This is a genomic window from Halalkalibacter alkaliphilus (assembly GCF_023555415.1).
In the GTDB taxonomy this organism is placed as follows: Bacteria; Bacillota; Bacilli; order Bacillales; family Bacillaceae_D; genus Halalkalibacter; species Halalkalibacter alkaliphilus.
Genome location: NZ_JAKRYL010000024.1, coordinates 1 through 57,671, shown reverse-complemented (window position 1 = coordinate 57,671; position 57,671 = coordinate 1). Strand labels below are relative to the sequence as shown.

Here is a 57,671-nt window from a genome sequence, read left to right as displayed (position 1 = left end):
CATCCAAACTGAAGATTATCTCCATGTTTTTAAACAAAGACGAGAGAAGAGGGTTTTACGAGAAAGAGCTTGATCTCTTACCAAATCATTTTTCAGATGTACCTTCTATTCTTGAAGAAATGGCTAAGGAAATTGTCATAATGGCAACGGTTTCTCCTATGGATAAAGATGGTTATTTTTCACTTGGAACCAATTGTGATTATATTTATCCACTTATTAAAAAAGCGAAAAAAATAATATTAGAAGTGAACAATGAAATGCCATATACATTTGGTGAGAATCGAGTTCATATAACTGAAATAGATGGTTTTATTGAAAATCATGTCTCATTACCAGTGACCCCAGATATTCCTTTACGGAAAGAAGATAAAATTATCGGAGAAACAGTTGCCCAAATGATTAACAACGGTGATACTCTTCAAATAGGGTTTGGGGCAATACCTAATGCGATTATGAACTATTTGAAGGATCATAGAGACCTAACAATATTTACAGAAATGCTTCCAGATAAAGTAGTTGAATTATTTGAGGCTGGAGCAATATCGAACTTGAACAATCCATTACAAAAAGGAAGTATGACAGCAACATTTGCTTTTGGAACCAAGAAGTTATATGACTTTATGCATAATAATAACCAAGTTCAAATGTTTCCCGTTAACAAAACAAATGATAGCAGAGTAATTTCACAAATTGAGCAACTAGTAACGATTAATGCAACGATTGAAGTGGACTTTTTAGGACAGTGCAATTCTGAATCGATTGGAGGGAAAAGTTATTCTTCCACAGGTGGACAAGGTGATTTTGGCATAGGGGCAAGAATGGCAAGGAGTGGGAAGGGAATCATTTGCTTGCATTCAACAGCCAAAAATGGCACAATCTCCAAAATTGTCCCTGCTTTAGCAAAGGGGGGGCTTGTAACAACGTCAAAAAATGATGTTGATTACGTTGTCACAGAATATGGTGTGGCCAGATTAAGGGGGAAAACAATCCGAGAAAGAGTAGAGTCTCTAATTCAAATCGCTCATCCAAACTTCCGTGAGGAACTTACACTTGAAGCTGAAAAATTGGGTTATCGTTAAAAGAGGACACTGAAAAAAGGAGAAGGTTTTCACCTTTTTTTTCAGTGTTCTTTAAACAAAGCTCGAGCTTTTCTAAATTATATTAAACACTGAAAAAGGTTGTCTCCTAAAGTCTAATCCCTAACGCGAGGTACAGCATGAGTACGCTCACGTGTATAGAAGCACATTTATGTGCTCAGGGAGTCTGACTTAAGTTTGAGACAACCTCTTTGGCTCGTGATTGTCAGTCTGAGGTGTCTATTTCTAAGTACCCCTAGTAAAAGTCATTGAAACCACATTTTTAAATATTTATTTAAAATTTGTTTCAAGCCACGTAATTGCTTCGCCTTTGGTTTTGATTTGATCGTCCAGTTGCAAGCATGTTAACTGGTGTAGAATATTAGAAAAAACAGGACCAGGCTTAATTCCCCTATCAATTAAATCTCTTCCAGAAAGCAATGCTTTTACATTCTTTCTTTTCGCTAAATAGGTATGCAACATCTCGTTCTTTGTTAATACAGTATAAATAAAAATCGTCTCTTCAGTATAATTGTAAAATTGTTGATGGATAGAACCGATCGTAGTAAGTTGCTCTTTTTGGTGTTCATCCAAGATTTCAAGCTGCTGTATGATTTGGTTTTGTCGAGCTGTCAACGCAAAGAACTTCACTTTTCTTTTCCAATCTTTTTGATGATAAGCAAAAGTAAGGAAAAGAAAAAATGGATCTTGTATTTCGTTAAGTATAGCATTTACTTTAATTATCTCTTCCTCTGTAGGACTATGACCAAGTAAGGTAGTCCACACACCAATCTCATCTAGCATTTTAATAGCTTCAATAATGGAACCTTCTTTAACGAGTAACTCGAATTCACGTAATAGACGTTTAGCACTTACTTGCTTTAACATCGCTACAGCATCGATGGCTAACGTGAAAGTTTGCTCTGTTAGCTGATAATGAAAGCGTAAAGCGAAGCGAACTGCTCGGATAATCCTTGTAGGATCTTCAATAAAACTTAGTGTATGCAAGATACGGATGTTCTTTTGCTCAATGTCATCCTGACCTTGAAAAAAGTCAAGTAATGTCCCAAAATGACTTTTGTTAATTTGAAGTGCCATCGCATTAATGGTAAAGTCACGTCTTCTTAGGTCTTCTCGAATATTAGAAGCACGTACATTAGGAAGTGCTGCTGGGGCATCGTAATATTCAGTCCGGCATGTGACAATGTCAATTTTAACGTTTTCTGTAGTTTTCCATGTTGCTGTACCGAATTTTTCATGTGATTTGACTTGACCACCTAAACGTTCGGATAGTAAGTTGGCAAAGGCAATTCCGTCTCCTTCTATAACTAAGTCGATATCTTCATTTGCTCGATTCAGAATAAAATCACGAACAATCCCACCAATTAAATAAATTTTCACTCCTTGACTATCAGCAATCGTTCCAATTTCGATAAGAAGTTTGTAAATGTCTTTCGATAACTGGCTCCTCATCATATCTATAATCGTTTGCTTGCTTAACTTGCTCGTCTGCTTATGTAATTGTTCGATAATATCGGTTCTAGATATAATACCTACCATTTCATCATTTGACAAGATTGGTATACGACCAATGTTGTGTTTCATCATTGTTGATTGAATTTCCTCCAAAGAAGCATCTGGAGGGAGAGTCACAGGCTGTGTAGACATATATCCTTTTACAGGGGCATGTCCAAGTCGATGATGGGTTGCTTTATCCACATCTCGACGAGAAATGATACCAACCAATTGTCCTTGATCATTCACTACAGGGAAACCAGTATGGCCGTATTGATACATCTGTTCAAGAACCTCATTAATGGTGTCATATGGTGAAACCGACTTTACTGGAGATGCCATAAAGTATGCAGCAGTAATGGCTGGTTTGATAATTACTGCTAATGATTTCTGAACAGTTTTTATGACTTCATTAAGATCTTTTCTCTTTAAAGTAGCTGACGCCGCTTGTGCATGTCCACCACCACCGAGCTCTGTCATTAATTTTCTTAGGTCAATGCGCTCTGAACTTGCTCTTGCAACTATATACACATGATCCTTCATTTTAACAATTGAAATAGCTGCATCAGAATCGGTTGATTCAAGTAATCTTCTTGTTAAGGTAGCAAGTCCACTTTGATAGCTTGGTTGCTCGTGTGTCGTTAGAAAAAGTGTAACACCTGTGTCATATTGTTCCTTGCCTTTAGTCAGGAGTGTTTGAAAAAGCTGTCTATCCTCAAGCGACAATGGTTGCTCGGAGAAACGATCAATCAATGCAATGTCCATGTTATGCTTCTTTAACACTGATGCCATAAAAAGGTCTTTTTCCGTTGTTTGTGGATAGGTGAAATTCCCTGTATCCGTATAAATTCCTAAACCGAATAATGTTGCTTCAAAAGGAGTGATTGTCATCTTTCTATTATGTAATTGTTCAGTTAGAAGCGTAACCGTTGCCCCAACTTGTTCTATGTGACGTTCTCCTGTTATTATATCTCCTTCTTTAGGTGCATGGTGATCATAAACAATGAATTGTATATGTGGAGACAAGTCTGGGATGGGAATACCAGTTCGTTTTAATGAGGCAACATCGACAAGAATTAACGTACGAACATGTTGCCAATTTATTTCTGTATATGATGAAAAGCCAAGTTCATCTCTATAAATTGCTAAGTAGGACTTAACGGTTGGGTGCTGTTTATCAGTAAGAGCAACATGAGCCCCGGGATGGAGTTTTTTAGCAGCTAGCATTGATCCTAATCCATCAAAGTCTAAATTTACGTGTGAAACAATAACATCCATCGTTTTCCTCCTTTCTAGAGTCTGTTCAAAAAGGGGTGATTTTCCCTATTTGAACAGACTACTTCTAAATGAATTTCTTATATTTTAACAAATTTGCTCATTATTTGATAAGTGATGATAAGGTGTAGATGTTATCCCTCTTCTTCAATCATTAAGCCTTTTAATTCAATTGGAGAACTTTCATAATAGTTGAGATATAATGATTTTTTTGTCCTTGCTAATGATTGGTATTTATTCATGAATAAAGTCTTAAAACTTTTTACTTGTTGAAGGGTTGTTGTTTTTGATTTAGCTAAATGAATGAGAAATTGTGCTCGATCAAACGATAGGAATGGAGAAGAATGTTGCACGGTTATCCCAATCGTTTTTAAGTCGCATTTATGCTGTAAAACTAAATCTTCTATTGAAAGGAGATGGTTTGTTCCAGACAGTTTATCAAAAGATTCAAGGGCTGTCATTGTTTGGTTATATTTGTGGACGAGTTTCTCTATATGTGTTAGGATTTCTTTGCTTGTTTCATCTAAATTATTTGCGATGTTATATAGATCCTTTTCATGCCTATAAAAGTGTCTAAAGGCATCTCTTATATGTTGTTTCGTCTGAAAATATCGCTCATATGAAAGCAAATGGTTTTCAGTTGGATGGCTCGTGTGATTTTTTGTTTGTTCTGTTCGCATAATTGGTTGAATAGGATCCACACTATGCACTTCAGTCAAACGATTTACATATGCAGCTTGAACTCGTTCGGCTTTTGTACGAGAAGTTCGAGAGATTCGCGTCATCAGGATCACCATCTTTCTTGAAAATATACTACTAGTTTTATTCCTTGTTTAGATGGAAAGTACCTGTTTTTTATTGAAAATAAAGATTATTTATATAGAAAGGATGCTTCATTGTGCAAATAAGAAAGTTACAAACTAAAGATGCGTCCCTCTTTAAACAGCTTAGATTGCAAGCATTAAAACAAGTGCCAGAAGCCTTTGCTGCAAGCTATGAAGAAGAAGTAAGGGAAACCATTGATTTTTTTGAATCAAAACTATCAAATGGAGAAGTATTTTATGGATTGTTCAAAAAAGACGACCAGCTTGTAGGGATTATAAGTCTTTCACGTTCTAAGTTATTGAAAATGCAACATAAGGCAGCAATTGGAAGTGTTTTTATAGCTGAAGAGGCAAGAGGACAGGGATTAGGGAAAAAGCTTTTTATTTATGTAATGGAGGAAGCGCAAGCTCAAGGAATCGAGCAGTTACAACTAGTCGTTGCAGCACATAACAAAAAAGCTAAACAACTTTATGAATCTATAGGGTTTCAAGTATATGGGTTTGAGAAAAGAGCTCTTAAGATAAATGAAAAGTATGTAGACGAAGAATATATGATGAAGATTTTATAATAATTAAAAAGGCTGTCCCAAAGGTTCGTTCTTTAACCTTTGAGACAGCCTTGTTTCAATACTATTTATTTTGAGAATACATGATTACCAATACGAATCGTTTCTGTTCGTGTAGCATTCCAATGATTTGTTGCAATCGTTGGATTATAGAAAAATAGTGATCCTGCACCTTGTCCACGGAACGCTAATGCTTCGTTAACGGCACGAATCGATTCACTGTCAGCAGCACGGTTAATCCGACCGTTCTGTACTGGTGAGAATGCGTAGTAGCCATTTGAGACCTCATTAATGACTTCTGTTACAGTATTTGGAAAATCTTTGTGAGCAACACGGTTCAATACAACGGTTGCTACTGCTACTTTCCCTGCATAAGGTTCACCTTCTGCTTCTGCAAGGACTAATCGTGCTAATAGGTCTTTTTCTGCTGCTGAAATAGATGCAGGAATAGTTAATTTTTCTCCGACCATAATCATAGAAGAAGATTTGTTATTTGCTCTTTGAATTTCAGTAGCTGAAACGCCATATTGTTGACCTAATTTATAAAGGGTATCTCCAGCAACAACAGAGTGTGTAACTGATTGAGCCTGTGTATCATTCCCTCCAATAAAGAAAATAGATGCCGCCGCACAAATAGTAAAAATCATTTTTTTCATAAGTTAATGCCCTCCTCGGTAAATCGTACTCTACTAAACTAGCATAAAAATTGGGTAGATGAAGTAGCTAACTTTTTCCAGTCACAAATACAGAGTACAACAAGCTATGGAGCAGTAGGGAGCAACCTCTTTCTTTACAGTTATGTAACGAAATGTGGGGAAATCTATACCTTTCTGGATAGGAATGAAAGGTGATATGTACAAGAATGGGTGAAAAGTCAGTACTGATAAGGGGTTTCGTTGTTACTTTAGATATGTAGTAAATTCGACAATTTGAAAATTAAACCTGACTAGATAACTTCTTCCAATTATCTTTTTGAAAAAGAATCACTGGTAACTGTAATATTGGTGTTAACGAGTTGTAATATGTTTAAGTTATACTAGTCTTTGTGATTATTACCGATTGGAGGGATGATGTGAAACTAACATCTATTAAGACAAGCATCCTTTGTATTGTTGTCATCCTAATTCAACTCATTCAAGGACCCCAAACAATAGAAGCTGCGAACGAAACCTTGTCATTATATAGCGAAACAGCGATTTTAATGGACGCTGAAACAGGAGAAATATTATTTCATCAAGAAATGAACCAAAAGATGTATCCAGCAAGTATTACAAAAATAGTAACGGCAATGGTAGCGATAGAAGAAGGGAACCTCGATGATACCGTTACGGTAAGTGAAGAAGCTGTAAATGTAATAGGGACACGTGTTTATTTACTAGAAGATGAACAAGTTTCTTTGCTAAAGCTTGTACAAGGGTTGCTCATTAATTCTGGCAATGATGCAGGAACAGCCATCGCAGAGCATATGTCAGGAAGTGAAGAGCTTTTTTCTAGGAAGATGAATCGTTTTATTGAAGAGAAGATTGGAGTACAAGACACAAATTTCACAAATCCTCATGGCCTATATGATGAGGAGCATACAACCACAGCTTATGACATGGCTAAGATCACACAATATGCTATGCAAAATGAAACCTTTCGAGAGATTGTTGGTACAAAAGAGATGGAATGGGTTGGAGAAGGTTGGGAAACAGTCATTTATAATCATAATCGTCTGCTTTGGCATTATGATGGAGCGACGGGGGTGAAAAATGGTTTTGTGCGAAAGTCGGGCTATACTCTTGTTACAACTGCAAAGAGGAATGGAATGGAGTTAATTGCAGTTACATTAAATGCCCCCTCTAGTGACCATGCTTATAATGATATGATTACATTATTTGATTATGGATTTGAGCATTTTCAGACGAATGTTTTGTTTAGTAATAAGATCTTTACTTCCGAGTTAGGAGATCGTTTTGAACTTGAAGAAGATGTATATTTCCTTTCTAACCGAAATGAGGAGATCTCTGTAGACGTTAATGCCCTTGGTCGCTTATGGGTGAGAGGCGAAGGTGATCGAATTATAAAAACAACATTGTTAACTCCAGAAGATAAGCCTGATGAGAAGGTTAATAGAAAAAGGCTAGAAGAAACAGAAACACAACCTTCATTTATCTATCAGGTGTTATCTCAATTACGATCGATACTCTCAATTTAAAAGTATGTAGAGAGGGAGGATACCTCCTTCTCTACATTTTTTTTAAATGAACTTCTTCAACACGATGGCCTGCCCCTTTTTTCAAGATGAGGTCAGCTCTATGGCGAGTTGGTCGAATGTTCTTTTCAAGATTGATGCCGTTGATCGTAGTCCAAATGCCTTTGGCGACATCGTAAGCTTCTGAATCACTTAAATGACGAAAGCGGTGGAAGAAGGATTCAGATTGCTGGAAAGCCGTATTTCTAAGTAATTTAAATCGTTCAATATACCAAGATCGAATGTCCTCTTCATCGGCATCTACATAAATGGAAAAATCAAAAAAGTCAGAGACAAATACTTGTGGAATACGTCGGTCTTTTTTATTTACTTGCAATACGTTAATGCCTTCAACTATGACAACATCTGGTTCAATTATTTTCTGAACGGTATCTTCTAATATATCGTAAGTTAAATGCGAATACATAGGCGCTTCAATGTAAGCGTGACCAGATTTTAGTTCATATAGAAAACGAATTAATCGGCCAATGTCGTAGCTTTCAGGAAACCCTTTTCGTTTCATTAACCCTCGTTCTTCAAGTACTGCATTGGGATAAAGAAAGCCATCAGTAGTTATTAGGTCAACTTTAGGGTTATTGGGCCAGCGTGAAGCTAATGCTTGTATTAACCGTGCAGTGGTACTCTTTCCTACCGAAACGCTACCAGCTACCCCGATAACAAATGGAACTTTCTTTGTTTTTTTCTGCAAAAAACTACTAACATTATCATGTAAAGTAACAGAGTGAGTCATGTGCATATATAGTAATTGTGATAGTGGAAGATAGATATCAGTAACCTCATCTGCAGAAATTGTCTCATTAATACTTCCTAGCTTTTCACGTTCAAGAGCAGACAAAATCTCAGTAGTTGATTGTGACAATTTTGCCCATTCAGAACGGCTAAATTGGGTATAGGCAGATAAAGGAACAGACTTATTTAAAGTAGCCATAATTTTCTCCTTTTATTTATGATAATTAAAAGGTGATGCAAGCTTCTTTATTTGCAAAGAAAGCTTAAGCATATAAATTTTTAACAATTGTAAATAATTGATGAAAAGTATCTTTTTGTATAGTAACACTATTTTGGGCGGAAAGGGGAATTTTTCACTTATTATTTCTATAATGAGTTATAATTGATCAAAAGTAGTGTGGCGAAAGGATAGAAAGTGGGATGAAAGTAATTATCGCAGAGAAGCCAGATCAAGGAGCGAAATTAGCTGCGCCGTATCAATCAGTAAAAAAGACAGGGTATATTGAAATTAAAAAAACAGCTCAATTCCCAAAAGGCGCCTACATTACGTGGGCTGTTGGTCATTTATGTGAGCTAGTTCCACCTGAGGTTTACGATGCAAAATGGAAGACTTGGAAGTTAGACACATTGCCAATTTTGCCTTCAAGGTTTCAGCATCAAGTCTCAAAAGGGAAAGGCAAACAGTTTCAAGTGATCAAAAAATTGGTACAACAATCGAATGTGACTGAAATCATCATGGCAGGTGATGCTGGCCGTGAAGGGGAATTGATCGTGCGTTTAATTATTGATCAATGTAACGTTCAAAAACCATTAAAACGGCTGTGGTTATCTTCTCTGACGAGGAAGGCAGTAGAGGAAGGGTTTCGCTCACTAAAAACTGAAGAACAAACAAGACCTCTATACTACGAAGCATTAAGTAGATCATGTGCCGATTGGCTCGTTGGTATGAATGCATCGAGGGTATACACTCTTCTTTTACAAAAAAAAGGAGTATCAGATGTCTTTTCAACTGGTAGAGTTCAAACCCCAACGCTAGCCCTTATTGTGAAGAGGGAACAAGAGATTGAAGATTTTAAACCTGAACCGTTTTGGGAAGTAACGGCTACTTTTATTGTCGAAGGAAAAGAATTCAAAGGCGTATGGCACAAAGATGGTGAGAAGCGTATAAAAACGGCAGAATTGGCAAATAAAATCGCAAGCTTTTGTAAAGGGAAACAAGCAACGATTGTTGATGTGAAAAAAGAAGAAAAACGATTTAAGCCGCCTTTTTTCTATACTCTTTCTAGTCTACAAACAGTAGCAAATCAACGCTATCGTTATTCACCGAAAAAAACACTCGATATCGCACAAAAGCTCTATGTTAAAGGCTTTATCTCATATCCGAGAACAGACTCTCCTTATGTTACAAAGGGAGAAGCATTCACGTTTCCAACCATTCTTGAAACTTTATCAACGAAACCGGAATATGCATCGTATTTTCCTCTCCCTGTTTCAACGTTAATTGGTAACCCACGTTTTGTGAATGATCAAAAAGTAACCGACCATTATGCCATTATTCCAACTGAACAAGTACCTGAACTTGAAAAGCTCACAAAAGAAGAAAAAAACATTTATGATCTAGTTGTTCGTTCTCTCCTTGCTGCACATGAAGAAGATGCACTTGTTGACACGACCAAAGTCGAAACACTCGTTGATAATCGAGCCACATTCCAATCGAAAGGGAAAGTAGTGAAGCAATTAGGATGGAGAAAAATCATTCAGACAAATAAACGAGAAAAAGATCAAGAGCTTCCTGCCCTTGGAGTAGGAAATAATGGGCAAGTTAAACATATAGAGACGAAAGAATCTGTTACACAGCCCCCTAAAAGGTATACAGAGGGTCAGCTTATCAATGTCATGAAAACAGCTGGGAAACAAGTAACCGACCAAGAACTTGAGAAAGTATTGATGGAATCACAAGGACTTGGAACAGAAGCAACGAGAGCAGGAATTATAACGGTTTTAAAAGACAGGGGATATATGACAGTAACGAAAAACATCGTTTATCCAACTGAAAAAGGTCGGTTATTGATTGAGGCATTAGGGGCAAGTCTTCTAACTTCTGCGGAGATGACGGCTAAGTGGGAGCAGCGATTACGTGAGATTGGAAAGGGAGAGGCGTCCCCTGCGATTTTTATGGATCAAACGAAGAAACTTGTTACTCATTTACTTGATGAAGCAAGTAGACAGTCTCTATCATGGGACTTTTCAAATTTTGACACGTCGTCGATGCAAAAGAAACCGAAACGAGGAAAAAGGCGCTCTGCTTCAGTAGGGAAATGTCCGGGCTGTGGAGGATCTATTTTAGATAAAGGTACATTCTATGGATGCAGTCAATATCAATCACATCAATGTAAGTTCACGATTTCTAAAGTTATACTTGGAAAAAAAATCAGGCAAAAAGATGTGAAGAATTTACTGAAAGATGGAAAGACAGAAACGATCGAAGGATTTAAAAAAGATGAAAAAACATTTAATGCGACTCTTGTTTGGAACAAAGAACAAAATAAAATTACATTTCTAGTCTAATGAAAAAGATAGCCAGGGTTATATTGTAAATAGCTCTAGCTATCTTTTTTTATATTTTCCTCATTTTCTAATGATTTTTTGTAGAAAAGGCAGAAGTTGGTTCATTTTAGACAAACTCTTCATATAGTGGAAATAAGGAGGGTGTCATCAAAATGGGGGTTGTTAGAACGGACAAGTGGTTATATCACTACAACAATAAGTGGAATAAAGCAAAGACAATTGAAGAAAAAGTGGTATGTCAGCGTGATTTAATCATTGAGCCACTATGTGAAATCTTTTCAACTAATGATGTATTAGGTCTTCACCAATATCTCATTCAGATGGGACTGTTTCTACCAGATCAATCAATTAATTTAGAATATGAAAAATGGAGCGAGACGTTACCATGGTTTATTATTAAAGAACAGTTTTTAAAATTACAACACAAATGGAATGGTCCAGATGTAAAGATATATATATTGCCCATGAATGATCATGATCAATTTTTAAAGAAGGAACTAGGTGGTAAAACAGGGCTTTCATTAGACAGTGGCATCGTTCTTTTTATCAATTCATCTACAACAAAGGAAGATTTATTAGCATTAATTACTCATGAATACCACCATATATGTCGCTTGCAAGCAATGAATCAAGCTGAGGAATCAGTGACATTTCTTGAATCAATGGTGATGGAAGGTCTAGCTGAATTTGCTGTGAAAGAAGAATTAGGGGTTGGGGCATGTGCTAGTTGGACAACGCGTTATGATCATGCTTGGACGAATCAGTGGTTTGAAAGATGGATTCGCCCTAATTTACAGAAAAAAGGGAGGAAGAATTATCTTCCACTTCTTTATGGAAATAAAGAGTTAGGGATTCCATTATGGTTAGGATATTATACCGGCTATAAGATCATCGAATCAGCTACGGATGAATCAGACACGACGTTACGTTTATTACCTTTATCTGCTGACACGTTTCTTGATCGATCTTTGTTCAAAACATGAGAGGTGAGAAAAAATGGTATTCGTTTGTTGTGATAGCTCATGATTAGATTGTTCTTTGTTCTTGTAGGTTTCTCGTTTGCAGTAATAGGTGGAATAACTATCTTAGCATACTTGAATTTGTTGATCACAGGCTATACATCGTTAATGTATTTACAGTTTTTACTGCATAGGGTAGAATTTTATTTCTTTATTATTGGGATCGTGATCATCATTGTATCTATGACGTATCCAATGAAAAGAAATAAAAAAGAAAAAAAACCATAGAATAATTGGAATGAATTGAGAGAGTGTGGAATAAACTGGTTCTCCCCTGCCTATACTGTTGATACAAAACGAAATACAGTAAGGGGGGTTTTTTATGGTCCATATCCGGGACGTATGGGTCAATTGGTTCGAAGGGGAAGAAAATGGATACAACGTATGTGATTTCCATGAATGGCGCAGTGATGACAGAATTGAAGTATTAGATCAAGCCATTTTGGTATATGTTACTCCGAACCTATTCCATTATATTGAAAATGACCTATCTGATTTACCAGAAGAATTGTTATCGGAAGTTCACCAACAGAGTTACCTCAGGAAAAATATGTCACGTATTCAATTAGATTATTGTTTTATTGCAACTGATGGTGAAAGAATAATTGCAATTGATACAATGGGGTACAAAACTCCTATAAGAAAAAGCCGACTAACCCCAAGACAAGAACAAATGGTATATGAGCAATTAAAACAAAATGAATGGAAACAGTTTGATTTAACTTTAGATGTACAAAAGGATTATCACATCCTTTCACCAAGCCCAGAAGATCTTTGGGGGCTGACAAGAAGAGAGCGTCAATTAAAACAGCTTTTATATATGGCACTAGATCAACTTTATTCAACTGGTACTGATGCTGAAGTACGGTATTGGTATACAGAATGGAGCCCAAATGATTATGTACGAATTCAAATGCTTAATAGGGATGAAGCATGGGAACAGCTTTATTCAGAAATACGTCAAGGGTGGACTGAAAGACATCATCAATTATGCGAAGCTTTAGTTAGAGGACAAGCTTTCTTTGAGAAGCTTTGGGAGCTTGAACATGGGACAAGCGTAAAATAATTGAACGGTTTGTGAACAAGTATAGAGCGAAGTATAAAAAGCATACTAATGCCTAAGAAATAGTCTAATTGGCTTTTTCTTAGGCATTTACAATGTATCTGAACTCTCCTATAATTAATAACGAAATGTTAAAAGGCATGAGGAGGGTAAAAATGGATAACTTCGCATATACAGTCATGCAAATCCTAACGGTTGTATTACTTGTTGGAACACTTGGACTTTCATTTTTTGTTGGTAAAATCATGAAGAAAAATAGTGGTTATTAAATAACCAGCAGGACAGAATTTTCCTGTCCATTAGAAAAAGCGAAGGACAAGAGATACCTGTCCTTCGCTTTTTATTTCTTTTTCTTGCGTCCTAACCCCATTGCTCGCTCGGCTTTTTCGATCATGCGTAAAGCAACATCATTTGCTTTATTTGCTCCGTGATCGAGAATGTCATCAAGTTCTTCTGAGTCGATTAATTCATAGTAGCGTTGTTGAATCGGACGTAATGTTTCGACAACGACTTCAGCTAAATCAGACTTGAAATCACCATAACCTTTTCCTACATAACGTTCTTCGATGTTTTCAATGGATTCACCTGAACATAGGGAATAAATAGAAAGTAAATTTGAAACTGCCGGTTTCTCATCGCGATCAAAACGGATGCTACCTTCCGTATCGGTAACGGCACTTTTAATTTTTTTCGTAATGGTCTTCTCATCATCAAGCATTGAGATGTAACTTTTCGGATTCGGATTGGATTTACTCATTTTCTTAGATGGATCATTTAAAGACATAATTCGTGCCCCTACCTTAGGAATCCGAACTTCAGGAATCGTAAAAATATCATTGTATTTTTTATTAAAACGTTCTGCTAAGTCACGTGTAAGTTCAAGATGCTGCTTCTGGTCTTCTCCAACAGGAACGATATCCGTTTTATACAGAAGAATATCTGCAGCCATTAATGGTGGATAAGTAAGCAAGGCCGATGAGACAGCTTCTTTGCCGTCCGACTTATCTTTAAATTGAGTCATACGCTCAAGCTCACCTATGTAAGAAACACATTGCATTAACCATCCAAGTTGAGCATGAGCAGGAACTTCTGATTGAATAAAAAGTGTTGCCTTCTCGTGATCAATTCCAACAGCTAAGTATAGGGCAGCAAGGCTGCGTATATTTTCACGTAGTTTTAATCGATCTTGTGGAACTGTGATCGCATGTTGATCAACAATACAAAAATAACAATTATAATCATTTTGCATGTCAACAAAATGCTTCATTGCTCCTAAATAATTTCCCAGTGTAAGCGTACCACTTGGTTGAATTCCAGAAAATACGGTTTTCATATTTGTCATTCCTTCCATTAACAATTGTTATACATCAAATCATATCAGATTGCTTTCAAAAAACATAGGTACATACTTTATTTAAAAAGGCTGTTTTCGTAAAGATTGCTGCTGTGAAGAAATGTGTTTTCTCGTAGTGAAATGGAGCGGAAGTCACTCGACTCCTGCAAAAGTATGCGAAAACAGCCATTTGAAAAGACAACTTTTTTCATATGCTGGATGTGAATGTTCTACAAGAAAAAGTAAACACTAACTTTATCTATCGTATTTGTACCTGGTTCAAGGAAGTGAGGTTCGCTTATGAGTCAAATTACAATCTTTTCGGCATCTATCGGAAATGGTCATAACGAAGCTTCTAAAGCCTTGAAAGAACAATTTGAGCAACAAGGCGAAACAGTGACGATTATTGATACATTTCACTCCATTCATCCGTTATTACACAAAACTTTTTTAGAGTTATATTTACGGATGATAGAGAAGACCCCAAGGCTTTGGGGGAGGCTTTATCGATATAGTGAAGAATACTCATGGTTTTTAGTATTAGATCAATTAGGTACATTCTTCTGTGAGAAGTTAAATTCAATCATTAAGAAACAAAGAACCAGTGTCATGATATCAACACACCCGTTTGTTACTGCTTTTTTAGCGAGGTTAAAGAAAAAGAAAAATTTAACCATGCCGTTATATACAGTAATTACTGATTTGTATTTACATCCTGCTTATGTAAGGCCTGAAATAGATGGATATTTTACAGCTTCACCACATATTGATCATTTTGCCAAAGAGCATAATTTATCGTTAGAACAATTGTTTTGTACAGGAATTCCGATAAAGGAAATTCCAGATATCAACATCCCTAGATGGAAGTTACGAAATGATTTAAAGCTGCAACCAGATGAAAAAACGATTCTTATATCTGGTGGGGGCTTAGGTTTGGGCAAGTATGAAGAGATCATTCGAACCTTGGAAGAACTACAGCAGAACATTCAAATTTTATGTATGACGGGAACAAATAAAGAGTTAGAAGAGAAGATCCGCCAGTGTAAAAGCAAACATCGGCTACACATAATTTCATATACTAATCAATTCACAAATTATTTACGGGCGAGTGATCTTGTTATTTCAAAAGCAGGTGGATTAACTGTATCAGAAGCTTTAGCTTGTGAGACCCCAATTTTGATTTATCAGCCAGTTCCAGGACATGAAGAAGATAACGCCCAATTTTTAGTTGATTTTGGCACCGCTGTGAAAGCAGAACGAATTGAAGACATTTCTAGTCATTTAGAAGACATGGTGTTTAACGAAGAGACGTATCATCAGTTAGTTTCAAACGCAAGAAAGTTAAAAAAACCTGATGCGGCTAGGCATATTGCTTATGTTATTAAACAGTTAGTTCGAACAAAGCAAGTCTTATAAAAGGATGACAAAACTGACCCATATGGTCTTAGGGTCAGTTGTTAGTCAGCCTTTTATATTGTGTAAAGTTAAGACATTGGAACTTGTCGTTGAATCTTCCCTTCAATTCGATTAAAGATATTTTCAAGTGAAGGCCCCGTGATTGTCAGCCCGTGATTTTTTAACCCGATAATGGCCTCTGATGGGTTATCAGACTCACGAATAAGAGAGGCAACTGTTTCTGCGAGTTCAAGCGTTCCACAAGGATAATTAATTTCAGTAGCTTGAATGCCTTCCATCCAAGCATGGATATGAACAATAGCACCAACATCAGGGTGTTCTCTATAAATCATCCAATGTTCGATTGCATCTACAGAAGCACGTTTCGGACTGACGTTCGGTGGAATACTAACTTCAATGTGATTTTCCTCATCATTGTAACCTTTTATATATAATATATCCCGCCCGATTTCTTTCATGTTGGCTTTGTTAATTCCACTAGCACTCATCCAAAAATGGTCTTCATCACTTCTGGCACTTAAATTTCCATAACTTAACCCACCAAGACCATAAAGTTTATTTAAATGACGCATATCTCTTTCGCTTAAATACTTGTCCAAAGGAAAGGGAGCTGGGAGTAAGTCCATCTCATCAAGTTTTTTGCCAGATTGACTTAATTCAGTTGTTACGCGATCTCCGTGCCAAAGTTGCTTTGGAAGATCTTCGGAGAATTGATTATCAATAACAAGTCTTGAACAAGTAAGAGGTTGCAAACGCTCGTATATTTTATCAAGAAACTGCTGTTCATCATTCCCTTCATGATATGAAATGGAATAACAACCCTGTTCAGGTGTTAAGAAATGAACATCTGTTTTACCTGAACGATGATTAATATACATAAAGTGATTCGCTAATGAGCGGATGAGAAATGGATAGACTTCTGTAAATAAATCGTAAGGTTGGCCTGAACTTTCTAGTACTGCAACGACAAACGTTGCTTGGGCCTTTCTTCTAAAAGGCTTGATATCTTCTTCTGTGACAAAATGAAAGACGAGTTGAAGTGGGTCATTTGGGTTATTAGTATACGTAAAACCATTTCTTGAAAATGTTGAAACGAGCCCATCGGATAGCCTTTGTAAAAATGGACTTGTAGGGTTTGAACTAAGCATAAAATTCTTCATGTCTAACCTCCAACAGTAGTTTGATCATGATTGAAGACAACTTTCAATGCATTTTCTCGTTTTCTTTTCGTGATGGTGTTGAAAGCTACCTTATAGTCGTGCAGAGGGTATTGATGTGTAATAAGAGGTGATAGATCTACTTTTCCTCTTTTCATCAGCTCAATTGCAATTTGAAGAGTATTCATCCTTTGTCCCTCAAACTCGTTTGTACTATAAGCAAAGCACCCTTTAATCGTTAATTCGTTGAGCCATACTGTCGTCCAATCAACTTGTTTCATAATACTAGCCAAACCAAGGAGGACGACCTTCCCGCCACTTTCAGTAAAGCGTAGTGCATCTGTGACACTTTTCTTCTTGCCTACACATTCATAGACAATGTTTGCTCCGCCTTGGACAATTTCAGGTCCTATTACCGGTTTTAGTGTTTCGGCACCAAGAGCACTAGCTGTTTTTTCTACATATGATCCATTTAAATAAATAACCTCATCTGCTCCAAACGCTTTGGCCATTTCACCTTGAAAGGTATGTTTGACTAAAATTATGACCTTGCACGAATAATCAAGTGCTTTAATTGCTGCAACAACAGAGAGTCCTATTACTCCTGCACCAATGACTAATACGTGATCCCTTTCCTTTGGAGGATTCCTTAAGACGGCATGAAGAGCACAACTAAATGGTTCTACTAACACCCCGTTTAGATCATCAACTTCATCTGGCAATGGGAGAATTTGACTTTTATGTGCCACAAAATATGGGCTCCAGCTCCCACCTGTGTCTTTACAAGCGCCAATAAGCAATCCAGATTCGATAGAACCTTTCGTTTTCTGTTCACACAAACTTTCATCTCCACGTTCACAAGCAGGACATGGATCTAAATCTCGACTTTCACATGAGAGTACAGGGTTAACAACAACTCTTTGACCTTTTGAAAAATGCGAAATGTTTTTCCCTAATTCAGCTATTTGTCCTACCGCTTCATGTCCAATCGTAAATGGAAATGAAACATAAGGAGAAGTTGAAGGACTATCATGGAGAAAGAGCAAGTTCATATCACTTCCACAAATTCCTCCATACTTTACTTTGATTTTTGCCCAATCATCATTGGGCAAAGTCGGTTCTTCTGTTTCTCCCCAATTCAGACATGAAAAACGGGAGTTCCAATGAATAGAAGGGAAAAAGCGTCCAACGGTTTTTGTGAATACATATTTTGGAATGGTAAAATTAAATTGCAATGCGTTCATTATCTATCACCTCCCTCAATATATATGGAAGAACATACCTATTTACTAGTAATGTGTGCAAATTAAAGTATTTTATTCATTTTTTTCCTTTATAATTGGAATTATTAACTTTGTATATATAGAGTCATTATGGGAAAACTACGTCCAAAAAGGGGGAGCATGAAGCTTATGTATTACTTTCTAGTGAATCGAACATCAGGAAAAGGGCGTTCAGTAAAAGTATGGAATGAAATAGAAGCGATACTAAAAGAAAAAAATGTAGAGTACCAAGTCATCATTACCGAAACTAAAGATGAGGGGCTTGCGTTCATAAATAATCTACTAACTTTGAATCAGGATATTTCTGGAATCATTGCACTAGGAGGAGATGGAACGATTCATGAGATTATGAATCGTTTGATTGGGACAAATGTACCGTTCAGTGTGATACCAACTGGTTCTGGAAACGACTATGCCAGAGCTAGGGGAATTTCTAAGGATTATGTCAAAGAAATAGAAAAGTTGCTGCAGAACGACAAAAAGAAAATCGATCTATTAGAAATTGGTGATAGGCATTGCATGACCGTAGTAGGGATTGGGTTTGATGCAAAAGTGGCAGATGAAGCTAATAAAATGAAGTGGAAAAAGTGGTTCGGTGGGCTTGCCTATTTAATGACAATATTAAAGGTGTTGATAACGTATAAGCCGTCGTCTATAAAGTTGACATTAAATAACGAGGAGAGGGTGTTTGAGAAAGTTTGGTTAATTGCAATAGCTAACCACGCGTATTATGGAGGAGGAATAAAGATTTGTCCGAATGCCCTTAGTGATGATGGGAAGTTAGATATTTGTATTATTCACAGTCTCCCAAAATGGCGGCTACTTTTCATATTAGCCAATGTGTTTAAAGGAAAACATGTTACGATGAAAGGTGTCGATTACCTTCAAGTTGAGTCTATACAAGTAGACAGTGATGACCCGCTTTTTGTTACAGCTGATGGAGAGATGATGGGGCAGACCCCTACATCTGTGTCTGTAAAAAAAGAAGCGTTCCATGTTATGTTATAAAGATTACCCCAAAGAGGGCACTAAAAAGGTTGAACTTTTCAGTGCCCTCTAAGCAATGTGAGGAGCAAATGCTCCTTTAAATCATTGAATCGAATTAGAATCAGAAACGGGTTCACGATCTATCGAATGTTTCTGCCCGCGATGTTCCTTGTTTATATGTTCGTATTCCAAAGTAAAGAGGAGATCTAAAAAATGGTAGCCAAACTCTTTCATGTTTGCTAACAATTGCTTCATACATATGCCTCCTTAAATAGAAAAAGCTGTACAAATAATATGCACAAATATGTATAAAAAAATGTAAGAGATCGTATAAAAAGGTCGGTTTTTACCTTTTTATACGATCTCGAAGCGTTGAGTGGAGCCGCCGTAATCTTTTAAGCCTTTTAGGAGTGGGTTTCTCCTAAAAGGCGCACGGCGAGCGGAGCCAACGCACACGTCGTAAGCGAATGTAAGGATTGAAAAGGTCGGTTTTTCCCTTTTTCTTTGTTCTTCTATTACTCCGCTTGATCTTTCCTTCTGCGTTCCAATAATCGCAAAATCCATAAGAGAACATTTACAATAACAATTAAATAAAAGATCCAAGTAATCGTTGAGTCGTTTTGATAGGACATATACACAAACACAACTAGGACGACAACGGCGAATATTTGCATAAGTTGAATTTTGGACAAAGCATTACCCTCATTTCGCATGATTTCGTTGAATTGGACATACGCTACATTATAGCAATCTTGAAATAGAACGAAAAGAGGCGTGATTCATGAAAACAAAGCAAGCATTTTACAGAAGTGTTTTAATTGTCCTTTTATGCGGTGTTGGTTTCATGTATAGTCAATCTGAAAGTGTGTACCAACAAGTTGAAGAGTCAGTTGCTGCAACGGTTCAAAAAGGGGTTCAAGTCGGACAAGAAGCTCTTCCATTTGAACTAACTACACTAAATGGGGAGAAAGTTGCTTTGGGTGATTATCTAGGTCAGCCAGTAGTTGTGAATTTCTTTGCCACATGGTGTCATCCTTGCCAAGAAGAAATGCCAATCATTTTGGAAATGGAAAAAAGATTAAAAGAGAAAGGTGCCGCTTTTTTAGCGATTAACATGACAAGCCAAGAAAGAGGAAAAGAAGAGATAAGACCATTTCTTCAACACTACCGAGCTACTTTTGATCCATTGCTAGATGTAGAAGGAGAGGTAATGAAAAAATATCAAATTATTGGGATCCCAACAACGATTGTAATTGACGAACAAGGGGTGATTGTTCAAAGAATCAATGGTGGGTTAACTTATGACTTAATGGAAGACCTTGTAATTCTGCGGTGATAAGCAATAAAAGAAAGGTTACACAGATTCTGTGTAACCTTTCTTTTATTGAATGAATATTAAATAAGATGAGATAAAGTAAAGAATCACTAGGATAACTGAAGGCATTGCATAACGTATAGAGGACTCTCGTGGTTTACGAACAAGCGCATATAAAATAACAACAGATAGTATTCCGACAGCTGCCGCAGTTATTTGATGAACATCGGATACAGCAGCAATAATGGAACCTTGGCGGTAAAAGACATCAGAAGCTCCTAGGATTAAAATATTAAATAAATTGCTTCCTAAAATTGAACCAATGGCTAGGTTATAATTTCTTAGTTGTAGGGCAACTAAAACGGCAATCGCTTCTGGTAAAGAGGTTGTTGCCGCGATCAGAAAGCTCCCGACAAAACTAGCACCTAACCCCGTAATAACAGCAATCTGGTCCCCTGTAACGGTTAAAAGAGTTCCTGCTCCCATAATGAAGAGAGCAGCAATGACAAAACCGATAATTGCTCTTTTTAGTGGAATAGCTGATAAATTATATTCTTCAGGTTCTGCTACTGGTTCTTCAGGGTACTTTTTAGATAAGTAAGAAATCAACCAAATACCTAAACCATAAATGGACATAAGGATCCAAACGTCAACACCAATTCCAAGAATCGAATAATTAATTTTCAATGAAAGAGCAAGTAAGGCAACTGTGGCTAAGAGAAGGCCGATACTTGCAGTGTAAATATGTGATTTTCCAGCATTTTTAAAAATTTGTTGTCTACGATAGTATAAATCAAAACTGGCAATGATTAATAAGTTAAACATGTTACTACCAAACACATTTCCTACAGCAATGTCGGGACTATCTAACACGATAGCAGATACACTTGTTGTAACTTCAGGAAGTGAGGTTGCTCCTGCAAGAAAAATCGTCCCAACAACCATACCTCCAAGAGATGTCTTTTCTCCAATCGTATCAGCATAAGTAGATAATTTAATAGCAGCAAAAACGGTTATAACCGCTGCAAAAATGAATCCCAAATAGACCATAATAATAATTCCCCCTAAAAATTTTGACACAAAAAAGACCCTTTTATGAGAGTCTGCCCGAAATTTCAGTCTCTCATAAAAAGGTCTTGCGTACTTTGAAAGCAAAACAAAAGGATGCTTTCAAAGCTCAATGAACCGAGTGAATGTATCACTGTCATGACGACTCATTGACCATTATTGGTCGCTACTCCCCTTTTTAGGGTATATAATTGTGATGGATTTAATGTAGCATGAAGCTGTTGCAACGTCAATCAATTTTTTTACTAATGTAATGAAAAGAATGATAAAGGAGGTCGAAATTCAACAGCCCGCCATTAGGAGAAAAAAAGTTGACTCAGTTCCTCTAAACGACAAAAGCATGATTTATATACAGTCGTTAGAGAGAGTCAACATTCCTCACATTGAGCGTTCTATAAAGTCTTTGTTTGAATGGGCTTCGACTTTCTTATCAAGAAGGCCTAGCATACGCCTTGCGCGCCGATCGGATATTGTGCGGTAGTGATGCTCTCCGCCTGGTTCTTCATCTGCTTCGTCTGCCAAAGCAACCACATGCTGAAGGGGGTTGAGTTCAAGATATCCATTTGGTAAATAAGAATCAGTATGGAGCAAAATGGCTAAAGCAATTTCTTTTGCGGTACGTGGGTGCTCGCCAAGTCGAATTAGAAGCTTGTGCGCTCGTTCAGAACCTTTTATTGCATGTATGTCATATTCTTTGTATAAATTATAATCCCATTGACCATCTCGATACCAAGTATAATGTCCGATATCATGAAGGAATGCAGCCTTTGTTGCACGGTCGGGATCAACTTCGTGCTTTATTGCTAAATGATAGGCATGATAAGCACAGGCAACTGCATGAGCCATCCCTGACCTTTTAACATATTTTTGTGTGATTGGATGATCGAACAATTGAACTAATGTAACATGTCTCACGTAACATTCCTCCTATTCTTAGTTGTGTTAACAATTCTGTCAATAAAAAAGTGTATTTCAACTATTATATAGAGTTCCGATAGAAAGTGCAACATAATTTCTTGAATAAGGGTAGTATTGTCATTGATAAAAGGTGTATAATACAGGGCAAGGAAGTTTGAAAGGAGTTTGAAATGGCAACAACACACACATTTTCAAAAGGGGAAGAAATAGCAAACGCAATTACACATGGAATTGGAGCGTTACTTAGCGTAGCTGCGTTAGTATTACTCATTGTATTTTCAAGCTTATACGGTTCTGTTTTGCATATTGTAAGTTTTACTATTTACGGCGTAACAATGCTTTTACTATATTTTTCTTCAACTATGGTTCATGCCTTACCGCAAGGAAGAGTGAAAGATCTTTTTGAAGTCTTTGACCATGCATCTATTTACTTATTCATTGCTGGAAGTTACACACCTTTATTGTTTATCGTCGTTCAAGGCACTCTTGGTTGGACATTGTTTGGAATTGTATGGGGGATTGCTACAATTGGGGTCGTGTTTAAATTTTTCTTTGTGAAGAAGTTTTTATTTTTATCAACAATTTTTTATGTTGGAATGGGATGGCTTGCTATTTTTGCCATTAAGCCAATCGTTGAAACACTCCCTCCTGCTGGTATAGCTTTCCTTTTCATTGGCGGAATTTGTTATACAGTAGGGACGGTTTTTTATGTGTGGAGAGGGTTTAAATATCATCATGCAATTTGGCATATGTTTGTTTTAGCGGGAACAATCTTTCACTTTTTCTTAATAATTCTCTATGTATTGCCTATATAGATCGTATCAGTCAGTGGCTTTGATCACTGGCTTTTTCTTTTGTACTTAGGATGACAATTCGTTAAACAAAAAAGTATAATTTAGGAGGAGGGATTAAATATGTATGTAACCATTTCAGAACTAGCAGCTTATTTGGATTTACCTGAGGAATATATTGCTAAGCAGGTCAAGCTTGGTCATGTGAAGACGGTATTTGATGGAGAGAAGCATTTAATAAATCGTGAGCAGTTTCTTTGGCACAAAGAGCAGCTCGACATAAAAAGAAAGCAGCTTGCACAAGAAGCAGAAGAACCACTTCCCGAAGATTGGGATGCTAAAGACGAGGATTAGTACATACACTATAATTGTGAACACAAAAACCAAAAAAGAAGGTTGTGAGACACAATGGGGAAACAATTGGTGTTTGTGCTCATGCTTTGTATTTTTGGCTTGGTTATGGGTACATTTTCTGTACAAGCAGAACAAACGGAGTCAAGCAAAGCAAGAGACCATCAGCAAAAGTTATTAACAAAGACAGATTTAGGTTTGCCTGAACAAATGGTCCGATTTGATTATGACTCAGGTTATTCGTTTATTTATCCAAAAGACGGTGTACGAGGCATATATGTTACAGGTAATTCTGCCGGTGGACAACGCTTTTTGTCACTACTCGATTTAATCAACACGTCTGAGTTAAATTCAATGGTGGTAGACATTAAAGACGATCATGGTTACTTAACATATCGCCCAGAGGAAGACTCACCGTTTTATAACATTTCCCAAAATTTTATTGGAGATACTGACCAGTTAATGGAAACACTTGAAGAAAATGAAATATATCCAATTGCTCGAATCGTCGTGTTTAAAGATACGGTTTTAGCTGAGAAAAAGCCCGAGTTATCGTTTTTAGAAAATGGCGAAGTTTGGAAAAATGGCCGGGGAGAGGCATTTGTGAATCCTTTTTTACAAGAGGTGTGGGAATACAATATTGACATTGCTGAAAAAGCAGCAAAAATGGGCTTTAAAGAAATTCAATTTGATTACGTGCGTTTTCCTGAAGGTTTTGAACGCCGTGATGAAATATTAGAGTATCGATTAGGGAATTATGAAGATGGGGATGATAACGTTCAAAAAAGGGTGCAGGCTGTGACTGACTTCGTCGCGTATGCAAGAGAGCGATTAGCCTCTTATCATGTCGACGTTTCTGTAGATATTTTTGGTTATGCAGCGACGATTTCAGAAGCACCAGGAATCGGGCAAAATTTCTCGAAAATATCTGAAAACGTTGATGTTATTTCATCGATGATCTATCCAAGTCATTGGACGCCTTATTTTGGAATTGATAAGCCTGATTTGTATCCGTACGAATTAACAAAAGAATATGCAAAAGTAGAGAACGAAGTATTAGACGCTTTAGAGGATCCGCCTGTATCGAGGCCTTGGATTCAAGATTTCACTGCCTCTTGGTTAGGTGCAGGTAATTACAAAAAGTATGGAAAGGAAGAAGTTGAAGCACAAATCCGTGCATTAAATGAACAAGGAATCAATGAATTTCTCTTATGGAATGCAGCAAACCGATATACACAAGGAGTGAATTACAAGCCTTTGGACTAATGATGGAGCTGTTACGAAAAGTAACAGCTCTTGTTGCGTTAAAGCAGGGGTCAGACCCCTCTTTAGCATAGTGCTGCAATGCAGTGATCTGAGACTTGATGGAACATGGTGCAATTGTATGAATAAGTTATGTAGTGTCAAAATAATGGGGATGGAGGTAAGTCTTCCCACTATATGCTGAAATGAGGCAGTTTAAGCATGTGCGAAAGAGGAATATACTAAAGTTATCAAAGATAATGGAGGTACGAGAATGAACTGGTATGAGAAGCTCAATCAATACTTTCCAATCGAAGAAATGAAATCAAAAGAGCATATTGAGTTGCTTTTAAAAGAGAAGGCGGATATTTATCATAAGGATGAAGGGCCAAATCATGTTATGATGTATGTAGAAACGGAAGACTTCGTTTTTGTCGACTACCTTTTTGTCTCAACGAATGCAAGAGGGCAAGGGTTAGGAAAAAAGTTATTAAACAAGTTGAAGCAAAAGAACAAGCCGATTATTCTAGAAGTAGAGCCAGTGGATTATGATGACACGGATACAAAGAAGCGCCAGCGCTTCTACAGTCGAGAAGGATTTAAGCATGCACAGTCAGTTGGCTACAGAAGGCGTTCACTTGCAACGAATGAAGTGAATGAATTAGAAATTCTATACTGGTCCCCAACAGATGAATCCGAAAAAAGCATTTTCGAAAAAATGAAGCAAACGTATGAAAATATTCATACTTATAAAGATAAGGAACTTTATGGTGCATCATACGAAGATGTTGATCAGGTTCTAACTTATGAGGAAGAAAAGGATCAGGCGACTGTGTAGCAAAATTTCTTCATCAATGATAAGGGTGATGAAAATGAAAAGGAAAGATGTAAGACGCCGTAACAACAAAAAGAAGAGAGAAATGTTAAAAGACTTTCTTAAGAAAAACATGAGAGGGTGGAAGGCTGGTTCAAGACGTAGCCCAATGCCGACTCCATCAAGACGCACAACTGCATAAATAAAGAAGAGGTGTTTCAATGGGGGGAGCCCGTTGAAACATCTTCTTTTATTATGTTGCTCGCAAAGCATAAAGTAGCCCCTATTAAACCTCTAGGTGAGCTGCTTTATTTTTTTTCCTTACATTATCGGTAATCCGATAGATGACTGGAATTAAAATCAACGTAATAAAGGTTGAAACAGCCAATCCGAAAACAATAACTATGGCCATGGGCTGCTGTACCTCAGTCCCTTCACCATACCCTAGTGTTAGTGGAATTAATCCTAAAATTGTAGTTAAGGCAGTCATGAGAATCGGCCGCAGTCTTGTAGGGCCAGCTTTAACGATCGCATCGTACGTGTTATGCCCTTCTTTTTTTAATGTATTAATATAATCTATGAGAACAATCGCATTATTAACGACAATCCCAGTTAATATTAACATTCCAATTAATGAGCCAACGCCAACAGGCTGATTCGTAAGCAATAGCCCAAAAATTACTCCAATAGCCGTAACAGGGACAGAAAACATGATAATGAATGGATAGAAAAACGATTCAAATCTCCCCGCCATGACCATATAGACTAATACAATTGCTAAAGCGATTGCTCCGCTCAGTTTGAAAAAGGCATCGTTCATCTGTTCATTTTGTCCACCAAAAGTGATTCGATATCCACTTGGAAGAGTGGGGCGCACTTCTTCTTTCAAAGCGGATTCAATGTCAGCTACGATACTTCCTAAATCTCTTCCTAATATATCAGCTCGTACGGTGATTTCTCTGAGCCGGTCCGCCCTGCGAATGGAACTAGGTCCTTGTCCACGTTCTACAGTTGCCACTGCTGCAAGGGGAATTCGCTCTCCGGTTGGAGTATCAATAAGAAGCTGCTCTAAATGATCAACAGATGCTGTATAGCGATCCTCTACTTGAAGGCGAACATCTAGTTCTTCCCCATTACGAGTTAGTTTTGTTGCAACAAGTCCTTTTGTTGCATTTCCAATTGTACTTGCAATTTGTGCACTGCCAATTCCATAAGAGGCGGCTTTTGAACGATTGATTGAGACGGTAACTTCTGGATTTCCTTCGGTATAATTAGAAGAAGGTTCACGCACTCCTTCAACGTTGGAAATTGTGTGAATCATCTCATCAGATATTCGTTTAAGTGTTTGCAAATCTGGTCCTCTGACTGTAATGGAGATAGGGTTTTCTGAGAAGCCAGTATCGCTAGCTGAAACAGCAATGTTAGCATTAGGAATCTCAGCAAGGAGCTGGCGAATTTCTTCAGCAATGACCAAATCTGATCGGGTGCGTTTCGTTACATCTGTTAGCAAAATGGTATAAGAGGCACGGTTAGTTTGAGATCCGGCACCGACTGTGAAATTATCAGTTCCACCAATAGTCACGTAAGAAAGGTCAATCTCAGGTATTGAAAGTAGCTGTTGATCAATTTCCTCAGTAAGCTCAGTTGTTGTTTGTAAGTTGTTTCCTACTGGTAAACGTACATCAATGCTGATAAAGCTTTGATCTTGTGCTGGTAAAAATTCAGTACCAAGGAAGGGAATACAAGCAAGGGATGAGCCAAGTATTACAAGAGTTGAAAAAATAACCGTTTTTGGTTTAGCTAATGCCCACTCTAATAATCGCTGATAAAGTGCCTTTGTACGGTCGAAGCCGCGCTGAAATGCCGAAGTATCTTCATTTATTTTCATAAATGTCGATGATAACAATGGAACGATAATTAAAGCCGTAATTAACGAAGCAAGTAAAGAAAATGCAACGGTAATCGCCAATGGTTTAAACAATTGAGCAGCTAATCCTTCCACAAATACAATTGGAAGAAAGACAACAACTGTTGTTAATGTTGACGCGATAATGGCGCCGCCGATTTCGTTTGTTCCATTAATCGCAGACTCTTTCTTCCCTTCTCCTAATTGACGCTTACGGTATATATTTTCCAAAATGACAATTGCATTATCGACCATCATACCAACCCCTAGTGCTAACCCACCAAGGGTTAAAATATTTAACGTTTCCCCGTAAAAATACAGGAAAAGAAACGTTGTCATAATTGAAATAGGGATCGAGAACCCAATAATGAGCGTACTCCGGATATTACGTAAAAATAAGTAAAGGACAAATGCGGCTAACAAACCACCTATGATAATATTCCACCCAACAGCACGAATTGATTGTTCAATAAAACGACTTTGGTCAAAAATCGAGCGAATTTCAATTCCCGGTGGTAGCAGTTCTTTTAATTGTTTAATTTCATTTTTGACATTTCTAGCGATTGCAACTGTGTTCGTGCCAGAAGTTTTAAGAATGGAAATACCAACTGCAGGTTCGCCATTTAAATAGCTTTGCTGAAGAACAGGGGCTGTAGTCTCTAAAATAGTGACTAGTTTCCCAAGAGGGATGACCCCTTCCGTAGTTGGGATAGGCAAAATTTCTAAGTCAAAAACTGATCTGAATGCCCCTGTAATACGAGTAGGTAAGCTTTGATTAGCGTCGGTCACCTGACCGCCAGGAATATTCAAATTTTCACTACTTATAAGCTGCTGTAAATCTGTTAAGCTCAGTCCAAAATTGGCTAAGTGGTCTGGGTCAACCTCAAGAAGAATTTCTTGATCAGCACCACCTTCAATTTGAACCGCTGCAACTCCTTCAACTGAATCTAATCTAGGTTGAATTTCATTTTCAATTAACTTTTTCACTTCAGCTATATTGGCGTTTGGCTCCGTTATTGCTAATTGAATGATTGGTAACATACTTGGGTCAAATCTCATGACCTGAGGTGCTGTTACACCTAGAGGTAAACTATCACGAATTTGGTCAATTCGCTCGCGCATCGTAAGTGTGGCAAAGTCCAGATCTGTTCCCCAATCAAATGATACAAGAATAAGCGAACCACCTGTTCGGGATGTCGATGATACAGACTCTACATTAGGGACACTTGACATCAATTCCTCAATAGGGCGAGTAATCAAGTTCTCAACTTCTTCGGGACCTGCACCTTCATATGATGCAGTTACGGCAACGACCGGATAATTTAATTCAGGAAAAAGGTCAACGGGAAGATTTAGAAGTGATATCGTACCTAACATGATTAACAGAACAATACACATGGCCATGGCAACGGGTCGTAATACAGATAATTTTGCTATGTTCATTCCATTCACTCGCTTCGAATTGTAATTTCCGCCCCATCTGTTAATCGTTCTTTACCTGTTGTCACTACTTGTTCTTCCTCTTCTACACCTGAGATCACTTCAAATAGATCTCCATCTCTTGAGCCTAGTTCTAGTACTTGTCTTCTTACGATTAGATCGTCAACAACAAATGTATAGGGCTCGCCATCTTGATACAAGATGGCATTAGCAGGGATGACAATAGCGTCATCTATTGTATCTAAATCGACGATAGCACTAGTTCTCATTCCACCTTTTAATGTCAAAGACTCATTGCTGACAGGTATTTGAACAGTAAACGTATTTGTTTGCGGATTGACTACAGGAGAAACAGTTGCAATTTTACTAAGCAGTGTTTCGTTCACACCAGAAACAGACAGTTCCACGTCTAAGCCGGGTTGAAGTTTCGTAACTTGAAAGTTATTAACTGAGAATGTTGCATTCATTTCTTTCAGATCAACAACTGTTACAAGTGCCATATTAGGTAGTGCAGTTTGGCCCTTGGCAACATCTAATTGGGACACAAGTCCTGTAATAGGAGCCGTCAGTTTGGTTGCTTGTAGTGCTGACTCTGCTTGGCGTACAGCTTCTTCTGCTTGTGAGATCTGTAGTTCTAATTCCAATGTATTAACGGGTGTGTACGAACTAGCAGTACCGGCTGCTTGGAGTAGTTCTGCTTGTCTAATGGAAACGTCTAAAGAAGATTGTAATAATTCAACGATTGAACCCTCAAAACTTGTCGGGTCTAATTCGTTTATAAGAGTGCGTGACCGATTGATCGATTGCTGTAACTCAGTTTCTAGTTCATTCATGTTAGCAGCATTTGATTCAATAGATCGATTAAGTTCTTTTACCTGAGCCAAGCTTCGTTGTAACTCGTCTTGTGCACTACGGGCTTGACTGACTTGACGTTCAGCTTCTTCATCGTCAAGTGTTATAAGCAGATCTCCTCGTTCGACGGATTGTCCGACATTGACATGAACTTCAGATACTTCAAGCGGCATAGTCGTGAAAAGGGGGACTTGGTTTTTCGGCAGCAGCTGTCCGGATAGCTCAAGGGTTTGTTGAATGGCACTTCGCTCGATCCTTTCTACTTCAACGATTAGCCGCTGTCGATCTGTTTGGTCACTTGTTATATCATCTGTTCCACAGGCAGTTAAAAAGAAAAGAAGTAAAAAAACTCTCATACAAACCTTCAAAGCATATTCAACTCCTACAACTTTATGTAAATACTTCAAATGGTGGAAAAAGGTGAAAATATAGCAAAGTTTTGTTGTTCTTAAGGTGTGACAAACATGTGACAAGTATGAGTCTAAAAAATAAAAGTTACAAAACACTAAATAAACATATTTGTTTAGAAAAGATTTTTTTGTATAATAGGTTTATAATGTCATGAAGAGGGTAATTAACCTCTGTATGTTTATTTAGTTGTATGCATTGTTCAAAAATGTATAGAAAAAAGCTTCAATTTGTATATACAAAAATTGAACAGGTTTGTATAATAGTTATGTAATCAACGAAATTGACATTAAAACATCTAAGTTCGTCATAGATCTCAAACTTGAAAGGAGAGGTCCGCCATATGGTTACATTATTAACATCACCTAGTTGTACATCATGCCGAAAAGCGAAAGCTTGGCTAGAGGAACATAATATTCCATTTGAGGAACGAAATATTTTTGCATCTCCACTAACTGTTGAAGAGGTTAAAGAAGTGGTTCGGATGACTGAGGATGGAACGGATGAAATTATATCAACGCGTTCAAAGGTTTTCCAAGAACTAAATGTCGAGTTAGAATCACTCCCTTTGCAAACATTGTTTCAAATCATTAGTGAAAATCCTGGCTTGCTTCGTCGTCCTATCATTTTCGATGAGAAACGTTTGCAAGTAGGATATAATGACGCTGAAATTCGTCGTTTCTTACCTCGTAAAGTTAGAACTTTCCAGCTTCAAGAGGCACAGCGACTAGTCAATTAATAAAAAACCCTTCTACATATTCAAAGTATGTAGAAGGGTTTTGTTTGGTGGTTCATCTCATTATGAAAAGCTCTTACTTGACTTAATACGATACGAACCAGCTAAGATGACTCCAACAATCACAAAAATTTGGAAACATAAAGTGAAAATGGGATGGTGATAAAAAAGTGGAGCTAACATTTCTTCATGGGTTATCATTCTACTTGCTGTAAAAGCTAAGATTCCCGCACCGATATAAACAATAATTGGAAAACGGTCAAAAGCTTTTAAAATTAGTTTGCTCCCCCAAATGATAATTGGAACAGAAACAAGTAAGCCAATTAATACAAGTGTATGATCACCATGTGCTGCACCGGCTACAGCGATCACATTATCAAATCCCATTACTAAGTCTGCAATAATAATAGCTTTAATAGCACTCCAAAGGCTTGTTCCGCCCTCTATTTCGCGATCATCTGCTTGTTCTGTTAACAAACTATAAGCAATGTAAACTAAAAGGGCACCACTGATTGCAAGTAAGAATGGAATCTCTAGAAGTTGTACAGCTACAACGGTAAGGGACATCCTTGTTACAAGTGCCAAACAAATGCCAAGAACAATGGCTCGGTTTCGAATTTCTAGTGGTAAATTTCGACAAGCAAGGGCAACAACAATGGCATTGTCTCCACCTAAAATAATATCGATGCCAATAATAGTTAAGAGAGATATTAGAAAATCAGTATCCATAGTTTGCATCATCCTTTGGCAAAAGCACTTTATTTGTTTCATAATGGTTAGAAATATGTCATACATTTAGCAGTGACGTAAGTGATGTATATGTAGCTTGTCTAACCGCCTACTAAGAACATATATGGCTCATCCAAGGAAAATATGATGAAAATTTCAGGAGGCATATCTGACTGAACAAATGTTATAATGGTTATAGTACAGATTTTTTTGAAAATAGGATAAAATATAGTTTTTAAATTTCCATTTTCATTAGATTTATCATAAAATAGTAGTAAGCTTATATTGAGATGAGCGATATAGGCAACCCACAAGATATCCTAGCTAGTAGGAAGGAATCAGAGCACATATCACGAATTACTTTTTAGTACGAATGTGAAAGGCTTTGCTACATGACTAAGAAATTGAAGGGGGTTTATAGAGGATTTCCTCATCAAAAACGAAGTCTAGTACCATTACTCGATTAGGAGGGAGAGCGAATATGGATATTGAACGCGTCAATGATACGACCATTAAGTTTTTTATTACGTATACAGATATTGAGGATAGAGGCTTTGACCGAGATGAAATTTGGTACAATCGTGAGCGTGGAGAAGAGCTCTTCTTCGAAATGATGAATGAAGCCAATGATAGTGATGATGCATTAGAATTGGATGGACCTTTATGGATACAGGTTCATGCATTAGATAAAGGATTAGAAATAGTTGTGACAAGAGGTCAGGTTTCAGACGGTAGTGTGAAACTTGAAATTCCAGTTACTGACAAGGAATCAGATGAAACAAATCTTGTTGACTTGATGTCGGGGAGTGAAGATGATGATTTAGATTTAGCTAATGATCATCTTGAAATTGTCATCGGATTTAAAGATTTTGAAGATGTGATTTCTTTAAGTCATAACTTCTTTATCGATGATTTATATAATGAGCTCTATCATTTTGAAGGTACGTATTATCTTCATGTAGTCTTTAATGACGACAGTTACAATGAAGATGAGCAAGATGATATGTTAAGCCAAATGCTTGAATATGGCTACGAGTCTGATATCTCGATCTATCGAATGAAAGAATACGGGAAAGAAATTGTAAGAGAAAATGCTCTGCCAATCATTCGATCCTCATTTTCTAAATAAGCAGCAATGCAGTTATTTGAGTAGATAAACCTGTACAAAACCTGTATTTGCTATAAGAAAGGCAAGTATTTTCTTAGATATTTGCAGAAATAAGGGGGATCCTGAGGGTCCTCCTATTTTAGTTGAATGCAACTATTTTTTTGGAGTGTCAAATGAGAAATCAATTTAATATATTCATTTTCTTAACCTCGTTATTAGCTGTTCTTTATATGACAAGGATGTATTGGCAAGGTTGGGTAGTTGGAGCATTAAGCGTTGCCTTTTCATTATCTGTCGTCTTTATAGCTGTTGTTATTTTTTTTGAGAATCGACACCCAACAAAAACATTAACTTGGCTATTAGTACTAGCAGCATTTCCGTTAGTTGGTTTCTTTTTTTATCTGTTGTTTGGACAAAATCAGCGAAAGAGTCGATCTTTTTCTATAAAAGCCCTTCAAGATGAACAAGCTTTTGAGAAAATTGAGGGTCATAGACAATTGAATGAGGATCAAATTCAAAAAATGGGTGGACACCAACAACTGCTCTTTAGGTTGGCTCATCGTCTTGGAAAAAATCCTGTTTCGTTTTCTAGTGAAACGAAGGTTTTGACAGATGGGAAAGAGACGTTTGCTCATATTTTACAAGCGCTGAAATTAGCAGAGCATCACATTCACCTTGAATATTATATCGTCCGCAGCGATGAACTTGGGCAAGAGATTAAAGATATCTTAATTAATAAAGCTAAAGCAGGTGTAGAAGTTCGATTTCTTTATGATGCTGTAGGCAGCTGGCGGCTTTCCAAAAGGTATATTCGTGATTTAAAAGAGGCTGGTGTTGAAATAGTTGCATTTTCACCAGTGAAACTTCCATTTTTAAATCACAAAATTAATTACAGAAATCACCGAAAGATCATTGTTATTGATGGCATCGTAGGTTTTGTTGGTGGTTTAAATATTGGGGATGAATATTTAGGGAAACATTCATACTTTGGAAAGTGGAGAGACACACATTTATTTGTTAGAGGCGAAGCGGTCAGAACGTTGCAGCTAATTTTTTTACAAGATTGGCATTATCAGACAGGGGAAACAATCTTGAACCCAACATATTTATCACCTGCTTTGACGTCAGTTCATGCTGATGGAGGCGTCCAAATGATTGCAAGTGGACCAGACCAGCGTTGGGAAGTGAATAAAAAGCTATTTTTCTCCATGATAACGTCTGCTAAAAAGTCAATATGGATTGCTAGTCCTTATTTTATTCCTGATGATGACATCTTAAGTGCGCTTAAGATCGCTGCGTTAAGTGGGATTGATGTGAGATTGCTCGTGCCTAGTCGTCCTGATAAACGAATTGTATTTCATGCTTCACGTTCTTATTTTCCAGAGCTGTTAGAGGCGGGAGTGAAGATCTATGAATACAACCGTGGATTTATGCATAGTAAATTAATTATTGTTGACCATGAGATGGCTTCAATTGGTACATCAAATATGGATATGCGCAGTTTTCATTTGAATTTTGAAGTGAATGCTTATTTATATCAAACGAAGAGTGTGACGACCCTTGTCAGTGATTTTGTTTATGATTTAGAGCATTCAAATCAATTAAGCTATCAATTATTTAGAAATCGTTCTATTTTATATCGAATTATTGAATCTACTTCTAGATTATTATCACCTTTATTGTAAAGGGTGTCTCAAAAGGTTTTTGCCCTCTTGAAACACCCCCTTTTAAAAAAACTATAAAAAGAACCTTTTTTATAATAATTATTTACTTTAAGCAGGATTTATAAAAATAAAGGACGAATTGATTTAGGTATATAGATGGAGGTGGATTAATGTTTAACGCTAAGTTAGCAGATGGAACGATTATATCGATGGCAGACCAATGGCACATTGACGAGTTAAAGGAGTTGCGCAAAAAACGAGACTTTTTCTGTCAGGCTTGTGAGTCTCAAGTGCAGTTGAAACTAGGTTCTTCAAAGCTCTGGCATTTTGCTCATAGAGCAAATAGTATATGTCTATATTCATTAGAAAGAGAAACGATGTATCATCTTAAAGGCAAAAGAAAGTTATATGATTGGTTAAAAAATCAACAACTGAAAGTCGCAATGGAAGTATACTTGCCACTTATAAAACAAAGGCCTGATATTTTATTTCGCCAACAAAACACCCTTTATGCACTGGAATTTCAGTGTTCCCCCATTGAATCAACACTTCTAAAAAGTCGCTCTGAAGGTTATCAACAACTTGGAATCATTCCGATCTGGATTCTAGGTGGAAATCGTTTAAAGAGACACGGACCTCATACGTTTTCAATGAAATCATTTGAATGGCATTCAACTCGTTTCTTAGCAGACCAGCAACGTTTTCTTACTTATTTCTGTCCTGAACAATCTAGTTTTGTTTTCTTACAGCAATTAACCCCGTACAGTGCGACTCGTCTATTAGCTTCATATCAAGAAGTATCCACTACAGCCTCTTCTCTTGAAACAATCCTTAATCCCAGGAAAAACAACACAAATATTTTAGATCATTGGCTTACTGTTAAGAAGCATTGGCGTTATCATCAACCTAACCCATACCCAAATAAAGCTGAAAAATTACTGCAAAGTCTCCTGTATCGACGCCGCATAGCCCCTAGTCTCTTTCCAATTGAAGCAGGTTGGCCAACAAATCATTATGAACTTATTTCATCCACCCCTTGTTATTGGCAAACCTACCTCTTATTAGAGTGTCTTGAGCACCAGCCTCTAAATCAACCATTTTCCATTCACCTCGCCATTCATTGTATCCAACCTTACTTAAACAAAAATTTATTTATGTTACGTTCTATGAATGATGATAGGCATTGGTCTCTAGCGATTATTGGCTATTTTCAATTTCTCGTTGAAATTGGATATTTAGAGCAAACGCCAAAACGCTATTTTAAAAGAATGAAAGATATCGTACATCCTAAAACGGTAGAGGAAGCAATTACGTATGATCAAACATTATATTGCGATACTTTAATCGCTCTCATGAGGAAGGGAAATGAAGGGAAGAATAAAGGAATAAGTGACCTAAAGTCGAATATATAATATGGAAAGAAAGTGGAGGTGCTAATCAATTGTCAAAAAAATTGCAAAAGCGAGATGAAGTTCCTGTAGAGAAAACATGGGACCTAGAAGCTATTTTCAAAACCGATGAAGAATGGGAAAAAGAATTTAAAGAGATTCAAATTATGCTTCCGTATCTTGAGGCTTGTAAAGGAACACTAGCCGATTCGGCAGTGACGTTATTCGTAGCACTTGAAAAGCAAAATGAGATTTCAGAAAAGCTTGGGCGTTTATATGCGTATGCACATATGCGCAATGATCAAGATACGTCGAATTCTTATTATCAAGGATTAAATGATCGTGCATCAAGTCTTGCTGCACAGGTTGGTCAAGCTGCCTCATTTATTGTTCCGGAACTTCTTTCAATTGAAGAATCAAAAATTGAAAAGTTTATGAGCGACCATGACGGGCTAAAGCTTTATAAACAAATGTTTTCCGAATTAAACCAGCAACGAGCTCACGTGTTATCTGAAGCGGAGGAAGCGATTTTAGCTCAAGCAGCAGAAGTGACGAATAGCCCTAGTAATACATTTGGGATGCTTAATAATGCTGACCTTAAATTTCCAACTATTAAAGACGAAAATGGAGAGGAAGTAGAAATAACACATGGACGCTATATTCGTTTCTTAGAAAGCAGCGACCGTCGTGTACGAGAAGATGCATTCAAAGCTGTATATAACACTTATGATAAATACAAAAATACATTTGCTTCTACGCTTAGTGGACAAGTGAAAAGGGATTTATTTTATGCAAAAGTAAGAAAGTACAATTCAGCACGAGAAGCTGCTTTAAGTGCAAATCATATACCTGAAGTAGTTTATGATCAACTCATAGAAACAGTAAATAATCGGCTAGACCTGCTTCATCGCTATGTTCGATTAAGGAAAAAAGTACTAGGTGTCGATGACTTGCATATGTATGATCTGTATACTCCACTTGTAAAAGATGTGAAGATGGAAATTCCTTATGAAAAAGCTAAAGAGCTTGTAATTAAAGGGGTATCACCATTAGGAGAAGAGTATGTCTCAACATTAAAAGAAGGGTTTACGAAGCGTTGGGTTGATGTGGAGGAGAATGTTGGTAAACGTAGTGGTGCATATTCTTCTGGTGCATATGGAACAATGCCATATATTTTAATGAACTGGCAAGATAACGTCAACAATCTTTTTACACTGGCTCATGAATTCGGGCATAGCCTACACAGTTATTATACTCGTCGGAATCAACCTTTCGTATATGGTGATTATACAATATTTGTAGCAGAAGTCGCTTCTACGTTGAATGAAGCTTTACTTAATGACTATATGGTAAAGAATACGGATGACCCTAAGGAAAAGTTATATTTGTTAAATCATTTCTTAGAAGGATTCAGAGGCACGGTATTCCGCCAAACGATGTTCGCTGAATTTGAGCAACTTATCCATGAAAAGGCGGCAAATGGCGAAGCATTAACACCTGAATTATTAACAAAGACCTATTATGATCTGAATGTAAAATACTTTGGAGAAGACCTTGTTATTGATGAAGAGATTGGACTAGAATGGGCCCGTATTCCACATTTTTATTACAATTTCTATGTTTACCAGTATGCAACCGGATATAGCGCGGCAGCAGCCCTATCAAAACAAATTCTTGAAGAAGGGGAAGCAGCAGTATCTCGCTATTTAGACTTCTTAAAAGCCGGTAGTTCAGATTATCCGATTGAAGTATTAAAACATGCTGGAGTCGACATGACGTCTTCAGAGCCAATTGAGCAGGCTCTTGCCGTCTTTGAAAAGACATTAACAGAAATGGAAGAATTACTTAATCAATAAAAAAGGGCTATCTCAAGGGGGACTTACCTTTGAGATAGCCCTATTTGTGGAATCCTTTAAAGCGTTTTTGAGTGGCTAGAGGAGAGAGTGTAAACACAAGCCCCACAAATAACGCCGGCGCTGCAATCCAAAGCGGGAAAACTCTCATTAATGATAAAAGGAAAAAGAAATAGCTAATGATGATAATAATAATTCCAACAACGATTCTTACCTGATTCAACACAAGCCCTCCTATCAACAGGTCCTAACATAGTTTATGACCTGTTGTTCAAGCTTAGAAGGTATGTTTTTCCTAAATCAAATATTAACAAAATAGTAAAAACTAATTATATTTTCCTGCAAAATCCCTGAAACTTAGGTCTTTAATCTAAACCTCTATCCTAAGTACCGCCAAAACATGCCATATTTAACAGGGACCGCTTCAACTCTTTGTTGAAGTACGAGTGCTTTTAATTGCTTTTCAGCTTCTTCCACAGTGAGGCTGAAAACGACGGAAACCTCAATCGTAGCTACAAACTCATAGCGTTTTAAGAAACCTTCCAATGTTACAGCTACAGCTGGTTCAGGTTTGAATCCGAGCATTTCTTCTAAGATTTGTACGTAGACTTTATATGGATAATTTCCCGTCACTTTAATGCCATCATCCTCAACATTGGCATTAAAGAAGACAAAGGTTGGGACAATGTCAACGCCCATTTCATTCGTTGTTTTTATATCATGTTGAAGTGCTTTTGTAGCCGTTTTGGATGATAGGTCATTTTTAAATTCGTCTAAGTCTAAAGAAGCCTTTTTTGCGCAGTCAATCAGTACTTGCTCTTTCGTTATATTTTGTTTATTCAAAAAGAGAGCTTCTCTCATTTTACGCAAAAAACGTATACCTGCTTTTGGTCCTTGTAATTCGGCTGCCTTTATTGCTAACGAAGCAAGATACGGGGAGTGCCACTCATTTTCTAACCAAACATCTCCATCGCAGGACATTCCTGTTTTTGATGCGATATCTTCCCAAATCGTTGCAATTTCTCTCTTTTTAGAGACGAGTCCTTTTGTTGTATTTTTACACGCATTCCATGCTTGAAGCCTTCCCGCTACAAGAGTTCTAATCCGAAAATAGTTTCCATATTCGACTTGAAGCCTTTTTAACATAGGTTCAAAAGCCCAACAGTCAGCACATAGGGGATCAATAAATGTATACAATTCAATCGGTTTAGGGCGTTTCTCAGATAACGATTGTTCAGGATCTAGACCACAAACGCCAAGTTGATTATCGCAAGTTGAATGAGTATCTTTTTGGTTCAATGGTCATTCTCCTTTCTACAATGGTTGATTCACCATATGATGAGCGGTCATTGTTAAACGTTCTAGCATATATTCACGAATGACTCCTTCTATTCCAACATCATCCATTGCACTTTCCATACAGGTCAGCCATGCTTCGGCCTGAACCGGTGTTATAACAAAAGGCATATGGCGAGCCCGCAACATTGGATGACCGTGCTCTTCTGTATAAAGAGTGGGTCCTCCAAGAAACTGTGTTAGGAATTGTTTTTGCTTACGGGCTGTTTCCGTTAGGTCTTCAGGAAAAAGGGAGGCTATGTCAGGATGCTTTGCCACTTTACTGTAAAAGGTATCAACTAATTGTGATAAAACTTTCTCCCCACCTAAAACATCAAAAGGGGTTTGACTTGAATTGGTCATATTTATAACTCCTCTGTTGTATAGCAGTAACAAACATATTGTTCTCTATCTCATATTGTAGCAATATGAGATTAGTACGGCAAATTTGATGAATTACGATTATTACATATTGATTAAGGTATAGTATGAAGTGGTCTGTAGCTAGAAAAAGAAAAAAACTGATCTTGAGAAATTGAGCTAACTCAGTTTCACAAATCAGTTTAGTGTATGTGAGTATTTGGTGAAAAATCAAAGGTGTTAATTTAAGCATTTAAATACGTATTGAAAACACGTGGCACATAAGCTTGTGTCTCTTTGAATGGAGGAATTCCTCCATATCGATCAACATTCCCTGGACCGGCATTATATGCAGCCAACGCAAGCCTCGTATCTCCATTGTATCGGTCTAACATCTGACGTAAATACTTCGCCCCACCATTGATGTTCTGTTCGGGATCAAAACTGTTTTCAACTTGAAGCATACGAGCAGTTGCAGGCATTAGTTGCATTAAACCTCTAGCACCTGCATGACTAATTGCATGAGGGTTAAAATTAGATTCATGTTTAATCACAGAATGAATTAATTTAGGGTCTAAGTTGTATTTTTTGGCAGCAGATTCGATAAGTGGCTGAAATTTCAATTCCTTATTGGAAAGAGATTTTGTCCAATCTTGATCCACTACAGCGGTCACTTCACTTGCTATTGGTTCTACACTAGTTAGTGGATGAAGAAACAGGTCTCTTTGACTAGTTTGAGGAGAAGAGATTTGCAGCTTATTCAGTTGTTCATCTAAGAAATGCGAGAACACAGATTGCATAGAAGATTGTTGATAACTTGTTTTTTTTATTTTTTGCAAAGCTTGAAGCTGATTCACATGTTGAAGGAAGGACAGGTCCATTGTTACACCTCATTCTTTTATGGCACTAGGATAAAATATAAATTAATCGGATTAGAACAATATTATGATAGCAAATAAGCAGGGTAACAACAATTGGTTGTTTCTGGACTATCTTTTGTCTAATTCTAACTTGCGAGTGAAAAATCGACGTACTTTGTTTTCAGTCACTGCATATTGAATGTTATAGTCGTCTAAAACCTTCATAAGGGTAGTGGTAGCATGTTCTTCAGAGATTCCTTCAAACTCTATTTCAAAATCTGTATTACCTAGATAACTACTCTTATCCAAACACAAATTGCCCTCTTTATATGATATTTCAATTCTACTCGTAGTAAGTGTCCCTACATAGGTGAGTTTCTCAATCGGAATATTTAGTGAATTAAGCTGGTCTTTGACCTTGCCATCAGGTAAAGTCCCTTGCTCTTTTGCTGTAATCCACTCATTTCTTCCTAACGTTTGATGAGTCTCGAGCTTTCCAACTGTATGGGGTTGCTTCAAGGTTAATGTGAATGTATTATTTTTTTCACGAATTCGAAGACCAGCATGAGCAGCTTTTAAAGAAAAGTCAGGTGTTTCAAAGTAATGATTGTGCTGGGTGACCGCTTCTGATTCATCTAATTCCAATCCTTTAACTAACGTACAATACGCTTCTTTCGTAAGCATTGATTTTACTTCAATTTCTATTTCTTGTGACACACGAATCCATCCTTTATTAGTAAAAATTCTTATTTTTTATTTCTTTTACATGTATGTTTTTTTATTATAACAGGTAATTTTCTCAAGTGGTATGTGACCGTTTTTCTATTACTAATTCTATCTGTAGAAGTCAAGTTATTCATACCGTTTTAGTCGCAACTTATAATGGGCATTGGTACGTATTAACATAAGAACTATGTTAGAATAAGTGGTGTATCTGTAAGATCTGTTGAATAGTTGGAGGGACATGATGAAAAAACTAGAAGTAAGTAAAATAGTAGTTGAAAAAGACCAATATACTGCAATCATGCAGGGAGAAATAGATGTTGAGCTTGCTGAAACATTACAAGCAGGTGGACGTATGCTTGTTGATTCAGATGGGTTAGCATTTATATACATATTAGAAGATGAATCTGCTTTTTATTATGTGAATTTTTCACAGGAGACTTGGCCACAATTACGTGAGGTATTATCCCAGTCAGCTACTCTTGCTTTACGTTTAAACAAGGAGATAGAGATTGAGCTTTCTTCTATTGTTGAAGAGCTTTCTTTCCTAACTGATAATATTGAAGGTAATAGTAATTATGGTGAAGAGATGGAAAAGGCAGTACAGGAGATATTCAATTAATTATTCATTTGAAAATTTTCTGTGCATGGGACGGACGGTGATTTAATGAGCGATTGGAAGATTTTTCTAACTCCATATAAACAAGCAGTTGATGAGTTGAAGATTAAGCTAAAAGGAATACGGGAACAGTATCAACAGTCATCCAAGCACACTCCGATTGAATTTGTTACGGGAAGGGTGAAGCCTGTTACGAGTATCTTAGATAAAGCAAAACGAAAAAACGTTCCTCTTGATCAGCTAGAGGAAGGGATGCAAGACCTTGCAGGCGTTCGAATTGTAACTCAGTTTGTAGAAGATATCGAAACGGTTGTTGAATTAATTAGAACGAGAAAAGATTTTGAAATTGTCGAGGAACGCGATTATATTTTTGAGAAAAAGCCAAGTGGATATCGGTCTTATCATTTGGTTCTACGCTATCCTGTACAGACCATTGAAGGAGAGAAGAAAATCTTAGTTGAACTACAGGTTCGTACATTAGCGATGAACTTTTGGGCGACGATTGAGCATTCTTTAAACTATAAATATAGTGGTGAAATTCCACAGGACATAAAGATGCGATTGCAACGAGCTGCCGAAGCCGCATTTAAATTAGATGAAGAAATGTCGATTATTCGTGATGAAGTAAGAGACGCACAAGAAATTATCTCAACCAAGCAAGAGCAAGGAAGAAAGCTGTAGAGATTAAGGAGGAAGTTTGATGAAGTTTATGGTCACATCGCGCGGGGATGACGTGTCTAATACTTTGCAGCAAAGAATAAAACGATATTTGCTTGATTTTGGTTTGTTATATGACGAACATGAACCGGAAATGGTTATCACTGTAGGTGGAGATGGAACCTTGCTACAAGCGTTTCATGATTATTCCGAACGTCTTGAAGATACGGCTTTTGTCGGAATACATACTGGTCATCTAGGCTTTTACGCAGATTGGGTACCTGATGAAGTAGAGAAGTTAGTGATACATATTGCCAAAACCCCTTACCAAATTGTTGAATACCCACTACTCGAAGTGGTGATTCGGCAGGAAGGTACTTCCAATTCAGAACGTCATCTTGCATTAAACGAATGTACGATCAAAAGCATAGGGGGTTCTCTTGTTAGTACGATTGATATAAAAGGAGAGCCATTTGAAGTATTCCGAGGCGATGGTTTATGTGTCTCCACTCCCTCAGGTAGTACGGCTTATAATAAAGCATTAGGTGGAGCGATCTTACACCCTTCTTTAGCTTCTATTCAGATTGCAGAAATGGCGTCTATTAATAATCGAGTGTACCGTACAGTTGGATCTCCTCTTGTTTTACCACAACATCATACTTGTTTGTTGAAACCGTTAAATGATGTTGATATTCAAGTGACCGTTGATCACTATTCTCTTGAGCATCGTCGAATTAAATCATTACAATGTCGTGTTGCTGAAGAGAAAATCCGATTTGCGAGATTTCGACCGTTTCCATTTTGGAAGAGAGTAAGGGAGTCATTCATTCGTGAATAGATACGCCGCAACTCTCTCGTGGAGAGTAGATGATAAGTGGGACCAAGAGCTTTTACGGGTATTTCTACGTGAGCATTGTCATATCTCAAAGCGGGGGCTTGCAGACATTAAATTTAACGGTGGGGCAATTGCTTTAAATGGGGAAGAAGTAACAGTCCGTAAACTAATAAAAACAGGTGATGAGGTGACTGTTTGTCTCCCGACTGAGGAAGTGAGTTCTTCCTTATTGGCTGAAGATAAAGAGCTCAACATTGTATTTGAAGATGACCATTTATTACTAATCAATAAAGAGGCAGGTATGTCAACAATCCCATCAAGAGAACATCCAGTCCATTCGTTAGCTAATTTCGTCTTAGGGTATTATCGCAAAAAAGGAATACAAACTACGTTTCATGCAGTTAATCGTTTAGATAGGGACACATCAGGTTTATTGATCATTGCAAAACATCGTCTTGCTCATGACCGGCTTTCTAAATTGCAGCAGGAAGGGCGTGTCAATCGTTATTACAAGGCGTTAATTACAGGTAAGCCATTACAGGAAAAAGGGACGATCGATGCCCCGATTGATCGAGATCCAACTAGCATTATTTCTCGCCAAGTTAGAGAAAATGGCAAAAGAGCAGTTACCCATTTTTCTATAATAAAAGTGACAAATCAAGGAAGTTTGGTTGATATTAAATTAGAAACCGGCAGAACACACCAAATTCGAGTTCATTTTTCTTACATAGGGCACCCTTTATTAGGAGATGATCTATATGGTGGAAGGCGTGATGTGATCGACCGTCATGCACTTCATTGTTATAAGGTGAAATTTCAACACCCATTCACGAACGAATGGATACGAATTACAACGGACTTGCCTATGGATATGAGTAGTCTAATAGACTAATAGAGAGGCTTTTTTACTAATAAAGAACGCAACTAAAAAAAGCTGGTAACAGAGATGGGCTACTCGTAATAAAAAGAGAAATTTACTCTTCTCAAAGCTTTAAAAAAGTAGCGACAGCCACATTTCTTCGGGTTTCCCCAAAAAGGTCAAAAACAAACCTATTTGGGGAAACCCTCTTATTCTTGTGTCACACGTTCAATGGTATGCTCAGCTAGTAGTTCTCCCTGTGCATTATAAATTTCTACTATGACCCCTTCTCGTAAATCTTCATTTGTAACATCAGTCTCAAGGGAAAATACCTCGGCAAAAAAGAAGCTTGAACCGCCACTTAAGTGAAACTGCTCTGGATTCCCATCGGAATCTGAAAACACAATTTCCTCTTGGCCGCTTAAAGCCGCTTGTACGTTTGAGTCGACAATGAGAAAGCGTGCAGATAAATCATTTGCAGGTAATTGTCCTTTATTTTCTATCCTAACATAAATAGATGCCATCTCAATTTCATTATCGTGTATGATTCGAGTTTGGTCTTGATCGATCTCAAGAGTAACCTCTGGGCCACAGGCGGTTGCAACAAATAATAGGAAAAATAAGATTATGTATTTCTTCATAAAACTCCTCCATAACTAAATACTTAATTATCAAATGCTCTAAATTTTTCTTCGACTAGAAGTTGTTTGGACGGAACTTGGACGATTTGCATCTCAGGATATTGTAAAGCAGTTAAAGCCCCTCCAAATACACAGCCAGTATCAATATTTACCGTCCGATGAATAAACCTAGGATTCCTTACAGGAGTATGGCCGTAAACAATCCATTCTTCACCTTGGTGTTTCTGGGCCCAGTCACGTCGTACGGGTGTTCCATCTTTGTTCGTTTCACCAGTAATATCTCCATAAAGGACAAATGTTTTGACACGCTTACTTGTCTGGCCAATTAAATCGCTGCGAATTCCTGCATGTGCAATCACAAGCTTTTTGTTATCGAGAACTTGGTATAGGGGGGACTCTTCAACTAAGGACATAAATTGATGTCTGACTTTTTGAAACTCCTTTTTAGACAAATTGTTTAATTCTTCTACTGTTGTTTCAAGTCCATGAGTAATTTGCACGTTTCTACCTAGAAAATAACGATAAAGCTTATCACAATGGTTACCGGGACAATAATAAGCTTGTTTATTTTTTACAAGTTCTGCGACTTCTTTTATTACAGCAATAGAGTCAGGCCCGCGATCTGTTAAATCCCCAACAAACGCTAATCTTCTCCCTTTAGGATGAACGTATGAAGTATCTTGCTTTTCATAACCTAATTTAGTAATAAGCAAGATGAGTTCCTCATAACATCCATGTATATCCCCGATGATATCAATTTCCATTTTATAACCTCCTGTATCCTTTTCCGAACAAAAAGACTCGTTCAAATAATAGCTTATCCAGTAAAGAGAAAGCAATGAACAGGTTAAAAAATACACACTACTATCAAAATTTATTGAATTTTGTTTGGAAGGGGTTACATAAGTATTTAACATTGACATCTTGACTATCTGTTCTTTAATATTGATAGGACTTATTAGTACAGAAGTTTTAGGTAAGGGAGTGAATAATCAATGTTGCCACAACCTGTAACGAATCCTGTTCTTATTTTTGCTATTGCTATGGTCGTTTTTCTAGTGGCCCCATTGATTATGGCAAGGTTAAGAATTCCGGGTATTATTGGATTCATCTTTGCGGGAGTTATTATTGGTCCAAATGGGCTTGGCCTCTTAGATCGGGATCCTACCATTGTGTTACTTGGAACAGTCGGTCTGTTATATATTATTTTTATTGCTGGTCTGGAGATTGATTTAGAGGGATTTAAAAAGTATCGGAACAGAAGCTTAACTTTCGGAACCATGTCTTTTACGATTCCTTTTGTATTAGGTACTATTGGAGCGTATTTATTAGGATATAGTGTTGCAGGGGCAATTCTGCTGGGGTCTTTACTAGGATCTCATACGTTGCTTGCATATCCGATCGCCAGTCGATTGGGGATTGCAAAAAACAAGGCCGTAACTACATCTGTTGGTGGAACAATCATGACCGACACGCTTGCTTTACTTGTGTTAGCGGTCGTAGCGGGTTCTACTCAAGGTGAGTTGACACCGGATTTTTGGTTTGTCCTTGTAGTTTCTTTAGTCGTCTATGTTGCTGGGGTTTTTATCATTGTTCCAATAGCTGCAAAGTTCTTTTTCCGAACATTGAGTAGTGAAGGAACACTAGAATTTATCTTTGTATTGACCGTGTTATTTGTTACAGCGTATTTTGCGACGGTAGCGGGCTTAGAGCCAATCATTGGTGCGTTTTTAGCAGGTTTAGCCTTAAATAGGTTTATTTTTGAACAGAGTCCTCTTATGAATCGAATAAAGTTTACTGGGAATGCGTTATTTATTCCGTTCTTTTTGTTATCTGTAGGAATGCTGATGGATTTAAGGATACTCCTCTCTGATCCATCTGCATGGACGAAAGCAGTTCTAGTTGTATCCCTTGTTATCATTGGAAAGTTTTCAGCAGCTTGGATTGCAGGTAAAATTTATCGATATACAGGAGAGGAAATCAAACTTATTTTTGGTCTAACGATTCCGCAAGCTGCCGCTACGTTAGCTGCTACTCTTGTTGGATTTGATTTAGGTTTGTTTGATCAAGCGACTGTAAATGCCATTATTGTGATGATCTTAGCAACATGTATGATTGGGCCATATACTGTTGAGAAATTTGCAAGAACCATTGCGATGAAAGAAGACCAGAAGCCATACGAACCTTCTTCAGCTCCTGAGAGGGTAATGGTCCCACTTGCAAATCCACATACAATGGAATCATTGATGGATTTGTCATTTATTATTAGAGGGCAATCTCCTGAACCGCTTTATACACTTTCAGTTGCGCAAGGCGGAAGAGAGGACTCATCCTCAAGAATTGTAGAAGCAGAAAAATTACTCGGGCATGCTGTAACGTATGCAGCTGGGGCAGAAGTGCCAATTCAAATGCTTACAAGGGTAGATACAAATATTACATCTGGAATGATCCGAGCAATGCAAGAATCACGTATTACTACGACTGTAATAGGCTGGAATGGGAAGCTATCCACCCCGCAGAAAATATTTGGCGGGGTATTAGACCAATTGCTTGAACGTACGACCCAAATGGTTCTCGTATCAATGCTTGGTCATCCGTTAAACACGACTAAGCGAATTGTTATTCTTATACCATCTGGTTTTGATCATAAATCTGGTTACTATCAATCCGTTCAAGTAGTTAAAAAAATGGCTAATCAATTGGGAGCGACCATTGCTTGTTTTGTTGTAAAAGATAATATTAAAAGTTATGAAAAGAGTTTTAATGAAGTGAAGCCTGATGTCAAGGTATCGATTACGAGCCTTGAATCTTGGAATGAATGGCATAATACGTATAATCCACTTCTACGTGCAGATGATGTTGTTATTGTCTTTAGTGCGAGAAGAGGAACAGTTGCATGGCATCCACAGCTTGAGCGCTTACCACGAGTACTAGCTCATTCAGGGCCGGAGAGCTTCATTATCGTTTATCCTCGTGAATTGGAAGATGTTGATACAAGAGGAACGAGAGGTACGGCATTGCCGAAGACATTCTTATCAAATAGTTCATACGAGGAGTAATGTGCAAGGGGGGTGTCCCAAAGGTCAAAGTAGGCCTTTGGGACATCCCCCGTTTTTTATGTAATGGAAGTTTGTCTTCCTCATTATTGGGTGACACTGAGGATAAAAACAGGAGTGATTAATAGTGTTAGCTGATGTTATGGTTGTCTGTCCAAAATGCAAAGATCAAAGACCAATCACGAATTTGTTAACTGCTCAATCCAATCAAAATGTCATTTATAAGTGTTTAGAATGTGAGTATGAGCAGACAAATATTAAAACAAAAAAGGGTTAACGTGAATAAATGTTGAAACTATCTATCATAAGAGCCGTATGATATAATATTTAGTACTTGGTATTAATAACTACTCATAATGGAGGAGAAAAAATGATTCAATTAAATTTAGAGGAACGTACATATGTTGTAATGGGTGTGGCTAATAAGAGAAGCATAGCTTGGGGAATTGCACAATCCTTAGCAAATGCTGGAGCAAGATTAATATTTACATACGCAGGAGAAAGACTTGAAAAAAATGTCCGTTCTCTGATGGAAACATTAGATCGAAAAGATCATCTCGTTCTTCCTTGTGATATTACAAGTGACGAAGAAATTGAAAAGACGTTCACACAAATTAAGGAAGAAGTAGGAACAATTCATGGAATTGCTCACTGTATTGCTTTTGCTAACAAAGATGAATTAGAGGGAGAATATTTAAATACAACTCGTGATGGGTTTCTTCTTGCTCAAAACATTAGTGCATACTCATTAACAGCTGTTGTAAAAGAAGCTCGTCCACTAATGACTGAAGGTGGAAGTATTGTCACGCTTACATACCTAGGCGGGGAAAGAGTTGTTCGAAATTACAATGTGATGGGTGTAGCAAAAGCCTCCCTTGATGCAAGTGTAAAATACTTAGCAAATGATTTAGGGAAAGATAACATTCGAGTGAATGCTATTTCAGCAGGTCCAATCCGCACATTAGCAGCTAAAGGAATTGGTGGCTTTAACGATGTATTAAAAGAGATTGAAGAGCGTGCGCCACTTCGTCGTACAACGACCCAAGAAGAAGTAGGAGACACGGCATTATTTTTAATGAGTGACTTGTCACGTGGAATGACTGGTGAAATGTTGCATGTAGACAGTGGTTACAATATTTTATCATTATCATAAAGGAAAAGGCTGACTCAGTCAGCCTTTTTTGTACTTTGATACTTTTAAAATTTACCTATTTAGTAGTATCTTTGTTGTCCGAAGAGGCCTGTTTGACCGATAATCCAAGGTATGAATCCACCAGGTTGCTGGCCTGGGTACCAAGGTGTGTAAGGTGGTCTTGGTGGTCTTGGTCTAGGAGGTCTACCTGGGCGAGGTGGAATCGGTCCATAGTATGGTGCAATTCCAACTAAGTCACTATGATGTACTTGAATAAATTGCGGTTGGTATCTAGGTGCTCTGTACATGAACATCGACACCATTCCCGTTCTACGATTATAGTCTGTTATATATGCAGTTACTTCACCGTAATTTGGGATGGATGTTGTTACCCATTGATTGACGTACTGAGATACAACGACCGGTGGTAAAAATTGGACGGTTGGTTGTTGTGGTCCGTACATGAAATCAACTCCTTTATCTTGTTTTGATTCTCTTTATTGTATGGATATAGCTTGAGTAGGTGAATGTCCTATTAGATTTTCGTATGATATGGGCTAAGGCACGGCTGATATACAAAAGGGTTGACCCAATAGAGTCAACCCTTTTGTACTTGCTTTACGTAATTTTAAACGATTTTAGCTGTAGAGTATGTTCAATATGAAAAAGTAACTTCTTTTTTAAAAACAGTTTTTGGTGGATTTTTATTTCATTTTATAAAAGGTGTATGATAGCCAAGGCTTAGTTGTTACAGGTTTAGATTGGTAAGTAATGGTAGACTGGAAGGGGCTCCTATTGTAAAAAAGGGTTACATCATGACCAGGCGGAATGCTCGAACGAATCTCCTCAGAATCTGAAATAATATCCTCAAATTGAGCTTCAGGGTCAAGCAGGTGTTTTTTCTCACTAATGCGTATTTTTAGAGATCCAATTTTTTTCATAGTATGCTCTTCTTGTGATTGCTCTTTGGTAACAAGTAACATTTCTTCAAATTGATTAATGGCTTCTTCTAATTTTTGAAAAGCGTCTCTTAATTTTTGATCTGTTTGTTCCACGTTTTCACCTCATTTATCTAAGTATATTAATTAGGTTGCTATATTTGTTTGTCCTCCTATACATATGTGGCTTTTCCAATTTTAATTATGTTTTTGCAAAAAAGATGTATCATACTTTTGTTTAGTCAATTGTATAGTTAAATAAATGATAAAAAGAGGTGAGCAGCAAGATGGGAAAACATAATGTACCTTTACTCTATATTTATCAACGGAAAGAGAAAGAGATTGAAATTAGTGAACAAGATTTTGTTTATAAGAAAGCAATTAGAAAAGGGGTTAAACAGATTGAACCCCCGTTAGTTGGCCCACTGGCAAAGTATAGGCTAGATCCAAATTTTGAACAGGTCATTACGGAAAAAAAGAAGATAACGGAGCAGACATAAACATTTTGAAAAAATATCAATGACAAAAAATTTGGTTATTGGATTTGTTTTTAAAAGGTTCTTACGTCTGTTAGACACTAAAAAGGAGGGTGATGCTGTCAAAGCAACGCCCTCCTAGATTGTGTTTATTCGTGCCCCCACTCGTCAAGAAATTGCTCCAAAAATCCTTCTAAGAATTGATGACGTTCTAGAGCTCGTGCCTTTCCTTCCTTCGTGTTCATTAAGTCTTTTAATTTAAGTAACTTTTCATAAAAATGTCCGATCGCACTAGAACGACCATTTCGGTATTCATCGACTGTTAATGTTTCGCGAACGGAAAGTGTAGGTTCGTACATTGGATCACCTTTGTTTCCCGCATATACAAAGGTCCTAGCAACACCGATCGCGCCAATTGCATCAAGTCGATCAGCATCCTGAACAACTTGAGCCTCTAATGTCGTAACAGGCTTATTCGTACCGCCTTTAAAAGACATCGTTGTAATAATGGTTAGAATATGCAGGCGTTGTTCTTCTGTTGTACCAATTCTAATAAGCCAATCATTAACATTTTTTAGCCCTTGTTCTTCACTTTCTACGACTTTATCGTCAATTAAATCATGAGTCAAAGCTGCGAGTATGACTATGAATTCATCTGCTCCTTCAACCTTGGCGATCTCTTGAGCTTGTTTTGTGACACGTTTAATGTGGTACCAATCATGCCCTGTTTTTTCATTTGCAAGTTGATCTTTAACCCACTTTCGCGTTTCTTCGATCATTAGTTGTTGATTCATTGTTGCCCTCCTTTTTATGATTTAAGTTGCTGTTTCGGAGCAAGGCGTTGAACCTCTCTAACAAATCGGGAGCGAAATGCTTTTTTGCCTCTTCTTGTAATTGGTACCGACAATTTTAAGCTTTCTTCTGCTCTTGTCATAGCAACATACATGAGGCGACGTTCCTCCTCGAGTGGTTTGTCGTCACCTTCCCGCCAAGCTTCTAGGGCGTAATCATGAGGCAAGCTTCCTTCAACACAGCTAAGTATATAAACATGCTTGTACTCTAGCCCTTTTGCTCTATGAATAGTCATTAATTGGGTAGCATTTGTTATGTTTTTTTGATAGCGTACTTCGTCGTATTTAATCGTCATATGATCAATGTAATCTAGTAAATCCTCAATGGTTGAATGGTGCCTTGCCATTACTTTGAGATCCCGGATATCATCCGATCCTCGTTCCATCTTATTGCCTTCGTTTCCTTGTTTTTTAACGTAATCATTGAACCCCATCTCCTGTTCGATAAATTCAATTGCTTGAACAGGTGATTTCTTTTGGAGTTGAAGAAACCTTTTTGGTAGTTCTGAAAGTTTCTTCATTTGAAATGGTTGTAATCCTTGAAGGTGCGGCAGTGCCTCGATATATGTGCAATCATTTGCTATACTAGCGGCTTTAATATCACGAACTGCCTGCTGCTTTAAAAACAAAGCACTAACTAACTCTTGCAAGGCTTGAGAGTCATCAGGATTTCGTGCTAGCTTGAGGTAAGCTAATACCTTTCTCACCGCTTTACGTCTGTAAAATGATTCTCCATCAGCTTCTAACTGAAAAGGAATGCTAGATGAGATAAAGCGTTCAATAAGAGCTCTGGCGGAGCTATTTGTTCGAAATAAAATAGCAAAGTCAGCTGGGTTGGCTCCATTTTCTATTTGCTTTTTAATATCATTCATTATCATGGTCGCTTCTTCTTCTTCGTCAAACGGATAAAAAAGAAGAGGAGGCTTTTCTGAAGAGGTTTGAGCAAGTAACTGCTTTGCATATCTTGTACGATTGGTTGTTATAACATTATTAGCAGAGGAAACAATCTGATGATTTGATCGATAATTCTCATTTAATATAACCATTTTCGTTTCCGGATAACGATCTTTAAAGTTGAGAATGTAAGACGGATCACTTCCACGGAATGCATAGATTGATTGATCATCATCTCCTACAACACAAAGATTTTTTGTCCGGTCACAGAGCATCGTAATTAATTCAACTTGTACCTTATTAATATCTTGAAATTCATCAACTGAAACATAAGCAAAACGTTGTTGGTACCGCTTGAGAAGATGGGTGTTTCTAGTTAAAAGCTCATGTAAACCGATAAGCATGTCATCGAAATCAAACAAGTTCTTTGCAAGCCGCATTTGCTCATAGCGTTTATATAAGTAGGAAACTCGTTCTTCCCAAACATCTTTTGGCTTTACCTGATCAGGTGTAGTGAGATGATTTTTCCACCAGCTTATTTGTGTTAATGCTTGATCGAAAGCAAATTCTTTCTCGTCAATGTCTATTTCACGACTAGCTTCTTTAATCATAGCCTGACGTTGCCATTCTTGGTTTAAAAGGTTATTGGGTGACCATTGTTCCGGTTCGTGGTGCATTAGCATCTTATAGAAGATACTGTGGAAGGTTCCGATCACCAGTTGATTAAGAGTAGAGCTGGAAATTCCGGGATATAGACGCATCCGCTCTTTCATTTCTTTTGCCGCTTTAGCTGTAAAGGTAACTAAGATCATTTCTTTTGGCGAGTAATTAAGCTCTGTTAGCATAAAGGCAGTTCTCGTTGTTAACACACGGGTTTTTCCACTACCTGCGCCAGCAAGAATGAGGAGGGGGCCTTCTGTCGTTTGCACAGCTTTCCATTGGTTATCATCGAGGTAGATCCCATTTTCTGATAGTGTGTGCCGATAGCCAGTTTGCACTTGTAACGAGTTTGGTTGTTTAGGTTTGAAAGTGGGAATAGCTTTGACTAACTCAGGTTCTTTCCAAAGGTCGCTCTTTGCTTCTTGGCTATTTGTTGTGATTGCTCGCCGTTTTGGCAATTGTATTCCTGAAGTCGTATGAGAACTTTCAGGATGTAGTTCTTTTTGTTTTGAGTTTGTAAGTTTTTTTTCCATGAGTGTTACTGTATCTATACATTCGTCAGTGACATGTAAGTGTATGAACGATGGAGGAGTGAGGATGCTCATATCCATCTTTAATGGCGATTGACAATGTATACAAGTGACCTCTTGTCGAATACTAGCCATATACAATTGTTGCCATTTTTCACGCTCACAGCTAGGAAGATGGATCAGCTTGTCTTGGTGATAAGCCACTTGCATAATAGGTCTCCTCTCTCATTTAGATCTTGTCTTATCGTAGCAAATTTTGTCGTGTATGTGGTCATTTTTATTTAAAAAGAGGAAATAACTTTAAAGTTGGAAAAAGGAGGAGAGAGTAGTATGATCTCTTTTTTTATATTGGGTTGTATTGTTACGATTACAGCGGTTGCTTTTTTTCTTAGTGGCTGGTTTTTACAGGAGCAATTTTTGTTTGGTCCATTTATTGCTGCGTTAATTGGATTGAACTTTCTTTTCATTAGTTTTATGCAATTAAAGCGTGAACGAGAAGAAAGAGAGGGACGGAGAACTTCTTAAATTAGGATAACTGAAAAGAAACGTTGGGATCAGTTTGGGGAGGAGTTGTGATGAAAAAACGGGTTGGCCGTTGTCAATTGTGTGAACGTGATGAAGTGGAAATAACCGTTCATCATTTAACACCTAAGGAGGAAGGTGGGACACACCTTCCAACTGTTGATCTCTGTATACCTTGTCATAAGCAAATCCATGCGATTTACACTAATAAGGAAATCGCATTTCGCTTAATGACTTTGGAAAGATTGCAGGGTGATGAGCAGTTAAAGAAGTTTATTAAATGGATTCAAAAGCAACCTCCTAAAGCGTTAGTGAAAATAAGAAAATCAAAATCAAGAAGATGACTTTCGTTGTATCCTTACATATGTTGGTCGTTGCTTAATGGCTCTAACATCTTCAAGTTCAGATGTACAACTTGGACATCGGGTTGCTTTATAAGCTATTGATTGACAGCAGTGCGGACAGACTTTTGTCTTCATGTTAACAAGTGGATCTTCTTCAGGGCGTCTAATTCGATTGACTTGTCTAACAAAGAGAAATAGAACAAAAGCGATAAGAATGAAGTGAACGGCATGATTTAAAAATGTTCCATAATTAATCATAGGAACTCCAGCTTCTTGAGCTTCAGCAAACGTGTCAAAGTGGTGATTCGATAAGTTAATGTACTTATTGGAAAAGTCCACTTGCCCAAATATGAGTCCAAAAGGAGGCATAATAATATCATCGACTAATGATTCGACGATCTTTGCAAAAGTGGTACCAATAATAACTCCAATACTCATATCAATGACATTGCCTCGTACAGCAAATTCTTTAAACTCATTTAATATTTTCATGTTCTCACCTTCTTTAGAAGTCGTACCAAAAAAGAGGTTCCTCTTTGTGTCAGTACCTTACAGGGTTGTCTATGTAACAATCTATGCAATGAGAAGGGATAGATATGATACAAAAAAGGAAGGAACAAAGCGTAATTTCGCTTTGTTCCTTCCTTTTTTGTACTGGGCTAGCTGGATTCGAACCAACGCATGACGGAGTCAAAGTCCGTTGCCTTACCACTTGGCTATAGCCCATTAATATTTTTTTAGTATGACCAGAAGATTGCTTTGCTATGCAGAAGAGTTCTTTGAAGAGCCGCTTTTTGCTAGTCAGTGTCACGACGCTATTATGTTTTGTTACTCTAATTTTTTTTATGTAAAAAAAGGACTATATCTTAATTTGTCGAAAGTTAAAGAAAAGGAGGCTGATATTATTGTATGAAATTGAATATTACAGTAAGCATTTGCTAGATGAGGCTATTTCACGTAAGGTGACAGATCTTCATTTCATACCTGAAGAAGATCATTATGTAATTACGTACCGCTTTAATGGCATTATGGAACCTAGGGGAAGGCTTCCGTTAAAAATGGCAGAGAGGTTAATTAGTCATTTTAAATATCGATCAGGTATGGATATTGGCGAACGTCGAAAACCACAAAGTGCATCAATGATATACAAAGAGCAATCCTCTTTATCTTATTCTTTAAGATTATCTACCCTTCCTTCAAGAGAAAAGGAAAGTTTAGCGATACGCATACTTCCTAATTTCTCCCTGCAAACTTTTTCTTCATTATCTATCCTTCGAAATCAAGCTAAAAATCTTGAAAGTATTACTTCATTGACTCATGGACTGTGCTTAGTGTCAGGTCCTACCGGCTCAGGCAAGACAACGACTTTATACACAATTGTAGAAAGCATAATTAAAAAAGGCGGGAAAAGAGTTATTACAATTGAGGATCCTGTTGAACGCAATATCGATAATGCCATACAAATAGAAGTCAATTCGAAGACAGGGATAACATTTGATTACGCCTTAAAGGCTACATTACGACATGATCCAGATGTTATATTAGTTGGTGAGATTCGAGATGAAGTGACAGCGAAGATTGCCATTAGAGCTGCGCTAACAGGGCATCTTGTATTAGCAACGGTTCATGCTAATGATTGTTATTCGGCATTGGTACGAATGAGAGACCTTGGGGCTTCACAACTTGACCTGATTCAATGCTGCAGATACGTTTTGTCTCAGCGAATTGTAACGACTAAGTGTCCATATTGCATTGAAGAGTGCCTTCCAGTATGTGCGAGGGCACGAACGATGTCACGGGCTGCTGTATTTGAATTGTTAGAGGGGATTCGTCTAAAAAAATCGTTAATGAACGAGTCAAAGTGTGAAAATGCTTCATTAGTCAAACAGGCACGGAAAGCTTGGGCATTAGGATACCTTCAAGATAAGGAGGTACTGAGATTTGTTGCTAATACTTTCTAAGAGTCAGCGTAAAAAGAAGTATTTGCGGGATGTGGCTGATTCTTTTATTCGGATTGGACGCTTACTTGAACAAGGCTATCCTCTCGAAGTTGCCCTAACATTTATTCAACTGCATGTCATGAAGACGACAAGGGAACAATTCAAGATTGTAATAGTAAATTTACAAGAAGGTCACTCTGTTCATGAATCGTTTCGGTTCTTTGATATGCCCAAGAGTATTAAATCGTTTCTTTACTTTTATGAAAATCAAGGAAAAATATCTGAAGGCTTTACTCATGCGGGAGAATTGTTACATTACAGAGAAAAGACTATTTATGAAGTAAGCAAATTAATACGTTATCCGGTTGCCCTTTTGTTTTTCTGTATAATTGTGTTGTTTTTAATGTTTCGGTTTGTTCTTCCTCATTTTCGTTCTTATTTTGCGATGGTAACAGAAGCTCCTCCATTCTTATTTAGAATCATACTTTTCTTTCTTTTTAATTTACCTTACCTATTTGCTGTCTTAGTGCTTTTCCTCCTTATTATTTCTTTTTATTTATATCCTAAAGTGAAACAGTACACTCCATATGAAAGAACAATGAAATTACTTTCGCTTCCTGTTGGTAAGCAACAGGTTAAAACGGTGATAACGTACTTCTTTGCCTTACAGCTTGGGCGATTAATTCGAACAGGTATGTCTTTGCAACAAGGGCTAAAACAATTTGAAAATCAAGATTATCTTCCGTTCTTGCAACAAGAGTGTGTTCAAATATCACATGAGCTTAATCAAGGTCATAGTTTTCAGGAGATAGTAAAAATGAAGGATTATTTTAGGCATGAGTTGTCGTTTGTAATTGATAATGGTGAGAGAACAGGGTTTTTAGGAAGTGATTTAGAGCAATACAGTGATATTCTTTATCTGGAGCTAGAAGATTCTATTCAAAGAGTGCTAAATCTTGTCCAACCAGTTCTATTTCTAGTCATTGGTGGATTTGTATTTATCTTATTTTTTATAACGATGCTTCCACTTTTTCAGATGCTTGGTGGTTTATAGATTAAAATGTAGAAGGGGTGTCTATTATGAGGCCACTGAAAAAGGTGCGGTTTTCACCTTTTTCAGTGGCCTTTAAGCAATGAGCGGAACCGTTGCTTTGTTTTAAAGCCTGCTATGAGTGGTTTTCTCATAACAGGCGCGCAACGGGTGGAGCCATTGCTGCTTCCTCGAATCTGCTAAAAAGGACTTTTTAAGTACCCTAGTCTATTATAGAAGAGGGACTTAATAGGGTGCTTTGCCTTTTTAGTCCCTTAATAAATAGAGATTTCCTTTATTAAATATGAAAGAACTAAGGGAAAAGGTGACTTTTATAAACTTTTTTAAAAAAAGCTTGCATTATTTTGTTTAGACGTGTTATATTATTAAACGTCGCTGATGACGCGATTAGTAACTTTCGAAAAAAACATTTGACTTCGGTATTTGTTTTGTGTTACGATATAAAAGTTGCTGTCACAAACAGTTCTTTGAAAACTGAACAAAAGCCAAGCGAATTAAAGAGATTTATTAATCTCGTCAAAGAAATTTACCCGATAGGGCAAATTTCATCCTTAATTTATTGCATTGCTAGCGTAATGCAAATTGAGCTAATCAGCTTACCATTTTTATGGAGAGTTTGATCCTGGCTCAGGACGAACGCTGGCGGCGTGCCTAATACATGCAAGTCGAGCGGACTGATTAAGAGCTTGCTCTTATGACGTCAGCGGCGGACGGGTGAGTAACACGTGGGCAACCTGCCC

General features: G+C 37.4%; 58 protein-coding genes, 1 tRNA gene and 1 rRNA gene (1 of these 60 running past the window's edge). 33 read left to right on the top strand and 27 right to left on the bottom strand.

What is annotated here, in order from left to right; translation table 11 throughout:
• Positions 1-1,079, top strand: partial view of an acetyl-CoA hydrolase/transferase family protein gene (locus MF646_RS18815; protein ID WP_250098040.1) — the 3' portion only. Its footprint begins 208 nt before the window's first position; only the last 1,079 of its 1,287 coding nucleotides appear in the window; its start codon lies off the left edge, out of view; the stop codon is at positions 1,077-1,079.
• 288 nt (positions 1,080-1,367) lie between these two features.
• Here the strand turns inward: MF646_RS18815 and MF646_RS18810 are convergent, their stop codons facing one another.
• Both MF646_RS18810 and MF646_RS18805 read right to left on the bottom strand, forming a co-directional pair.
• The gene (locus MF646_RS18810) at positions 1,368-3,869 is read right to left on the bottom strand and encodes a CBS domain-containing protein (RefSeq protein ID WP_250098039.1); all 2,502 of its coding nucleotides are present in this window, start codon (positions 3,867-3,869) and stop codon (positions 1,368-1,370) included.
• A gap of 131 nt (positions 3,870-4,000) precedes the next feature.
• Entirely contained in the window at positions 4,001-4,651 is a 651-nt protein-coding gene (locus MF646_RS18805; RefSeq protein WP_250098038.1) for a hypothetical protein, read from the bottom strand.
• 113 nt (positions 4,652-4,764) lie between these two features.
• On the opposite strand from MF646_RS18805, the gene MF646_RS18800 reads away from it, so the two are divergent.
• Complete coding sequence (locus MF646_RS18800) at positions 4,765-5,259, top strand: GNAT family N-acetyltransferase (RefSeq protein ID WP_250098037.1); 495 nt, start codon at positions 4,765-4,767, stop codon at positions 5,257-5,259.
• 65 nt (positions 5,260-5,324) lie between these two features.
• On the opposite strand, the gene MF646_RS18795 is transcribed toward MF646_RS18800, so the two are convergent.
• Positions 5,325-5,912 carry a cell wall hydrolase gene (locus tag MF646_RS18795; RefSeq protein ID WP_250098036.1) on the bottom strand — a complete coding sequence of 196 codons (588 nt, stop codon included), beginning with the start codon at positions 5,910-5,912 and terminating at the stop codon, positions 5,325-5,327.
• Between the two features lie 416 nt (positions 5,913-6,328).
• Here MF646_RS18795 and MF646_RS18790 point away from each other — a divergent pair, with 416 nt between their 5' ends.
• The gene (locus MF646_RS18790; protein WP_250098035.1) at positions 6,329-7,453 is read left to right on the top strand and encodes a D-alanyl-D-alanine carboxypeptidase family protein; all 1,125 of its coding nucleotides are present in this window, start codon (positions 6,329-6,331) and stop codon (positions 7,451-7,453) included.
• 31 nt (positions 7,454-7,484) lie between these two features.
• Here MF646_RS18790 and coaA read toward each other — a convergent pair whose 3' ends face one another.
• The gene (gene coaA, locus MF646_RS18785; protein ID WP_250098034.1) at positions 7,485-8,438 is read right to left on the bottom strand and encodes a type I pantothenate kinase; all 954 of its coding nucleotides are present in this window, start codon (positions 8,436-8,438) and stop codon (positions 7,485-7,487) included.
• A 221-nt stretch (positions 8,439-8,659) separates the two neighbouring features.
• On the opposite strand from coaA, the gene MF646_RS18780 reads away from it, so the two are divergent.
• The 4 genes from MF646_RS18780 to MF646_RS18765 all read left to right on the top strand — a co-directional run bounded on the left by MF646_RS18780 (position 8,660) and on the right by MF646_RS18765 (position 12,892).
• Complete coding sequence (locus MF646_RS18780) at positions 8,660-10,807, top strand: DNA topoisomerase III (RefSeq protein WP_250098033.1); 2,148 nt, start codon at positions 8,660-8,662, stop codon at positions 10,805-10,807.
• Between the two features lie 152 nt (positions 10,808-10,959).
• On the top strand, positions 10,960-11,790 hold the full coding sequence (locus tag MF646_RS18775) for a DUF2268 domain-containing putative Zn-dependent protease (RefSeq protein ID WP_250098032.1): 831 nt from the start codon (positions 10,960-10,962) through the stop codon (positions 11,788-11,790).
• Positions 11,791-11,829: 39 nt separating this feature from the next.
• Positions 11,830-12,054: a YuzI family membrane protein gene (locus MF646_RS18770; protein ID WP_250098031.1), complete on the top strand. Its 225-nt coding sequence runs from the start codon at positions 11,830-11,832 to the stop codon at positions 12,052-12,054.
• Positions 12,055-12,148: 94 nt separating this feature from the next.
• Positions 12,149-12,892, top strand: a complete 744-nt coding sequence (locus MF646_RS18765; protein ID WP_250098030.1) for a YjbA family protein — start codon at positions 12,149-12,151, stop codon at positions 12,890-12,892.
• Positions 12,893-13,229: 337 nt separating this feature from the next.
• Here the strand turns inward: MF646_RS18765 and trpS are convergent, their stop codons facing one another.
• Positions 13,230-14,222 (bottom strand): tryptophan--tRNA ligase, encoded by a 993-nt coding sequence (trpS, locus tag MF646_RS18760; protein ID WP_250098029.1) that lies wholly within the window; start codon positions 14,220-14,222, stop codon positions 13,230-13,232.
• A 300-nt stretch (positions 14,223-14,522) separates the two neighbouring features.
• Between trpS and MF646_RS18755 the strand changes: the two genes are divergently transcribed.
• Positions 14,523-15,638, top strand: coding sequence for an MGDG synthase family glycosyltransferase (locus MF646_RS18755; protein WP_250098028.1), 1,116 nt, complete (start codon positions 14,523-14,525; stop codon positions 15,636-15,638).
• 68 nt (positions 15,639-15,706) lie between these two features.
• Here the strand turns inward: MF646_RS18755 and MF646_RS18750 are convergent, their stop codons facing one another.
• A complete protein-coding gene (locus MF646_RS18750) occupies positions 15,707-16,798 on the bottom strand; it encodes a class II aldolase/adducin family protein (RefSeq protein ID WP_250098027.1) in 1,092 nt (363 codons plus the stop codon).
• Between the two features lie 2 nt (positions 16,799-16,800).
• The gene (locus tag MF646_RS18745) at positions 16,801-18,039 is read right to left on the bottom strand and encodes a zinc-dependent alcohol dehydrogenase (protein ID WP_250098026.1); all 1,239 of its coding nucleotides are present in this window, start codon (positions 18,037-18,039) and stop codon (positions 16,801-16,803) included.
• A 168-nt stretch (positions 18,040-18,207) separates the two neighbouring features.
• Between MF646_RS18745 and MF646_RS18740 the strand changes: the two genes are divergently transcribed.
• Positions 18,208-19,086, top strand: a complete 879-nt coding sequence (locus tag MF646_RS18740; RefSeq protein ID WP_250098025.1) for a diacylglycerol/lipid kinase family protein — start codon at positions 18,208-18,210, stop codon at positions 19,084-19,086.
• An 81-nt stretch (positions 19,087-19,167) separates the two neighbouring features.
• Here the strand turns inward: MF646_RS18740 and MF646_RS18735 are convergent, their stop codons facing one another.
• Positions 19,168-19,320: a hypothetical protein gene (locus MF646_RS18735; RefSeq protein ID WP_250098024.1), complete on the bottom strand. Its 153-nt coding sequence runs from the start codon at positions 19,318-19,320 to the stop codon at positions 19,168-19,170.
• 260 nt (positions 19,321-19,580) lie between these two features.
• Positions 19,581-19,757, bottom strand: a complete 177-nt coding sequence (locus MF646_RS18730) for a hypothetical protein (RefSeq protein WP_250098023.1) — start codon at positions 19,755-19,757, stop codon at positions 19,581-19,583.
• Between the two features lie 89 nt (positions 19,758-19,846).
• Between MF646_RS18730 and MF646_RS18725 the strand changes: the two genes are divergently transcribed.
• Positions 19,847-20,401, top strand: a complete 555-nt coding sequence (locus tag MF646_RS18725; RefSeq protein ID WP_250098022.1) for a TlpA disulfide reductase family protein — start codon at positions 19,847-19,849, stop codon at positions 20,399-20,401.
• A gap of 45 nt (positions 20,402-20,446) precedes the next feature.
• Here MF646_RS18725 and MF646_RS18720 read toward each other — a convergent pair whose 3' ends face one another.
• Both MF646_RS18720 and MF646_RS18715 read right to left on the bottom strand, forming a co-directional pair.
• Positions 20,447-21,430, bottom strand: a complete 984-nt coding sequence (locus tag MF646_RS18720; protein WP_250098047.1) for a sodium:calcium antiporter — start codon at positions 21,428-21,430, stop codon at positions 20,447-20,449.
• 396 nt (positions 21,431-21,826) lie between these two features.
• The gene (locus MF646_RS18715; RefSeq protein ID WP_250098021.1) at positions 21,827-22,363 is read right to left on the bottom strand and encodes an HD domain-containing protein; all 537 of its coding nucleotides are present in this window, start codon (positions 22,361-22,363) and stop codon (positions 21,827-21,829) included.
• Positions 22,364-22,536: 173 nt separating this feature from the next.
• Between MF646_RS18715 and trhA the strand changes: the two genes are divergently transcribed.
• The 5 genes from trhA to MF646_RS18690 all read left to right on the top strand — a co-directional run bounded on the left by trhA (position 22,537) and on the right by MF646_RS18690 (position 25,766).
• Positions 22,537-23,181 carry a PAQR family membrane homeostasis protein TrhA gene (gene trhA / locus MF646_RS18710; protein WP_250098020.1) on the top strand — a complete coding sequence of 215 codons (645 nt, stop codon included), beginning with the start codon at positions 22,537-22,539 and terminating at the stop codon, positions 23,179-23,181.
• Between the two features lie 99 nt (positions 23,182-23,280).
• Entirely contained in the window at positions 23,281-23,511 is a 231-nt protein-coding gene (locus MF646_RS18705) for a MerR family transcriptional regulator (protein WP_250098019.1), read from the top strand.
• Between the two features lie 54 nt (positions 23,512-23,565).
• Positions 23,566-24,774 (top strand): putative glycoside hydrolase, encoded by a 1,209-nt coding sequence (locus MF646_RS18700; RefSeq protein ID WP_250098018.1) that lies wholly within the window; start codon positions 23,566-23,568, stop codon positions 24,772-24,774.
• 250 nt (positions 24,775-25,024) lie between these two features.
• On the top strand, positions 25,025-25,588 hold the full coding sequence (locus MF646_RS18695) for a GNAT family N-acetyltransferase (RefSeq protein ID WP_250098017.1): 564 nt from the start codon (positions 25,025-25,027) through the stop codon (positions 25,586-25,588).
• A gap of 34 nt (positions 25,589-25,622) precedes the next feature.
• Positions 25,623-25,766 (top strand): hypothetical protein, encoded by a 144-nt coding sequence (locus MF646_RS18690; RefSeq protein WP_250098016.1) that lies wholly within the window; start codon positions 25,623-25,625, stop codon positions 25,764-25,766.
• A gap of 84 nt (positions 25,767-25,850) precedes the next feature.
• Here the strand turns inward: MF646_RS18690 and MF646_RS18685 are convergent, their stop codons facing one another.
• A complete protein-coding gene (locus MF646_RS18685) occupies positions 25,851-28,913 on the bottom strand; it encodes an efflux RND transporter permease subunit (protein WP_250098015.1) in 3,063 nt (1,020 codons plus the stop codon).
• Positions 28,914-28,918: 5 nt separating this feature from the next.
• A complete protein-coding gene (locus MF646_RS18680) occupies positions 28,919-30,118 on the bottom strand; it encodes an efflux RND transporter periplasmic adaptor subunit (protein ID WP_250098014.1) in 1,200 nt (399 codons plus the stop codon).
• 395 nt (positions 30,119-30,513) lie between these two features.
• Here MF646_RS18680 and spxA point away from each other — a divergent pair, with 395 nt between their 5' ends.
• Entirely contained in the window at positions 30,514-30,909 is a 396-nt protein-coding gene (gene spxA / locus MF646_RS18675; protein WP_034631830.1) for a transcriptional regulator SpxA, read from the top strand.
• Between the two features lie 60 nt (positions 30,910-30,969).
• On the opposite strand, the gene MF646_RS18670 is transcribed toward spxA, so the two are convergent.
• Positions 30,970-31,635, bottom strand: a complete 666-nt coding sequence (locus MF646_RS18670; RefSeq protein ID WP_250098013.1) for a TerC family protein — start codon at positions 31,633-31,635, stop codon at positions 30,970-30,972.
• A 481-nt stretch (positions 31,636-32,116) separates the two neighbouring features.
• Between MF646_RS18670 and mecA the strand changes: the two genes are divergently transcribed.
• The 4 genes from mecA to pepF all read left to right on the top strand — a co-directional run bounded on the left by mecA (position 32,117) and on the right by pepF (position 37,651).
• The gene (mecA, locus tag MF646_RS18665; RefSeq protein ID WP_250098012.1) at positions 32,117-32,764 is read left to right on the top strand and encodes an adaptor protein MecA; all 648 of its coding nucleotides are present in this window, start codon (positions 32,117-32,119) and stop codon (positions 32,762-32,764) included.
• Between the two features lie 152 nt (positions 32,765-32,916).
• The gene (gene cls / locus MF646_RS18660; protein WP_275980373.1) at positions 32,917-34,428 is read left to right on the top strand and encodes a cardiolipin synthase; all 1,512 of its coding nucleotides are present in this window, start codon (positions 32,917-32,919) and stop codon (positions 34,426-34,428) included.
• Positions 34,429-34,577: 149 nt separating this feature from the next.
• Entirely contained in the window at positions 34,578-35,819 is a 1,242-nt protein-coding gene (locus MF646_RS18655) for a competence protein CoiA (RefSeq protein WP_250098011.1), read from the top strand.
• Between the two features lie 29 nt (positions 35,820-35,848).
• On the top strand, positions 35,849-37,651 hold the full coding sequence (gene pepF, locus MF646_RS18650) for an oligoendopeptidase F (RefSeq protein WP_250098010.1): 1,803 nt from the start codon (positions 35,849-35,851) through the stop codon (positions 37,649-37,651).
• 40 nt (positions 37,652-37,691) lie between these two features.
• Here pepF and MF646_RS18645 read toward each other — a convergent pair whose 3' ends face one another.
• The 5 genes from MF646_RS18645 to MF646_RS18625 form a co-directional block, all read right to left on the bottom strand.
• A complete protein-coding gene (locus tag MF646_RS18645; protein WP_250098009.1) occupies positions 37,692-37,871 on the bottom strand; it encodes a hypothetical protein in 180 nt (59 codons plus the stop codon).
• Positions 37,872-38,026: 155 nt separating this feature from the next.
• Positions 38,027-38,947 (bottom strand): ClpXP adapter SpxH family protein, encoded by a 921-nt coding sequence (locus tag MF646_RS18640; RefSeq protein ID WP_275980372.1) that lies wholly within the window; start codon positions 38,945-38,947, stop codon positions 38,027-38,029.
• 15 nt (positions 38,948-38,962) lie between these two features.
• Positions 38,963-39,346, bottom strand: a complete 384-nt coding sequence (locus MF646_RS18635) for a globin domain-containing protein (RefSeq protein WP_250098008.1) — start codon at positions 39,344-39,346, stop codon at positions 38,963-38,965.
• A gap of 242 nt (positions 39,347-39,588) precedes the next feature.
• On the bottom strand, positions 39,589-40,224 hold the full coding sequence (locus MF646_RS18630; RefSeq protein ID WP_250098007.1) for a lytic transglycosylase domain-containing protein: 636 nt from the start codon (positions 40,222-40,224) through the stop codon (positions 39,589-39,591).
• Between the two features lie 108 nt (positions 40,225-40,332).
• The gene (locus MF646_RS18625; RefSeq protein WP_250098006.1) at positions 40,333-40,920 is read right to left on the bottom strand and encodes a CYTH domain-containing protein; all 588 of its coding nucleotides are present in this window, start codon (positions 40,918-40,920) and stop codon (positions 40,333-40,335) included.
• Between the two features lie 250 nt (positions 40,921-41,170).
• On the opposite strand from MF646_RS18625, the gene MF646_RS18620 reads away from it, so the two are divergent.
• From MF646_RS18620 to MF646_RS18605, 4 genes are read left to right on the top strand one after another with little or no spacing between them, the layout of a single operon-like run.
• Positions 41,171-41,548: a UPF0738 family protein gene (locus MF646_RS18620; RefSeq protein ID WP_250098005.1), complete on the top strand. Its 378-nt coding sequence runs from the start codon at positions 41,171-41,173 to the stop codon at positions 41,546-41,548.
• Positions 41,549-41,593: 45 nt separating this feature from the next.
• On the top strand, positions 41,594-42,226 hold the full coding sequence (gene yjbM / locus MF646_RS18615; RefSeq protein ID WP_250098004.1) for a GTP diphosphokinase: 633 nt from the start codon (positions 41,594-41,596) through the stop codon (positions 42,224-42,226).
• A 19-nt stretch (positions 42,227-42,245) separates the two neighbouring features.
• Positions 42,246-43,040 carry an NAD kinase gene (locus MF646_RS18610; protein ID WP_250098003.1) on the top strand — a complete coding sequence of 265 codons (795 nt, stop codon included), beginning with the start codon at positions 42,246-42,248 and terminating at the stop codon, positions 43,038-43,040.
• Positions 43,033-43,929, top strand: coding sequence for an RluA family pseudouridine synthase (locus tag MF646_RS18605; RefSeq protein WP_250098002.1), 897 nt, complete (start codon positions 43,033-43,035; stop codon positions 43,927-43,929). The genes MF646_RS18610 and MF646_RS18605 overlap by 8 nt, the downstream gene beginning before the upstream one ends.
• 176 nt (positions 43,930-44,105) lie before the next feature.
• Here the strand turns inward: MF646_RS18605 and MF646_RS18600 are convergent, their stop codons facing one another.
• Entirely contained in the window at positions 44,106-44,537 is a 432-nt protein-coding gene (locus MF646_RS18600; protein WP_250098001.1) for a putative periplasmic lipoprotein, read from the bottom strand.
• A 23-nt stretch (positions 44,538-44,560) separates the two neighbouring features.
• Positions 44,561-45,301: a bis(5'-nucleosyl)-tetraphosphatase PrpE gene (gene prpE, locus MF646_RS18595; RefSeq protein ID WP_250098000.1), complete on the bottom strand. Its 741-nt coding sequence runs from the start codon at positions 45,299-45,301 to the stop codon at positions 44,561-44,563.
• 231 nt (positions 45,302-45,532) lie between these two features.
• Between prpE and MF646_RS18590 the strand changes: the two genes are divergently transcribed.
• The 3 genes from MF646_RS18590 (at position 45,533) to fabI (ending at position 48,746) form a co-directional block, all read left to right on the top strand.
• Positions 45,533-47,596: a cation:proton antiporter gene (locus MF646_RS18590; RefSeq protein ID WP_250097999.1), complete on the top strand. Its 2,064-nt coding sequence runs from the start codon at positions 45,533-45,535 to the stop codon at positions 47,594-47,596.
• 124 nt (positions 47,597-47,720) lie between these two features.
• Entirely contained in the window at positions 47,721-47,870 is a 150-nt protein-coding gene (locus tag MF646_RS18585; RefSeq protein WP_250098049.1) for a hypothetical protein, read from the top strand.
• Between the two features lie 93 nt (positions 47,871-47,963).
• On the top strand, positions 47,964-48,746 hold the full coding sequence (fabI, locus tag MF646_RS18580) for an enoyl-ACP reductase FabI (RefSeq protein WP_275980371.1): 783 nt from the start codon (positions 47,964-47,966) through the stop codon (positions 48,744-48,746).
• Between the two features lie 59 nt (positions 48,747-48,805).
• Here fabI and MF646_RS18575 read toward each other — a convergent pair whose 3' ends face one another.
• Both MF646_RS18575 and MF646_RS18570 read right to left on the bottom strand, forming a co-directional pair.
• The gene (locus MF646_RS18575; RefSeq protein ID WP_250097998.1) at positions 48,806-49,189 is read right to left on the bottom strand and encodes a hypothetical protein; all 384 of its coding nucleotides are present in this window, start codon (positions 49,187-49,189) and stop codon (positions 48,806-48,808) included.
• Between the two features lie 240 nt (positions 49,190-49,429).
• The gene (locus MF646_RS18570) at positions 49,430-49,780 is read right to left on the bottom strand and encodes a hypothetical protein (protein ID WP_250097997.1); all 351 of its coding nucleotides are present in this window, start codon (positions 49,778-49,780) and stop codon (positions 49,430-49,432) included.
• 170 nt (positions 49,781-49,950) lie between these two features.
• Here MF646_RS18570 and MF646_RS18565 point away from each other — a divergent pair, with 170 nt between their 5' ends.
• Positions 49,951-50,163, top strand: coding sequence for a hypothetical protein (locus MF646_RS18565; protein WP_250097996.1), 213 nt, complete (start codon positions 49,951-49,953; stop codon positions 50,161-50,163).
• 125 nt (positions 50,164-50,288) lie between these two features.
• Here MF646_RS18565 and MF646_RS18560 read toward each other — a convergent pair whose 3' ends face one another.
• Entirely contained in the window at positions 50,289-50,933 is a 645-nt protein-coding gene (locus tag MF646_RS18560; protein WP_250097995.1) for an HD domain-containing protein, read from the bottom strand.
• Positions 50,934-50,947: 14 nt separating this feature from the next.
• The gene (locus MF646_RS18555) at positions 50,948-53,284 is read right to left on the bottom strand and encodes an ATP-dependent helicase (RefSeq protein ID WP_250097994.1); all 2,337 of its coding nucleotides are present in this window, start codon (positions 53,282-53,284) and stop codon (positions 50,948-50,950) included.
• A gap of 120 nt (positions 53,285-53,404) precedes the next feature.
• Here MF646_RS18555 and MF646_RS18550 point away from each other — a divergent pair, with 120 nt between their 5' ends.
• Both MF646_RS18550 and MF646_RS18545 read left to right on the top strand, forming a co-directional pair.
• Positions 53,405-53,599, top strand: a complete 195-nt coding sequence (locus MF646_RS18550) for a hypothetical protein (RefSeq protein WP_250097993.1) — start codon at positions 53,405-53,407, stop codon at positions 53,597-53,599.
• A gap of 47 nt (positions 53,600-53,646) precedes the next feature.
• Entirely contained in the window at positions 53,647-53,940 is a 294-nt protein-coding gene (locus MF646_RS18545) for an HNH endonuclease (RefSeq protein WP_250097992.1), read from the top strand.
• Here MF646_RS18545 and mscL read toward each other — a convergent pair.
• Together mscL and MF646_RS18535 are read right to left on the bottom strand one after the other, a co-directional pair.
• Positions 53,929-54,426, bottom strand: coding sequence for a large conductance mechanosensitive channel protein MscL (gene mscL / locus MF646_RS18540; protein ID WP_250098043.1), 498 nt, complete (start codon positions 54,424-54,426; stop codon positions 53,929-53,931). The two genes, MF646_RS18545 and mscL, sit on opposite strands and share 12 nt — an antisense overlap.
• A gap of 168 nt (positions 54,427-54,594) precedes the next feature.
• Positions 54,595-54,666 (bottom strand) — tRNA-Gln (locus tag MF646_RS18535).
• A gap of 179 nt (positions 54,667-54,845) precedes the next feature.
• On the opposite strand from MF646_RS18535, the gene comGA reads away from it, so the two are divergent.
• From comGA to MF646_RS18520, 3 genes are all read left to right on the top strand, one after another.
• On the top strand, positions 54,846-55,901 hold the full coding sequence (gene comGA, locus MF646_RS18530) for a competence type IV pilus ATPase ComGA (protein WP_250097991.1): 1,056 nt from the start codon (positions 54,846-54,848) through the stop codon (positions 55,899-55,901).
• Positions 55,882-56,934 (top strand): competence type IV pilus assembly protein ComGB, encoded by a 1,053-nt coding sequence (gene comGB, locus MF646_RS18525; protein WP_250097990.1) that lies wholly within the window; start codon positions 55,882-55,884, stop codon positions 56,932-56,934. Before comGA ends, comGB begins: the two co-directional genes overlap by 20 nt.
• A 601-nt stretch (positions 56,935-57,535) precedes the next feature.
• Positions 57,536-57,671: ribosomal RNA gene (locus MF646_RS18520) — 16S ribosomal RNA — on the top strand; the annotation flags it as partial.

Bases quoted from the DNA above. Each gene is read 5' to 3' on its own strand.
- MF646_RS18810 (WP_250098039.1), bottom strand. From the start codon at position 3,869: ATGGATGTTATTGTTTCACACGTAAATTTAGACTTTGATGGATTAGGA.
- MF646_RS18805 (WP_250098038.1), bottom strand. From the start codon at position 4,651: ATGACGCGAATCTCTCGAACTTCTCGTACAAAAGCCGAACGAGTTCAA.
- MF646_RS18795 (WP_250098036.1), bottom strand. From the start codon at position 5,912: ATGAAAAAAATGATTTTTACTATTTGTGCGGCGGCATCTATTTTCTTT.
- coaA (WP_250098034.1), bottom strand. From the start codon at position 8,438: ATGGCTACTTTAAATAAGTCTGTTCCTTTATCTGCCTATACCCAATTT.
- MF646_RS18780 (WP_250098033.1), top strand. From the start codon at position 8,660: ATGAAAGTAATTATCGCAGAGAAGCCAGATCAAGGAGCGAAATTAGCT.
- MF646_RS18775 (WP_250098032.1), top strand. From the start codon at position 10,960: ATGGGGGTTGTTAGAACGGACAAGTGGTTATATCACTACAACAATAAG.
- MF646_RS18770 (WP_250098031.1), top strand. From the start codon at position 11,830: ATGATTAGATTGTTCTTTGTTCTTGTAGGTTTCTCGTTTGCAGTAATA.
- MF646_RS18765 (WP_250098030.1), top strand. From the start codon at position 12,149: ATGGTCCATATCCGGGACGTATGGGTCAATTGGTTCGAAGGGGAAGAA.
- trpS (WP_250098029.1), bottom strand. From the start codon at position 14,222: ATGAAAACCGTATTTTCTGGAATTCAACCAAGTGGTACGCTTACACTG.
- MF646_RS18755 (WP_250098028.1), top strand. From the start codon at position 14,523: ATGAGTCAAATTACAATCTTTTCGGCATCTATCGGAAATGGTCATAAC.
- MF646_RS18750 (WP_250098027.1), bottom strand. From the start codon at position 16,798: ATGAAGAATTTTATGCTTAGTTCAAACCCTACAAGTCCATTTTTACAA.
- MF646_RS18745 (WP_250098026.1), bottom strand. From the start codon at position 18,039: ATGAACGCATTGCAATTTAATTTTACCATTCCAAAATATGTATTCACA.
- MF646_RS18740 (WP_250098025.1), top strand. From the start codon at position 18,208: ATGTATTACTTTCTAGTGAATCGAACATCAGGAAAAGGGCGTTCAGTA.
- MF646_RS18735 (WP_250098024.1), bottom strand. From the start codon at position 19,320: ATGAAGCAATTGTTAGCAAACATGAAAGAGTTTGGCTACCATTTTTTA.
- MF646_RS18725 (WP_250098022.1), top strand. From the start codon at position 19,847: ATGAAAACAAAGCAAGCATTTTACAGAAGTGTTTTAATTGTCCTTTTA.
- MF646_RS18720 (WP_250098047.1), bottom strand. From the start codon at position 21,430: ATGGTCTATTTGGGATTCATTTTTGCAGCGGTTATAACCGTTTTTGCT.
- trhA (WP_250098020.1), top strand. From the start codon at position 22,537: ATGGCAACAACACACACATTTTCAAAAGGGGAAGAAATAGCAAACGCA.
- MF646_RS18705 (WP_250098019.1), top strand. From the start codon at position 23,281: ATGTATGTAACCATTTCAGAACTAGCAGCTTATTTGGATTTACCTGAG.
- MF646_RS18700 (WP_250098018.1), top strand. From the start codon at position 23,566: ATGGGGAAACAATTGGTGTTTGTGCTCATGCTTTGTATTTTTGGCTTG.
- MF646_RS18695 (WP_250098017.1), top strand. From the start codon at position 25,025: ATGAACTGGTATGAGAAGCTCAATCAATACTTTCCAATCGAAGAAATG.
- MF646_RS18690 (WP_250098016.1), top strand. From the start codon at position 25,623: ATGAAAAGGAAAGATGTAAGACGCCGTAACAACAAAAAGAAGAGAGAA.
- MF646_RS18685 (WP_250098015.1), bottom strand. From the start codon at position 28,913: ATGAACATAGCAAAATTATCTGTATTACGACCCGTTGCCATGGCCATG.
- MF646_RS18680 (WP_250098014.1), bottom strand. From the start codon at position 30,118: ATGAGAGTTTTTTTACTTCTTTTCTTTTTAACTGCCTGTGGAACAGAT.
- spxA (WP_034631830.1), top strand. From the start codon at position 30,514: ATGGTTACATTATTAACATCACCTAGTTGTACATCATGCCGAAAAGCG.
- MF646_RS18670 (WP_250098013.1), bottom strand. From the start codon at position 31,635: ATGGATACTGATTTTCTAATATCTCTCTTAACTATTATTGGCATCGAT.
- mecA (WP_250098012.1), top strand. From the start codon at position 32,117: ATGGATATTGAACGCGTCAATGATACGACCATTAAGTTTTTTATTACG.
- cls (WP_275980373.1), top strand. From the start codon at position 32,917: ATGAGAAATCAATTTAATATATTCATTTTCTTAACCTCGTTATTAGCT.
- MF646_RS18655 (WP_250098011.1), top strand. From the start codon at position 34,578: ATGTTTAACGCTAAGTTAGCAGATGGAACGATTATATCGATGGCAGAC.
- MF646_RS18635 (WP_250098008.1), bottom strand. From the start codon at position 39,346: ATGACCAATTCAAGTCAAACCCCTTTTGATGTTTTAGGTGGGGAGAAA.
- MF646_RS18630 (WP_250098007.1), bottom strand. From the start codon at position 40,224: ATGGACCTGTCCTTCCTTCAACATGTGAATCAGCTTCAAGCTTTGCAA.
- MF646_RS18620 (WP_250098005.1), top strand. From the start codon at position 41,171: ATGAAAAAACTAGAAGTAAGTAAAATAGTAGTTGAAAAAGACCAATAT.
- yjbM (WP_250098004.1), top strand. From the start codon at position 41,594: ATGAGCGATTGGAAGATTTTTCTAACTCCATATAAACAAGCAGTTGAT.
- MF646_RS18610 (WP_250098003.1), top strand. From the start codon at position 42,246: ATGAAGTTTATGGTCACATCGCGCGGGGATGACGTGTCTAATACTTTG.
- MF646_RS18600 (WP_250098001.1), bottom strand. From the start codon at position 44,537: ATGAAGAAATACATAATCTTATTTTTCCTATTATTTGTTGCAACCGCC.
- prpE (WP_250098000.1), bottom strand. From the start codon at position 45,301: ATGGAAATTGATATCATCGGGGATATACATGGATGTTATGAGGAACTC.
- MF646_RS18590 (WP_250097999.1), top strand. From the start codon at position 45,533: ATGTTGCCACAACCTGTAACGAATCCTGTTCTTATTTTTGCTATTGCT.
- fabI (WP_275980371.1), top strand. From the start codon at position 47,964: ATGATTCAATTAAATTTAGAGGAACGTACATATGTTGTAATGGGTGTG.
- MF646_RS18575 (WP_250097998.1), bottom strand. From the start codon at position 49,189: ATGTACGGACCACAACAACCAACCGTCCAATTTTTACCACCGGTCGTT.
- MF646_RS18565 (WP_250097996.1), top strand. From the start codon at position 49,951: ATGGGAAAACATAATGTACCTTTACTCTATATTTATCAACGGAAAGAG.
- MF646_RS18560 (WP_250097995.1), bottom strand. From the start codon at position 50,933: ATGAATCAACAACTAATGATCGAAGAAACGCGAAAGTGGGTTAAAGAT.
- MF646_RS18555 (WP_250097994.1), bottom strand. From the start codon at position 53,284: ATGCAAGTGGCTTATCACCAAGACAAGCTGATCCATCTTCCTAGCTGT.
- MF646_RS18550 (WP_250097993.1), top strand. From the start codon at position 53,405: ATGATCTCTTTTTTTATATTGGGTTGTATTGTTACGATTACAGCGGTT.